General features: G+C 65.1%; 46 protein-coding genes, 2 tRNA genes and 3 pseudogenes (1 of these 51 only partly in view). 26 read left to right on the top strand and 25 right to left on the bottom strand.

All coding sequences use genetic code 11. From position 1 onward, the window contains the following. The 3 genes from ACZ92H_RS28130 to dkgB form a co-directional block, all read right to left on the bottom strand. Positions 1-1,029, bottom strand: partial view of an FAD-dependent oxidoreductase gene (locus tag ACZ92H_RS28130; RefSeq protein WP_465051825.1) — the 5' portion only. 216 nt of this gene lie to the left of the window's left edge; 1,029 of the gene's 1,245 nt are visible here — the first part of the coding sequence; its start codon is at positions 1,027-1,029; the stop codon falls past the left edge of the window. A gap of 66 nt (positions 1,030-1,095) precedes the next feature. Beyond that, positions 1,096-2,025, bottom strand: a complete 930-nt coding sequence (locus ACZ92H_RS28125) for a TIGR03571 family LLM class oxidoreductase (RefSeq protein WP_465051824.1) — start codon at positions 2,023-2,025, stop codon at positions 1,096-1,098. A 1-nt stretch (position 2,026) separates the two neighbouring features. Next, complete coding sequence (gene dkgB, locus ACZ92H_RS28120; RefSeq protein ID WP_465051823.1) at positions 2,027-2,851, bottom strand: 2,5-didehydrogluconate reductase DkgB; 825 nt, start codon at positions 2,849-2,851, stop codon at positions 2,027-2,029. A 186-nt stretch (positions 2,852-3,037) separates the two neighbouring features. On the opposite strand from dkgB, the gene ACZ92H_RS28115 reads away from it, so the two are divergent. Then, positions 3,038-3,113, top strand: a tRNA-Phe gene (locus tag ACZ92H_RS28115). A gap of 139 nt (positions 3,114-3,252) precedes the next feature. Here ACZ92H_RS28115 and ACZ92H_RS28110 read toward each other — a convergent pair. Together ACZ92H_RS28110 and ACZ92H_RS28105 are read right to left on the bottom strand one after the other, a co-directional pair. Further along, on the bottom strand, positions 3,253-3,792 hold the full coding sequence (locus tag ACZ92H_RS28110) for a DUF2058 domain-containing protein (protein WP_070223805.1): 540 nt from the start codon (positions 3,790-3,792) through the stop codon (positions 3,253-3,255). Positions 3,793-3,912: 120 nt separating this feature from the next. After that, a complete protein-coding gene (locus ACZ92H_RS28105) occupies positions 3,913-5,163 on the bottom strand; it encodes an ROK family transcriptional regulator (protein ID WP_465051822.1) in 1,251 nt (416 codons plus the stop codon). A gap of 227 nt (positions 5,164-5,390) precedes the next feature. Here ACZ92H_RS28105 and ACZ92H_RS28100 point away from each other — a divergent pair, with 227 nt between their 5' ends. From ACZ92H_RS28100 to ACZ92H_RS28080, 5 genes are all read left to right on the top strand, one after another. Next, positions 5,391-5,663, top strand: a complete 273-nt coding sequence (locus ACZ92H_RS28100) for a SemiSWEET transporter (RefSeq protein WP_131375973.1) — start codon at positions 5,391-5,393, stop codon at positions 5,661-5,663. 86 nt (positions 5,664-5,749) lie between these two features. Next, positions 5,750-7,243, top strand: a complete 1,494-nt coding sequence (locus ACZ92H_RS28095) for a mannitol dehydrogenase family protein (protein WP_465051821.1) — start codon at positions 5,750-5,752, stop codon at positions 7,241-7,243. 153 nt (positions 7,244-7,396) lie between these two features. Continuing rightward, positions 7,397-7,702 carry a PsiF family protein gene (locus ACZ92H_RS28090; protein ID WP_131375967.1) on the top strand — a complete coding sequence of 102 codons (306 nt, stop codon included), beginning with the start codon at positions 7,397-7,399 and terminating at the stop codon, positions 7,700-7,702. 180 nt (positions 7,703-7,882) lie between these two features. Beyond that, positions 7,883-10,189 carry a putative bifunctional diguanylate cyclase/phosphodiesterase gene (locus ACZ92H_RS28085; protein WP_465051820.1) on the top strand — a complete coding sequence of 769 codons (2,307 nt, stop codon included), beginning with the start codon at positions 7,883-7,885 and terminating at the stop codon, positions 10,187-10,189. Between the two features lie 93 nt (positions 10,190-10,282). Beyond that, a complete protein-coding gene (locus tag ACZ92H_RS28080) occupies positions 10,283-12,688 on the top strand; it encodes a S9 family peptidase (protein WP_465051819.1) in 2,406 nt (801 codons plus the stop codon). 123 nt (positions 12,689-12,811) lie between these two features. Here ACZ92H_RS28080 and ACZ92H_RS28075 read toward each other — a convergent pair whose 3' ends face one another. After that, positions 12,812-13,807, bottom strand: a complete 996-nt coding sequence (locus tag ACZ92H_RS28075) for a cytochrome-c peroxidase (protein ID WP_465051818.1) — start codon at positions 13,805-13,807, stop codon at positions 12,812-12,814. Between the two features lie 209 nt (positions 13,808-14,016). On the opposite strand from ACZ92H_RS28075, the gene ACZ92H_RS28070 reads away from it, so the two are divergent. Then, on the top strand, positions 14,017-14,445 hold the full coding sequence (locus ACZ92H_RS28070) for a hypothetical protein (protein ID WP_465051817.1): 429 nt from the start codon (positions 14,017-14,019) through the stop codon (positions 14,443-14,445). Between the two features lie 41 nt (positions 14,446-14,486). Here ACZ92H_RS28070 and ACZ92H_RS28065 read toward each other — a convergent pair whose 3' ends face one another. Next, positions 14,487-15,020 carry a hypothetical protein gene (locus ACZ92H_RS28065; protein WP_465051816.1) on the bottom strand — a complete coding sequence of 178 codons (534 nt, stop codon included), beginning with the start codon at positions 15,018-15,020 and terminating at the stop codon, positions 14,487-14,489. A 54-nt stretch (positions 15,021-15,074) separates the two neighbouring features. Further along, on the bottom strand, positions 15,075-15,260 hold the full coding sequence (locus ACZ92H_RS28060) for a hypothetical protein (RefSeq protein ID WP_465051815.1): 186 nt from the start codon (positions 15,258-15,260) through the stop codon (positions 15,075-15,077). 114 nt (positions 15,261-15,374) lie between these two features. Here ACZ92H_RS28060 and ACZ92H_RS28055 point away from each other — a divergent pair. From ACZ92H_RS28055 to ACZ92H_RS28045, 3 genes and pseudogenes are all read left to right on the top strand, one after another. Then, positions 15,375-15,450 (top strand) — tRNA-Phe (locus tag ACZ92H_RS28055). Between the two features lie 280 nt (positions 15,451-15,730). After that, positions 15,731-16,054, top strand: a complete 324-nt coding sequence (locus tag ACZ92H_RS28050; protein WP_131375955.1) for a collagen-like protein — start codon at positions 15,731-15,733, stop codon at positions 16,052-16,054. A 145-nt stretch (positions 16,055-16,199) separates the two neighbouring features. Beyond that, a pseudogene (locus tag ACZ92H_RS28045) lies at positions 16,200-18,485 on the top strand (acyl-CoA dehydrogenase); the annotation flags it as partial. 32 nt (positions 18,486-18,517) lie between these two features. Here ACZ92H_RS28045 and ACZ92H_RS28040 read toward each other — a convergent pair. After that, positions 18,518-19,759, bottom strand: a complete 1,242-nt coding sequence (locus ACZ92H_RS28040) for a TCR/Tet family MFS transporter (protein WP_465051814.1) — start codon at positions 19,757-19,759, stop codon at positions 18,518-18,520. Positions 19,760-19,864: 105 nt separating this feature from the next. Between ACZ92H_RS28040 and ACZ92H_RS28035 the strand changes: the two genes are divergently transcribed. The 5 genes from ACZ92H_RS28035 (at position 19,865) to gdhA (ending at position 26,859) form a co-directional block, all read left to right on the top strand. Continuing rightward, a complete protein-coding gene (locus ACZ92H_RS28035; RefSeq protein ID WP_465051813.1) occupies positions 19,865-20,503 on the top strand; it encodes a TetR/AcrR family transcriptional regulator in 639 nt (212 codons plus the stop codon). Positions 20,504-20,793: 290 nt separating this feature from the next. Beyond that, positions 20,794-22,197: an FAD-binding oxidoreductase gene (locus ACZ92H_RS28030; protein WP_465051812.1), complete on the top strand. Its 1,404-nt coding sequence runs from the start codon at positions 20,794-20,796 to the stop codon at positions 22,195-22,197. A gap of 133 nt (positions 22,198-22,330) precedes the next feature. Continuing rightward, on the top strand, positions 22,331-23,692 hold the full coding sequence (gene trhP / locus ACZ92H_RS28025) for a prephenate-dependent tRNA uridine(34) hydroxylase TrhP (protein WP_465051811.1): 1,362 nt from the start codon (positions 22,331-22,333) through the stop codon (positions 23,690-23,692). Between the two features lie 184 nt (positions 23,693-23,876). Further along, entirely contained in the window at positions 23,877-25,124 is a 1,248-nt protein-coding gene (locus ACZ92H_RS28020; protein ID WP_465051810.1) for a DUF819 family protein, read from the top strand. A gap of 391 nt (positions 25,125-25,515) precedes the next feature. Then, the gene (gene gdhA, locus ACZ92H_RS28015; RefSeq protein ID WP_465051809.1) at positions 25,516-26,859 is read left to right on the top strand and encodes an NADP-specific glutamate dehydrogenase; all 1,344 of its coding nucleotides are present in this window, start codon (positions 25,516-25,518) and stop codon (positions 26,857-26,859) included. Positions 26,860-26,989: 130 nt separating this feature from the next. Here gdhA and ACZ92H_RS28010 read toward each other — a convergent pair whose 3' ends face one another. Further along, on the bottom strand, positions 26,990-27,547 hold the full coding sequence (locus tag ACZ92H_RS28010; RefSeq protein WP_465051808.1) for a flavin reductase family protein: 558 nt from the start codon (positions 27,545-27,547) through the stop codon (positions 26,990-26,992). Positions 27,548-27,723: 176 nt separating this feature from the next. On the opposite strand from ACZ92H_RS28010, the gene ACZ92H_RS28005 reads away from it, so the two are divergent. From ACZ92H_RS28005 to ACZ92H_RS27995, 3 genes are all read left to right on the top strand, one after another. After that, on the top strand, positions 27,724-28,353 hold the full coding sequence (locus tag ACZ92H_RS28005) for a GIN domain-containing protein (RefSeq protein ID WP_465051807.1): 630 nt from the start codon (positions 27,724-27,726) through the stop codon (positions 28,351-28,353). Positions 28,354-28,396: 43 nt separating this feature from the next. Next, on the top strand, positions 28,397-29,191 hold the full coding sequence (locus ACZ92H_RS28000; protein ID WP_465051806.1) for an enoyl-CoA hydratase: 795 nt from the start codon (positions 28,397-28,399) through the stop codon (positions 29,189-29,191). Between the two features lie 90 nt (positions 29,192-29,281). After that, on the top strand, positions 29,282-30,238 hold the full coding sequence (locus tag ACZ92H_RS27995) for an alpha/beta fold hydrolase (RefSeq protein WP_465051805.1): 957 nt from the start codon (positions 29,282-29,284) through the stop codon (positions 30,236-30,238). Here the strand turns inward: ACZ92H_RS27995 and ACZ92H_RS27990 are convergent. The 6 genes from ACZ92H_RS27990 to ACZ92H_RS27965 form a co-directional block, all read right to left on the bottom strand. Continuing rightward, positions 30,235-30,972 (bottom strand): AIM24 family protein, encoded by a 738-nt coding sequence (locus tag ACZ92H_RS27990; protein WP_131375919.1) that lies wholly within the window; start codon positions 30,970-30,972, stop codon positions 30,235-30,237. The genes ACZ92H_RS27995 and ACZ92H_RS27990 overlap by 4 nt on opposite strands. Before the next feature lie 3 nt (positions 30,973-30,975). Continuing rightward, complete coding sequence (locus ACZ92H_RS27985; protein ID WP_465051804.1) at positions 30,976-31,617, bottom strand: AIM24 family protein; 642 nt, start codon at positions 31,615-31,617, stop codon at positions 30,976-30,978. Positions 31,618-31,626: 9 nt separating this feature from the next. After that, complete coding sequence (locus ACZ92H_RS27980) at positions 31,627-32,244, bottom strand: AIM24 family protein (protein ID WP_465051803.1); 618 nt, start codon at positions 32,242-32,244, stop codon at positions 31,627-31,629. A 157-nt stretch (positions 32,245-32,401) separates the two neighbouring features. Next, a complete protein-coding gene (locus ACZ92H_RS27975; RefSeq protein ID WP_465051802.1) occupies positions 32,402-35,563 on the bottom strand; it encodes a S8 family peptidase in 3,162 nt (1,053 codons plus the stop codon). Positions 35,564-35,565: 2 nt separating this feature from the next. After that, positions 35,566-36,402: an NF038120 family PEP-CTERM protein gene (locus tag ACZ92H_RS27970; RefSeq protein WP_465051801.1), complete on the bottom strand. Its 837-nt coding sequence runs from the start codon at positions 36,400-36,402 to the stop codon at positions 35,566-35,568. A 295-nt stretch (positions 36,403-36,697) separates the two neighbouring features. Next, positions 36,698-37,171: an Lrp/AsnC family transcriptional regulator gene (locus ACZ92H_RS27965; protein WP_465051800.1), complete on the bottom strand. Its 474-nt coding sequence runs from the start codon at positions 37,169-37,171 to the stop codon at positions 36,698-36,700. 99 nt (positions 37,172-37,270) lie between these two features. Between ACZ92H_RS27965 and ilvB the strand changes: the two genes are divergently transcribed. Continuing rightward, positions 37,271-39,058, top strand: a complete 1,788-nt coding sequence (ilvB, locus tag ACZ92H_RS27960; RefSeq protein WP_465051799.1) for a biosynthetic-type acetolactate synthase large subunit — start codon at positions 37,271-37,273, stop codon at positions 39,056-39,058. 113 nt (positions 39,059-39,171) lie between these two features. On the opposite strand, the gene ACZ92H_RS27955 is transcribed toward ilvB, so the two are convergent. Continuing rightward, complete coding sequence (locus ACZ92H_RS27955; RefSeq protein ID WP_465051798.1) at positions 39,172-40,041, bottom strand: DUF6597 domain-containing transcriptional factor; 870 nt, start codon at positions 40,039-40,041, stop codon at positions 39,172-39,174. A gap of 138 nt (positions 40,042-40,179) precedes the next feature. On the opposite strand from ACZ92H_RS27955, the gene ACZ92H_RS27950 reads away from it, so the two are divergent. From ACZ92H_RS27950 to bamE, 5 genes and pseudogenes are all read left to right on the top strand, one after another. Then, positions 40,180-41,625 (top strand): cytochrome P450, encoded by a 1,446-nt coding sequence (locus ACZ92H_RS27950; RefSeq protein ID WP_465051797.1) that lies wholly within the window; start codon positions 40,180-40,182, stop codon positions 41,623-41,625. 36 nt (positions 41,626-41,661) lie between these two features. Continuing rightward, positions 41,662-42,045: pseudogene (locus ACZ92H_RS27945) on the top strand (GNAT family N-acetyltransferase); the annotation flags it as partial. A gap of 48 nt (positions 42,046-42,093) precedes the next feature. Beyond that, on the top strand, positions 42,094-42,462 hold the full coding sequence (locus tag ACZ92H_RS27940; protein ID WP_465051839.1) for a nucleotide pyrophosphohydrolase: 369 nt from the start codon (positions 42,094-42,096) through the stop codon (positions 42,460-42,462). Between the two features lie 49 nt (positions 42,463-42,511). Next, entirely contained in the window at positions 42,512-43,312 is an 801-nt protein-coding gene (locus ACZ92H_RS27935) for a hypothetical protein (RefSeq protein ID WP_465051796.1), read from the top strand. Further along, the gene (gene bamE, locus ACZ92H_RS27930) at positions 43,309-43,617 is read left to right on the top strand and encodes an outer membrane protein assembly factor BamE domain-containing protein (protein ID WP_465051795.1); all 309 of its coding nucleotides are present in this window, start codon (positions 43,309-43,311) and stop codon (positions 43,615-43,617) included. Before ACZ92H_RS27935 ends, bamE begins: the two co-directional genes overlap by 4 nt. A gap of 85 nt (positions 43,618-43,702) precedes the next feature. On the opposite strand, the gene ACZ92H_RS27925 is transcribed toward bamE, so the two are convergent. The 3 genes from ACZ92H_RS27925 to ACZ92H_RS27915 form a co-directional block, all read right to left on the bottom strand. Beyond that, on the bottom strand, positions 43,703-45,364 hold the full coding sequence (locus ACZ92H_RS27925) for a methyl-accepting chemotaxis protein (RefSeq protein ID WP_465051794.1): 1,662 nt from the start codon (positions 45,362-45,364) through the stop codon (positions 43,703-43,705). A gap of 442 nt (positions 45,365-45,806) precedes the next feature. Further along, positions 45,807-47,960, bottom strand: coding sequence for a DEAD/DEAH box helicase (locus tag ACZ92H_RS27920; protein ID WP_131375883.1), 2,154 nt, complete (start codon positions 47,958-47,960; stop codon positions 45,807-45,809). A 282-nt stretch (positions 47,961-48,242) separates the two neighbouring features. Further along, entirely contained in the window at positions 48,243-49,088 is an 846-nt protein-coding gene (locus tag ACZ92H_RS27915; RefSeq protein WP_465051793.1) for an alpha/beta fold hydrolase, read from the bottom strand. Between the two features lie 136 nt (positions 49,089-49,224). Here ACZ92H_RS27915 and ACZ92H_RS27910 point away from each other — a divergent pair, with 136 nt between their 5' ends. Next, the gene (locus ACZ92H_RS27910; RefSeq protein ID WP_465051792.1) at positions 49,225-50,841 is read left to right on the top strand and encodes a M28 family peptidase; all 1,617 of its coding nucleotides are present in this window, start codon (positions 49,225-49,227) and stop codon (positions 50,839-50,841) included. A 68-nt stretch (positions 50,842-50,909) separates the two neighbouring features. Here ACZ92H_RS27910 and ACZ92H_RS27905 read toward each other — a convergent pair whose 3' ends face one another. The 3 genes from ACZ92H_RS27905 to ACZ92H_RS27895 form a co-directional block, all read right to left on the bottom strand. Further along, entirely contained in the window at positions 50,910-51,326 is a 417-nt protein-coding gene (locus ACZ92H_RS27905; RefSeq protein ID WP_131375877.1) for an SRPBCC family protein, read from the bottom strand. A gap of 152 nt (positions 51,327-51,478) precedes the next feature. Continuing rightward, entirely contained in the window at positions 51,479-52,180 is a 702-nt protein-coding gene (locus ACZ92H_RS27900; RefSeq protein WP_131375875.1) for a dienelactone hydrolase family protein, read from the bottom strand. Positions 52,181-52,275: 95 nt separating this feature from the next. Then, complete coding sequence (locus tag ACZ92H_RS27895) at positions 52,276-55,428, bottom strand: DUF6701 domain-containing protein (protein WP_465051791.1); 3,153 nt, start codon at positions 55,426-55,428, stop codon at positions 52,276-52,278. Positions 55,429-55,543: 115 nt separating this feature from the next. Here ACZ92H_RS27895 and ACZ92H_RS27890 point away from each other — a divergent pair, with 115 nt between their 5' ends. Then, on the top strand, positions 55,544-56,548 hold the full coding sequence (locus tag ACZ92H_RS27890; protein WP_131375871.1) for a GlxA family transcriptional regulator: 1,005 nt from the start codon (positions 55,544-55,546) through the stop codon (positions 56,546-56,548). A 12-nt stretch (positions 56,549-56,560) separates the two neighbouring features. On the opposite strand, the gene ACZ92H_RS27885 is transcribed toward ACZ92H_RS27890, so the two are convergent. Together ACZ92H_RS27885 and ACZ92H_RS27880 are read right to left on the bottom strand one after the other, a co-directional pair. After that, entirely contained in the window at positions 56,561-56,794 is a 234-nt protein-coding gene (locus ACZ92H_RS27885; RefSeq protein ID WP_131375869.1) for a hypothetical protein, read from the bottom strand. A 114-nt stretch (positions 56,795-56,908) separates the two neighbouring features. After that, positions 56,909-57,033, bottom strand: a pseudogene (locus ACZ92H_RS27880) (S-(hydroxymethyl)glutathione dehydrogenase); the annotation flags it as partial.

Below are 57,033 nucleotides of genomic sequence, written 5' to 3'. Positions count from 1 at the left end.
CGCTTCGCGTTCGCCGATCGTCCTGACCAGCTGCGCCACGTCGGCGAATCCCAGGTTCATGCCGTGGCCGGCCATCGGGTGCACCACATGGGCGGCGTCGCCCACCAGGGCCACGCGCGGCGCCACCATGGCGTGCGGGCGCATCAGGGTCAGCGGAAACGCGCGCACCAGCTCCGGCTGCAGCGGCGTGAGCTTGCCCAGCTTGTCATGGCAGTAGGCGGACAGGCGGGCGGCCAGGGCCTCGGCCGGTTCGGACATCAGGGTATCGGCCAGCGCATCGGGTGCCGACCAGACCAGCGAGACGCGCTCGCCCGGCAGCGGCAGCAGCGCGACGATGCCTTCGCTGCCCGTGAACCACTGGTGCGCCGCGCCATGGTGCGGCTTTTCACAGGCGAAGTTGCTGACCACGCCGCGCTGCCCGTACGGGCGGTAATCGAGGCCGATGTCGCACTGGCCGCGCACCCACGACTGGGCGCCGTCAGCCCCCACGACGAGGGCGCAAGTGATGGTGTCGCCGCCATCGAGATGCACGATGGCCGCATCATCCGTCCATTCCAGGCGGCTGGCGCGGCCCTGCACCACGTTGACGTTCCGGGCGAATTTCAGGGCGGCGTCCAGCGCCTGCCCCAGGTTGCGGTCTTCGACGATCCAGGCCAGCGTGCCCACATGGGCGCCATAGGCGTCAAAACCGAGTCCGCCCGCCTGCGCGCCGTCGCCATTGACCAGCATGGCGTCGACGGGCGCCACCCGGTCTGCGTCCAGGGCACCCCACACCTTCAGCGACGACAGCAGCTGGTGCGCCGTGTGATTGAGCGCATACACGCGCACATCCCAGCTGGGCTCGACGGGCTTGACGGCTGCCGCGGACGTGGCTGCGGGCAGGCTGGCCGGGCATAGCAGGGTGACGCTTTGTCCTGCCTGGGCAAACGCCAGCGCCGTGGTTTTCGCGATGGCGCCATTGCCGACGATGCAAACGTCGCTGTGGTGATGCATGAAGCGCCGCATGGTGGGGGAGTTGGGACTGTTCATGGGGCCATTATAGCGTTTGCCCCATGCTTTTCAGATAGTCCGGAAGTACAGGACGCATGCCCCAGGTCAAGCGGCGCCATGAAACACGGGCAGCACATATTCCGCGATTTCCTGCATCGTCTCGCCCAGCGGGCGGCGGTTCTGCCGCAGCTGCAAGCCGATATGGCGCACGCCGGCGTCGCGCATGGCCGTCAATTCCGCGACCAGGCCATCGCGCCCAGTGCGCCCGCCGAAGCGCAAGCGCTGCAGCGGCAGGGACGGATCCTCGTCCAGGTCCAGGTGGATGAAGCTGACGTAGGGTTTCTCTTCCCCGGCGACGGCGCGCCATTGGGCCGAACGCCGCGCATGGTCCTGCGGCGTGCCCGGATAGGCGAGCCAGCCATCCATCTGCGCGCCTATCCACGCGGGCGACTGCTGCGCCAGCCCCGCCACCAGCAGCGGCAACGGTGTCGCTGGCCTGGGCAGCAGGCGGATGCCGGGCGGCAGGCGCGTCCCGCCCCAGTCGCGCAGCATGGCCACCTGCTCGCGGAAGGCGGCGCCGCGCTGCTCGAAATCGCGGCCAAAGACGGGATATTCGACGGGCCGGTCGCCGCTGGCCACGCCCAGCAGCAAACGCCCGCCGCTCAGCTGGTCCACGCTGGCCGCCGCCTTCAAGGTGAGTACGGGTTCGCGCAGGGGCAGCACCACGGCGGCCGTGCCCAGCAAGATGTTTTGGGTAATGCCGGCCAGGTAGCCCAGATACGTAAACACCTCGAAGACCTGGGCCGCATCGCCGAACGACGGGTCATATAAAGGCACGTCGCGCAGCCACAGCGCGCGGAAGCCCAGGCGGTCGGCCAGCCTTGCCAATTCCGCATGCTGTCGCATGTCCGGTTCGCCCGGCACGCGGACGGACGCCGCATTCGCCTGGCGACCCGTCGACGACCAGTCATTATCGAGCGGCAGTTCCAGGCCGATGCTGAACCCGCCCTGCCCCAGCTTGGTCATGGCGCCCATCTCAATCCCACTGCGGCGCCAGGCCGTCCGGATTGGCCAGGCGCTCGCCGCGCTCCAGGGTGGCCATCTGCGCCATTTCGTCCGGCGACAGCGCGATGCGCTGGAAATGCAGGTTCGCTTCCAGGTTGGCGCGCTTGGTCGACGACGGGATGACGGCAAAGCCCTGCTGCAGCGACCAGCTGAGGGCCACTTGCGCCGGCGTCACGCCGTGTCTGGCCGCAATGGCCGCGATCACGGGATCGGCCATCACCTTGCCATACGCGAGCGGCATGTAGGCCGTGATGTGGATGCCCTGGCTGCGCGCGAAATCGATGACGCTGCGGTTTTGCAGGAAGGGGTGGATCTCGATCTGCTGCGTGGCGATTTCCGACGCGCCCACCGTAGCAATGGCTTGCCGCAGCTGCGCGTTGGTGAAATTCGACACGCCGATGGCCTTGGTCAAGCCCTGCGCCTTGGCTTCCGCCAGCGCCGCCATGGTCTCGGCGACGGGAATGGCGTCCTGCGGCGACGGCCAGTGGATCAGGGTCAGGTCCAGCTGTTCCAGCCGCAGCTTGCGCAGGCTGTCCTTCAGGCTGGGAATGAGTTTGTCGCGCTGCAGGTTCTCGATCCAGATCTTGGTGGTGACGAACAGTTCATCGCGGGGGACGGCGCTGGCGGCGATGGCCTGGCCCACTTCGGCTTCGTTGCCGTAGATTTGCGCCGTGTCGATATGGCGGTAGCCCACGTCAAGGCCCGTGGTGACGGAGTCGATCACGACCTGCCCCTGCAGGCGGAAAGTGCCCAGGCCGATTTCAGGGATGGCGATAGGGATGGTGGTGGCATTCATGCGGCAGTCCTCTCAAATACATTTCGATGACCACACTATGCGCCCATCCTTTGTTGAGAAAAATACCGCTTATCTCAAATCATATTTGCCCTGAAAGCAAATAACTAGCCGACGCGGCAAGAAATCCGGGAAAAGTCGCCGCCAGCTCTTGCATTCGCGTTTTGGTCTGCTATAATTCGCCACCTTGGCCTGGTAGCTCAGTCGGTAGAGCAGAGGATTGAAAATCCTTGTGTCGGTGGTTCGATTCCGCCCCGGGCCACCAAGAATATGTTTTACGTTCAAAAACGCCACCTTCGGGTGGCGTTTTTGTTTGTGCAGCATTTGTATTTCACGCAAAAGCGGGCCGTTGCCGGCCCGCTGCAATTTCCCTCCCGGCGCACCCGGCAGCGGGCACCCTCCTCTTACCACATCAAATCATCGGGAATCTGGAACGCCGCGTACGGATCATCCTCGTCCACTTGCGTGCTGGCCTGCTTGACGCGCACGACGATGGCGGGGTCGCGCTCGGCGATCTTGTCGGCGATGATGCGCGGCACCAGTTCCACGGCACCGCCGAGGCAGACGATCACCAGGCGGCCCGCCACCAGGTGGGCCTGCACGGCGGCCGTCACGTAAATGCGCTCGATCTTGTTATTAAAAGTGAAATTGTACGGCACGTCGCCGTTATTACCCTTGCTCTGGCGATTCTTCTGCACCATCTGCGCGATCTGCGCGACGATGGCTTTCTGGTTCGCGGCCGCGTCGCGCTGGGCGTTCAGTTCGCGGGCCCGCTCGGCATTCTTGCGCTGCGTCTCGAGCGCGGCCAGGCGCACTTCGTCGACGCTTTGCGTGCCGCTCTTGCGCTCGTCCTTCTTTTGCTTGCTCTTGTCCTGGTTGGCCAGCTTGACCTTTTTCTTGTCGACCAGGCCGGCCTTTAAAAACTGCTCTTGCAACGAGACCATAACTACTCCGTATTGAGGGTGCGCCGGCCAAGGCAGCGGCATCGGCCGGTGGAAAGACGCAAGCATAGCAAAAAACGGCTCGCCAGCGCCCTTTTCAGGCCGTGCCGGCGCAAAAACACCCTACTTCAAAAACACATCATGCACGGGGGCAAAATGCGCGTGCAGGGGCAGGTAGGCAGCGCCGCTGACCTTGGCGTCAGGGCCGATGGCGCCGGCGAGCACCTCGGGGCGCACCACGCCCTGCCATTCGTAGCGGGCCATGGCCGATTCCACCGCGCCAAGCAGGCGGGCGAGGAAGTCGCGCGCGATGGCGCCGTCGATGATGACGGCCTGCATGTCCAGCAAACACGCCGCGCCCAGCACGGCACAGGCGATGGCGTCGGCCGCCCGGGCGATCCACGCGTCCGTCAGCGCCAGCCATGGCGCCTGCAGCGCGCGGCCGTCCGCGCTGGCCGTCTCATCCAGTCCGGCCTGCGCATACGCTTGCTCCAGGCCAATCAGCGACGCCACGTCGAGCAATTGCGCGGGCGGCGCTTCTGCGTCCATTCCCCTGCCGGCCAGGCCCAGCGGCAGCGAACCGAACGCGCCCGCATTGCCGAAGCGGCCCGCATGGGGCTGGCCATCGAGCACCAGCCCGCCGCCGATCAGGGTATCGATGAAAACATAGGCATAGCTGCGCACGTTGCGGCCCTGTCCCGCCACCAGTTCGGCCACGCTGGCCGCCGCCGTATCCTTGGCAAACTCGAGCGGCAGCGCCGTCAACGCCTTCAGCCGCTCGTCCATGCGCAGCTGGCTCCAGGCGGCCGCGTCGCCGGCCGGCATGCCCAGCAGTTCGTGCCATCCGCCGAATACGAGTGGGGCGGAAACACCGATGCCGTTCAGGCGCCGCGCCTTGTCCGGCCCCAGCAAGTCCTCGATGGCGCGCAGCTGCACGGCGATTTCCGCAAACACCTGTTCCACGTCCGGCGTCGCATACGCCAGGGTGCTCAGGTGGCGCGGCTGACCCGTGAAATCCATCAGCATGACTTTCAGGCGGCGCCGGCCGATCTGGATGCCGATGGAAAACGCGCCGTCCGGATGCAGGGCGATCGGCTGCGATGGCTGCCCCACCCTGCCGCGCAGCGAATCGCGCTTGACCACCATGCCTTCGGCCAGCAGGCGGTTGATGATGACGGACACCGTCTGCGTGCTGAGCCTGGTCAAGCGCGCCAGGTCCGCCTTGGGCATGGCGCCGTGCAGGCGGATGGCGCGCAGGATCACGCGTTCATTGAATTCGCGCATGCCCAGCTGGTTCGAGCCCAGGGTGCGCAGGAGTTGCGCGCTGCTCTCGGCGGGTGGATTGGCGGGCGCTGGGGCGGGGCGTGCAAACATGGCAAGGGCCGTTCTGGCAAGTGGGATGAAGGCGAGATGCCGGGCGATACGGGTAGTTTTTCCGGTGTTACCGAAAGTCTGCAGTATAATTTGCCTTAATTAATAAATCAATTTGATTTACTTAATCGCCAGACCCACCCCGCAGACCACCGCGATACCATCCAATGGCCGCCGGCTTCCCGCCCGCGGCATCCTGGTTGGCCCGCGATTGAATGAAAGGTGTTTCCATGCATTTCGACGTCAACTATCTCGGCTACCTTGCCGCCTTTTGCACCACCGCCGCCTTCATCCCGCAAGTGCGGCAAGTGTGGCGCACGCGCTCCGCCAGCGACATTTCCACCGGCATGTACCTGGCCTTCTGTTTCGGCGTAAGCCTGTGGCTCGGCTATGGCATCCTCATCGGCGCCTGGCCACTGGCCATCAACAATGGCGTGACCCTGCTGCTGGCATCGAGCGTACTGCTCATGAAATGGCGCTTCGCCAGGAATAACGCCGCCTGACTCTGGCACCTCGCTCGACTCTTCCGCCTCACTGATATTTGCCGGCCGTCACGCCGCCGGCGGACACCCCCTATAAAGGATGCCCCATGCGCGATCAACCCGCCTCCCTGTGCGACGCCACCCTGCCCAGCCTGTCCACCAGCCATCCCGCCCTGGCCCTGCCCGCCTATGCGCGCGGCGCCCTGACGCCCGGCATCGCGCACATCGGCGTGGGCAATTTCCACCGCGTCCACCAGGCCGCCTATATCGACCGCTGCCTGCACCTGCCCGGCCATGCCGGCTGGGCCATCAGCGGCATCGGCCTGGGCGACGGCACGGGCGCGCGCGCCAAGGCCGAAGCCTTCCGCCAGCAGGACGGCCTGTATGCCGTCACGCAATTTGCCGCCGACGGCAGCAGCGCCTCGCGCGTCATCGGCGCCATGGTCGAATACCTGCACGCGCCCGGCGATCCGCAAGCCGTGCTGCGACGCCTGGCCCACCCGGCCACGCGCATCGTCTCGCTGACGATCACGGAAGGCGGCTATAACATCGATGAAGGCAGCGGCGACTTCATGCTCGATACGCCCGACGTGGCCAGCGACCTGGCGGGCCACGCGCCGCGCACGGCCTTCGGCTACATCGTCGAAGCGCTGCAGCGGCGCCGCGCAGCCGGCTTGCCCGCCTTTACCGTGCTGTCGTGCGACAACCTGCGCCATAATGGCGACACGGCGCGCCATGCCGTGCTGTCCTTTGCCCGCGCGCGCGACGCGTCGCTGGCGGAGTGGATCGCCAGCCACGTCGAGTTCCCCAACAGCATGGTCGACCGCATCGCGCCCGGCATCTCGGCCGGCGACCGGCAGCGCCTGGCCAGCCTGACGGGCGTGCACGACCTGCAGCCGGCCATCGGCGAGCCGTACACGCAATGGGTGCTGGAAGACCGCTTCAGCAATGGCCGACCGGACCTGGCCGCCGCCGGCGTCGAACTGCGCGGCGACGTGCATGCCTACGAGGCCATGAAGGGCCGGCTGCTGAACGCGGCGCACATGCTGCTGGCCTATCCGGCCATCCTGCTGGGCTATCGCCTGGTGCCCGAGGCAATGGCCGACCCGCTGCTGCACCAGTTGCTGAACCGTTTCATGGAAAGCGACGTCATCCCTCACCTGGATGGCCCCGAGGGCGTGTCGCTGTACCGCTACAAGGACAAGGTGCTGGAGCGCTTTGCCAATCCCGCCGTGGCTGACCAGCTGCTGCGCGTGGCCCACGATGGCGCGGCAAAGATTCCCGTCTTCCATGCGCAAACCATGGGCCAGCTGCTGGGCCAGAATGCCAACCTGGAGCGCACGGCCTTCCTGCTGGCCTGCTATGCCGGCTACCTGGGCGGCAACGATGAGCAGGGCCAGGCGTTCGAGGTGAAGGAACCGCGCCTCGACGGGGCCGATCTGACGCTGCTGGCCGGCACCGATCCCCTCGCACTCCTGCACACCAGTCCGTTTCGCGGCCTGGGGCTGGCGGACAACGCGGCCCTGCGCAGTACTTACCTGGCCATGGTCAACGCCATCGATGGCCAGGGCGTGCGCGCCACCTTGCGCATGATGCTGTGAGACATTGCAGGGCGGGCAGCTGCCCGGTAACAAAAAGACACACTCAATTGGAAATTTTGTTGATAAATGTCATATAGTTAGTTACGTTTTGCATATCGGCATTTCCGTGCCGAGTGCATGCCCCTTCCCTCGCCTGCGTCTAAAGGATTTGCCATGAAACAATTAATCGCCCTCTGCATCGCCGCCGCGCTGTCCGCAACCGCCTTTGCCGCCGCGCCGGAAGCGGCGCCTGCCGCCAAGACGGCGCAACAGTCGAAAATGACCACCTGCAATGCGGACGCCGCCGGCAAGAAAGGCGACGAGCGCAAGGCCTTCATGAAGGATTGCCTGAGCGCCAAGCCAGCACCGGCCATGACGCAGCAAAACAAGATGAAGATGTGCAATGCCGACGCCAAGGACATGAAAGGCGATGCCCGCAAGGCCTTCATGAAGGAATGCCTGAGCGCGCCAAAGAAATAAGCGCCGCCAGCCAGCCCCCGACGCCAGCCTTGCCGCTGGCGTTTTTTTTGCCCGGCAGCCCAGACCCCAGCTTGTCAATCATGCTTAATGATCAAGATGACATGCAGATAGATAGCGCGTAGTATTTTTCTTCATACTGCCCAGTTCGGCAGCACAGCATCCCGGGGAAAGGACGGCAGCGTGGCGGCGTCGAACGATCTCGCGCACTGGCGCGGCCAGATTTTTACGCGCCTGCTGCAGGTAGTGTTGCTGCTGGGCATAGTCACGGCCATTCCCAGCGCCCTGCTGGCGGCGCGCGAAGCTATCTGGTCCATAGTCGCCATCGACTTGCTGGCCATCGCCTGGATCGCCGCCCTCTGGCACTGGCGCGGCGCGCCCTACCGCTGGCGCGTGGGGCAATTCCTGCTGATCGCCTACATCGTCGGCGTGGGCCTGCTGCTGAAGATCGGCCCCATCAGCCAGATCTACCTGATGGTCATTCCCGTGCTGGCCGCCTTGCTGCTGGGCATGCAGCCTGCCGTATGGGGCCTGGCGCTGACGGCGCTGACCATCTTCGTGCTGGGCCTGCATCCGGACGTGGCGCTGCAACTGCATGGCGTGCCCGATTCGCCCGTGCTGCGCGCGCTGATCATCTCCCTGAACTACCTGTTCATCGCGGCCGTGCTGACCCTGTCCTGCGCCTTTCTGCTGCGCCACCTGGAACACGCGCTGGAGCGCCTGCAAGCGAGCGCGCTGTCGCTGGAACACAGCGGCGTCGTCCTGTCGGCGCTGAACGCGGAACTGCGCTTGACGGCCACGGCAGTGGCCCGCTTGAACGACATGGTCATGATTGCCGAAGTGACAGATGCGCCGCCCGGCGCGCAGGCCGCACCGGCCACGCGCATCATCTTCGTCAACGACGCCTTCGAACGCAGCAGCGGCTATGCCCGCGCCGAGGTGCTGGGCCGCAGCCTGCTGTTCCAGCAAGGCCCCGCCACCGATGCGGGCGAACTGGCGCGCATCGCCACCGCCATGGCCGGCGGCCAGCCGTCACGCGCGGAATTACTGAACTACAACAAGGCCGGCACGCCTTACTGGGTCGAAGCGGAACTGGTGCCTTTCACGGACGAGGACGGCAAGCAGTCCCACTGGGTGGCCGTCGAGCGCGAAATCGACGAGCGCAAGAAGTCGGAGGCGGATATCCATCGCCTGGCCTTCTATGACGTGCTGACGGGGCTGCCCAACCGGCGCCTGCTGATGGACCGCATTGCGCATCTGCTGGCCGCCGCGCCGCGCGACCCTACCATCAGCGCGCTGATGTTCATCGACCTCGACCACTTCAAGCACATCAATGACGCGCGCGGCCACGCCACCGGCGACGCCCTGCTGCGCATGGCGGGCGAACGCCTGGCCAAGCTGATGCGCAAGGCCGACACCGTGGCGCGCCTGGGCGGCGACGAATTCGTCGTGCTGCTGGCGCACCTGGCCGATGACGTGGACAGCGCCGCCCGCACGGCAGCCCAGGTGGCCGAGAAGATCCGCGACGCCATCGCGCGCGACTTCGATATCGGCGCGCAGTCCTACCACTGCTCGGCCAGCATCGGCGTGACTCTGCTGCCGAAAGCGGGCCAGCAGGCGCACGACCTGCTGCGCGAGGCGGATATCGCCATGTACCGCGCCAAGGCGGAAGGGCGCAATGGCATCGCGTTTTTCGAGGCCGCCATGCAGGCGGGCGTGGAGCGCCGCCTGACCCTGGAGCGGGCGCTGGCGCGCGCCCTCGACGCCGCTCAATTGCGCATGCATGTGCAGCCGCAGGTCGACCGCCATGGGCGGGTCACGGGCGCCGAGCTGCTCATGCGCTGGCCGCAGGCGGACGGCACGCACATCGCGCCCGGCATCTTCATTCCCATCGCCGAGGAATCGGGACTGATCGTGCGCCTGGGCCACTGGGCGCTGCGCGAGGCGTGCCGCGCCGCCACGCTGCTGGCACAGGCCGGCCAGCCCATCGCCCTGTCCGTCAACGTCAGCCCGGCACAGTTTCGCCAGCCCGATTTTGCCACCCGCGTGCAGGCGGCGCTGGCCGAGCACGGCACGCCGGCCACGGCCCTGATCCTGGAACTGACGGAAGGCCTGCTGATCGACCAGCGCGATGCCTCGCTGGCGCGCATGCGCGCACTGGCAGAGCTCGGCATCCGCTTTTCCATCGACGACTTCGGCACCGGTTATTCCAGCCTCGCCTACCTGACGTCGATGCCCCTGTACGAACTGAAGATCGACAAGCGCTTCATCGACGATACGCCGCGCGACGCGCGCGACACGGCCATCGTGCAAGCCATCCTGGCCATGGCGCGCCACCTGGGCTTGCGCGTCGTGGCCGAAGGCGTGGAGACGCGCGCGCAGGCCGATTTCCTGATCGCCCATGATTGCGATGGCCTGCAGGGCTATCTGTACGCGCGGCCCATGCCGCTGGACGACTTTATCGCCTGGCTGGCCCGGCACGAGGCTTAGCTTTCCGACATTTCCCGTATGAAACTCCTCCGCTAGAATACCGGCCTTGTAGCCCTGCACCTTCACCGCCCTTTCTTGTTAAAGTGATCTCCGATGCGTCTGGTTCTCCCCCTGTTGGCCCGTCCACTGCTGCTGACCTTGCTTGCAGCCGCCCTGCCCGCCGCCCATGCGGCCCCATCCTCCACCACTGCCCCAACCCCGATCACGCTGGACCAGGCGATGGCCGATCCCGACTGGATCGGCACGCCCGTCGAAGCGGCATGGTGGGGCTGGAATGGCCAGCTGTATTACAAGCAGAAGCGCCTCGGCTCGCCATTGCGCGACACCTACCAGTTGTCCGGCGCGAACGCCAAGCTCAATAGCGGCAAGAAAGTCGATGACGCGCAACTGGCCAACCTCGACGGCCAGCAGATGGTCGTCAACCGGGCCGGCACGCGCGCCATCCTGCTGCGCAACGGCGACTTGTTCGAGCGCGACCTGAAAAGCGGCGCCCTGGTGCAAATCACGCGCGGCATCGCCGCCATCAGCGACCCGCAATACTCCGCCGACGGCGGCGCCGTGCAATACCGCAGCGGCACCGACTGGTTCAGCTGGAACCGTCTTGACCGCCTGAGCGCGCCCGTGGCCCTGTTGCGCGCCGCCAAGGATCCGGACGCCAAGCCGGAGGCCGACAGCCAGCGCGACCTGCAGTTGCGCCTGATCGTCAACCTGGCGCGCCAGAAGGAAGACCGCGACGCCAGCCGCGAACGCCGCCATGCAGAGCGCCGCCTGGACGCCACGCGCGCGCCGGAACCGATCTACCTGGGCGAGAAAGTCACGATTTCCGGCAGCGCCCTGTCGCCGGACGGCCGCTGGCTGCTGTTCGTCACGCAAGACAAGGCGGCGGAAAAAGGCAAGCTGGGCAAGCTGGCCCGCTACGTCACGGAAACGGGCTACCCGGACGTGGATGACGAGCGTACCCGCGTGGGCCGCAACATGCCCATCGCGCAAAGCCTGAAACTGGCCGACTTGCGCGCGGGTACGGTGCGCGAGATCGCCTTCGACAGCCTGCCCGGCATCGCCACCGATCCGCTGGCGGCCTTGCGGGCCGAACAGAAACTCGCGCCGCTGACAGGCAACCGTCCCGTGCGCGTCGACGCCCAGCGCGACGGCATCGCCTGGACCGATGACGGTTCGCGCGTGGCCGTGCGCGTGCGCGCCATCGACAACAAGGACCGCTGGATCGCCAATGTCGACCTGGCCAATGGCGCCCTCGTGCCCGTGCACCGCATCAGCGACACGGCCTGGGTCAACCGCCGCGCCGACGAATTCGGCTGGCTGCCCGACAACGCCACCCTGTGGTATCTGTCCGAGGAAAGCGGCTACGCCCACCTGTACACCAAACAGGGCGCCGCGCCCGCGCGCGCGCTGACCAGCGGCCAGTGGGAAGTGAGCAATGTCGAGTGGAGCCGCGACGGCAAGCACGCCTACTTTGTCTGCAACCCGCAGGCGCCGGGCACGTATGAAGTGTGCGCCAGCACGGCGAAAGATGGCGGCGCGCGCGAAGTGACCAGCTTGAAAGGCGTGGAAAACTTCGGCCTGTCGCCCGACAACGGCAAGCTGCTGGTGCGCTATTCCACCAGCTACGTGCCGGCGCAGCTGGCCACGATAGGCGTGGCAGGCGGCAAGGCAACTATCTTGACGGACACGCGCAGCGACGCCTTCAAGGCGCGCAACTGGATCATGCCGCAGCTGGTGCAAGTGCCGTCCACGCATGGCGCGGCCCCCATCTGGGCCAAGCTGTATCGTCCCGCGACACTGGAGGCAGGCAAGCAATATCCGATCGTCATGTTCGCGCACGGCGCCGGCTACCTGCAGAACGTGACGGAACGCTATCCCGTGTATTTCCGCGAGCAGATGTTCCACAACCTGCTGGTGGAACAGGGTTATATCGTGCTGGACGTCGACTACCGCGCCTCGCTCGGCTACGGCAGCGCCTGGCGCACGGCCATCTACCGCCAGATGGGCCACCCGGAACTGGAAGATTTCATCGACGGCGCCAATTGGCTGGCGCAGCAGCACCAGGGCGACATCAGGAACGTGGGCATCTATGGCGGCAGCTACGGCGGCTTCATGAGCCTGATGGCCCTGATGCGCGCGCCGGAGGTGTTCAAGTCGGGCGCCGCGCTGCGCCCCGTGACGGACTGGACGACGTACAACCACGAGTACACGGCGAACATCCTGAACACGCCGGAACTCGATCCGCAGGCGTATAAAATCTCCTCGCCGATCGAATACGCCGACAAGCTGACGGGCAACCTGCTGATCGCCCATGGCATGATCGACGACAACGTGTTCTACCAGGACTCCGTGCGCCTGTCGCAGCGCTTGATCGAGCTGAAGAAGGATAACTGGGAAATGGCCAGCTACCCGATGGAGCGCCACGGCTTCGTGCAGCCGGAAGCGTGGTATGACGAGTACCGCCGCATCTATCAGTTGTTCCAGAGAACATTGAAGTAAGCGATATCAGCGTGTATCGTAGGTCGGATTAGGTCCGCAGGACCGTAATCCGACATCACCAGAAGTGCAAAGATGTCGTGGTGTCGGGGTCAGACCCGCCGGGGCCTGGTCCCGGGCAATCACTCAGTCAAATGGCACGGGCCGTGGCGTCGTGTCGCTCGATGGCGGCAGGCTCGGCAGCACGATGTGCGGCTGCTTGCCCGTCAGGGTTTTCAGGAAGGCCACCAGCTTGGCGTTTTCATCGGGCGTAAACGTGCGGCCCAGCTGCAGGCGGCCCATCACGTCGACGGCCTGCGTCAGGGTCGCCGCCTCACCATCGTGGAAGTAAGGGTAGGTCAGCTCCACGTTGCGCAGGGTCGGCACCTTGAAGTTGAAACGGTCCGCATCCTTGCCCGTCACGGCCGCGCGCCCCTCCGTTGTCATGGCCGTCTTGTACGGTTCGACGATGCCCATCTTCTGGAAGGTATTGCCGCCCACGGCGGGGCCGTTATGACAGGCGATGCAGCCGCTTGTCTTGAACAGCTGGTAACCTGCCAGCTCATCTTTCGTCAACGCGCTTTTCTTGCCCATCAACCATTGATCGAAGCGCGAGTCGGGCGTCACCAGCACCTCCTCGAAGGCGGCGATGGCGCGCGTGACCTGCTCGATGGTCAGCTTGTCCTGACCGAACACCTGCTTGAATTCCTTGCGGTAGGCGGGGATCGAGGCCAGCACGTCGATGGCGAGTTCGTGCGTAAAAGCCATCTCGCCCGGATTGGCGATGGGGCCGCCCGCCTGTTCCTGCAAATCCTTGGCGCGGCCATCCCAGAACTGCGCTACGTTCATGCTGGAATTGAGCACCGTGGGCGAATTGATGGGGCCGCGCTGCCAGTTGTGGCCGATCGACGTCTTGATGTTATCCGTGCCGCCCATGCTCAGGTTATGGCAGCTGTTGCAGGAAATAAAGCCCGAGCGCGACAGGCGGGGATCGAAGAACAGTTTTTTACCCAGTTCGACCATCGCCGGATTGGCGCCCCTGGCGGCGGCGATGGGCTGGATCGGCTCCTTGTCGGCGGCGTGGACGACACCGCCAAAAGCCAGGCCGGCGATGAAGAGGAAGGGTGAGAGGCTGCGGCGCATAGTGTAACTCCTGGAAACATTCCCGAATCGGCGGCGCGCACCGGCGCGGGAATGCGGCGCGCCGGCCCGGTCGCCACCCGTACATCGCAAGATTGGATGTTGATTTATATTAACTTTGACAGGTTCACAATGAAAATGACCGGGATCAAGGTTCTGCCAGCACGCGAATTGCGCTTGCCATTTGAGCAAGCGTGGCACATGATGAAGGCATGACGACTTCCACCACCTCCGCCCTGCTGCGCGCCGCGTGCGCCAGCCTCCTGTTGCTGACCGCCAGCGCCTGCGGCAGTGCCCCCAAGCAAGATGCGGCGCCCGCGCCAGGCAATGCCGGCTTGCTGGCACAGATCCAGGCGGAAGTGGGTGCCGCCGCCTGTGATTCTACGCAGCAATGCCAGACCATCGCCATCGGCGCCAAGGCGTGCGGCGGGCCGGAGCGCTATCTGGCCTGGTCCAGCAAGGACAACGACGGCAAGAAGCTCAAGGCCCTGGCCCAGGCGCAGGCCGAAGCGAGCCGCAAGCAGCAGCAGGCGGACGGCATGATGTCCACCTGCTCCATCGTCACGGACCCGGGCGCCACCTGCGAAGCGGGACGCTGCGTGCTGCAAAAGAACGGCATGGGCGGCAGCTCGGCGATGTAAAAAAGCCGCTGGATCAGCGGCTTGGGCGCTTGCGCAACGCGTCAGGACTGCAGCTGCAAGGTCTTGACGATCCGGCTTTCCACCTTCTCGCCCGCGCCCGACGTGGCGCTCCTGCTTTCCTTGCGCAGCAACAATAGATGGTCGCCGCTCACGCCGTACTGGCGCGTCTCGTCCGTTTTTTGCGTAAAGCTGACCACGACAAAGGCGCGCCCGCTCACGTCGACATGAAAACGGCTGGCCAGCGGTGTGCCATCGGCGGCGATCCACACATCGATGCCGCCATCGAACTTTTTGACATACTTGCGGTCTTTCTCCGGCACCTTGTCGAGCGAAAGGGTAAAACTCAGCAAGCGCGCCGGCTTGCCCTTGTAGCTGTCCATCTTTTCGCCGCTGAACACGGCTTCGTCCATCTCGCGCGACAAGGCATCCGCGGCCGATACCATGGAACGCAGTTCCGACGCCTTCATTTCCTCCAGCGCAAAGCCGGTCGGCGTCTTGACCTTCGGATCCTTCACCTTGGCACGCTGCTCGGCCTCGGCCTTTGCCAGCAACTCCTTGCTGTAAAGCACTTGCAAGCCCGCCGGCCCCGCGTCGACGGCCACCGCGGCCTGGCCGCTATCTTCTTCCGCCTACTTGCCTTCGCCTTCGCGGCGCCAGGTTTTCGATTCCACCTGCGCCTTGAGAGGGGTTTGCCCCTGCAGCCGCGCCAGCGCCGCATTCAGGTCGGCCAGCCCATCGGCCCGCGCCGTCCCGCACGCCGCGCTGAACAAGCCGCCCAGCACCAGCCATTGCACGCCATGTTGTCGCTGCATCATCGCATCCTCATGTTACATATGGATGCCAAAACACCATGTTTTGGCCATCTGTTGCATTTGAACACAGCTTGCTCTGGTCAGGTGGAAAGTCTTTCTGCTATAATTCGCCGCCTTGGCCTGGTAGCTCAGTCGGTAGAGCAGAGGATTGAAAATCCTTGTGTCGGTGGTTCGATTCCGCCCCGGGCCACCAAGAATTCAGCAGTACGTAATAAAAAGCCAACCTTCGGGTTGGCTTTTTGTTTTCCTCAGCACAAAACCTGACATCCCGCCGCTATGTACGCAAACGTACGGACTGCGGCTGCGCAAGAGCACATGCTGCAGGCAGACCACTTTCCTAGCCGCCGCCAGCGCCCTGCGCGACATGCCGGAACGGCCAGCTGGTCGGATTCTCCGCCACACCGCCATGCGAAACTCGCGCCCGACGCCGTCGAGCCGTTCCGTACTTAACGGCACACTGCCAAAGGATGCACATGAAACCTACCCTGATATTGCTCGCACTCGCCTCGACCCTTGCCTTGACCGCCTGCCAGCGCGAAGCGCCACCCGCGCCCACCGTCGTGCAAGTCGTCCCCGGCGCGCCTGGCCCTGCCGGTGCCACCGGTGCCGCGGGTGCGGACGCGCCTGCCGGTGCGACTGGCGCCACCGGTGCCACGGGCCAGACTGGCGACAGCGGCGCACAAGGCAATGATGGCGCCAAGGGCGAAGTCGGCGCCACCGGCGATGAAGGCGCCAAAGGCGACACGGGCGCCAAGGGTAAAACCGGCGACACCGTGATTGTCGTTCCACAACGCTAATCCCGCTGGCGCCGGGGGCGGCACTGCCCCCATACTTCCCGCACAACGCCAACCCACCCGGTTGGCGTTGTGCGTATGCGCACTACCGCACAGTAACATTCCCGGCATCGGCCTACCCTGTAGCCATATAACAGGGAGATATCGCATGCTGAAGATTGCTCTGCTGGTGGTCCTGCTGGGCCTGGTTGCACTGTTCGCCGTCGGCCCCGTGCGCCGCGCCCTCATTACTCCGCGCCTGCTGGCGCTGTTCAAGCGCATCTTGCCAACCATGTCCGAGACAGAGCGCGATGCGCTTGAAGCGGGCACCACGTGGTGGGATGCGGAGCTGTTTTCCGGCCGGCCGGACTGGCAGAAATTGCTGGCGTATGCACCGCCCGCCTTGAGCGCCGAGGAGCGCCATTTTCTCGACCACGATGTCGAGCGCCTGTGCGAACTGGTCAACGATTGGGAAACGCAGCAGCTGCTGGACTTGCCGCCGCCAGCCTGGGCCTACATGAAAAGCCAGGGCTTCCTCGGCATGATCATTCCCAAGCAATATGGCGGCAAGCAATTCTCGGCCTATATGCATTCGCAGGTGGTGATGAAACTGTCGACCCGCTGCTCGGCGCTGGCCGTCAGCGTGATGGTGCCCAATTCGCTGGGGCCGGCCGAGCTGCTGCTGCATTACGGCACCGAAGCGCAGAAGGATTACTACCTGCCGCGCCTGGCGGCCGGCACGGAAATTCCCTGTTTTGCCCTCACCAGCCCATATGCGGGTTCCGATGCGGCCGCCATTCCCGACCTGGGCGTGGTGTGCATGGGCATGCATGAAGGACGCGCCACCCTGGGTTTGCGCATCACGTGGAACAAGCGCTACATCACCCTGGCGCCCGTGGCCACCCTGCTGGGACTGGCATTCCAGACCAGCGACCCCGAGCATCTCTTATCCGGCAATGACAGCCCCGGCATCACGTGCGCGCTGATTCCCGCCAGCCACGACGGCGTGGTGATCGGGCGCCGCCACCATCCCTTGAACGCCGTATTCCAGAACGGCCCCACCTCGGGCGAGGATGTCTTCATCCCCATGGAGTGGGTCATCGGCGGCCAGGCGCAAGTCGGCAAGGGCTGGCGCATGCTGATGGAATGCCTGGCGGCCGGCCGCGCCATTTCGCTGCCCTCGTCCAGCGTGGGCATGGGCAAGATGGCCGTGCGCGGCACCAGCGCATACGCGGCCGTGCGGCGCCAGTTCAACATGCCGATCGGCAAGTTCGAAGGCGTGCAGGAAGCGCTGGCGCGCATGGGCGCCAACCTGTACCTGATGGATGCGGCGCGCACGCTGTCGGCGATGGGCGTGGACCTGGGCGAAAAACCGGCCGTCATTTCCGCCATCGTCAAGTACCACGTCACGGAGCGGGGCCGCGCGCTCGTCAATGACGGCATGGATATTCTCGGCGGCAAGGGCATCTGCAGCGGCCCGAACAATTTCCTCGCCAGCGCCTACCAGCAGATTCCCATCGCCATCACGGTGGAAGGCGCCAACATCCTCACGCGCAGCCTGATCATCTTCGGCCAGGGCGCCATCCGCGCGCACCCGTATGTGCTGCGGGAAATGGCGGCCGTCCAGGAAAGCGACCACGCGAAAGCCGTGCGCGATTTCGACGCGGCCTTCTTTGGCCACGTGGGCTTTGTGCTGGGCAATATGGCACGGGGCTTGTGGTACGGACTGGGCGGTGCGCGCCTGGCCGCTGCGCCAAACGCTGCCGCGCCGGAGCTGGCGCCGTATTACCGCGCCCTCACCCGGCTGTCGACGGCGTTTGCCGTGATGACGGACATGTCGATGTTCGTGCTCGGTGGCGAACTCAAGCGGCGCGAGCGGCTGTCCGCGCGGCTGGGGGACGTGGTCTCGCAACTGTATTTGTGCTCATCCGTGTTGAAGCGCTACGAGGATGACGGGCGTCCGCCGGCCGACCTGCCGTATGTGCACTGGTCGCTGCAGGATGCGCTGGTGAAAGCGCAGCAGGGCTTGACGGGCGTGCTGGAGAATTTCCCCGCGCGCGCGCTGGCCGTGCTGCTGCGCACGCTGCTGTTCCCGTTTGGCCTGCCGCATCGCCCGCCTTCCGACGAGCTGGGCAGCGACGTCACGCACGCCATGCAGACGCCCGGCGCCGACCGCGAGCGCCTGCTGGCCGATGGCTACGTGGCCAGCGACGCGGCCGATCCCGTGGCCAGCGCCGAACGGGCCCTGCTCCTGCTGCCGCAAGTGGCGGCCATCGAGAAACGCCTGAAAGACATGCCGGCAGGCGCGGCCCTCAGGCACCTGCCGCAAAGCGTGGCTGCCATGCAGCCATGGCTGTCCGCGGCCAAGGCCGCAGGCGCCGTCAGCTGCCAGGAACACAATATCTTGCTGGAATTTGTGCGCCTGGTGGACGGCTTGATCCAGGTCGACGATTTTGCGCCCGCCACAGCGCAGGCAACGCAGGGCGCCTATCCGCGCGATGACGCCGGCATCGTCGATGCCAGCGACAAGCCCATCACGAGCGGCACCAGCGCCGCATACACGACGATGACGGAGAGCCAGACGGCGCCGGGCCAGTACGCCCTGACGCCAAAATAAATACTGGAAAACAGCAGCGGACACAGCACGGACGCCAGGCTCACGGACGAGGCCAGCACGCCCTGGAACTGGCCTTGCCGGTCCTCGGCGACCTGCCGCGTCGCCAGTGACTGCAAGGCTGGCGCACCGATGCCGCCCAGCGCGAACACGGGCATGACGGCAAAGATCATCCAGCTGCGCGTGGCAAAGGCCATGACGACCAGCGCCAGGCAGGCGCAGGCGACGCCGGCCAGGATGGTGGCCCGTTCGCCCAGCAGTTTCACGGCCGGGCCGGGCAAGAACGCCTGCGCCAGCGCCTGGCATACGCCAAAAGCGCCCAGCGACAGGCCGATCCACAAACCATTCCATTCGAAGGCATCGTGTCCCCACAGGGCCCAGCAGACGCCATACACTTCGCCGGCCGCGCTGAAGGTAAAGAAAATCAGGGTGATGGGCAGCAGGCGCTTTTCGGCCAGGACCCAGCGCAGCGGCCGCAGGGGATTGAGCGATGCCCATTCCATGCGCCCGGCCGTTGTCGTGCGCAGGGACGGACGTGACTCCGACAAGGTAAAAAACGCCAGCAGCAAGTTGCCCATGTTCAGCACGGCCGCCGCCAGGAAGGGCAGGCGCAGGCCGTAATCGCCGAGCGCGCCACCGAGCACGGGGCCGATGATGAAGCCGGCGCCGAACATGGCATTGAGCAAACCGAAGCGCCGTGCCCGTTGATTCTCAGGCGAAATGTCCGTCAGGTAGGCAGTCGCCACGGACACATTCGCGCTGGTCAGTCCGGCGATGGCGCGTCCCAGCAGCAGCATCCACAGGCTGGGGGCGAAGGCGAGGAACAGGTAGTTGATGGCCGCGCCGCCCAGGGAGAGCAGCAGCACGGGGCGCCGCCCCAGGCGGTCGCTCAGGGAACCCAGCACGGGCGCGAATATGAACTGCATCAGCGCATACAGGGCCGTCATGATGCCGATGTAGGGCGCCACGTTGGCGGCATGCGTGACGTCCTGCAGCAGCGCCGGCAGGATGGGAAAAATCAGGCCGATGCCGACAGCATCGAGCAGGACGGTGGCAAAGATGACGGCCAGCGCGCGTTGCCGGACGGGGGCGGTCGCAGGAAGAGGCAATTTCATATACTCAATCTAAATATATACTCAGTACATAAATAGTACGCCCGGCAATACAGCGTCATCAAGCGATATCTGTACTCAGTACACTTCGTGTATGATCGAGGCAACATGACCATTCCCACCGACCTGCGCTCCCGCAAACGCCTGGCCACCCGGCAAGCCATTTCCAATGCCGCCACGCGCTTGTTCTTCGTGCGCGGCTTTGACCACGTGACGGTGGACGAGATCGCGGCGGCCGCCAATGTGGGGCGCATGACGGTGTTCAACCACTTCCCCCGCAAGGAAGACATGTTCTTCGACCGCGAGGAAGAGGGCCGCGAACTGCTGCGCGCCGCCGTGCGCCAGCGCGATCCCATGGTGGCGCCGCTAGAAACCCTGCGCCTGCTCGCCCATCGCCTGGTGACAGAAGATAGCCCCTACATCACCTTTTCCGCCGCCGGCCAGGGATTTATTGCCACCATCGAAGAGAGTCCCGCCCTCAAGGCCCGCGCCAGGGCCATCCGCGACGAGCTCGTGCAAGTGGTGGCGCAAGCGCTGACCGAGTGCACGGGAAGAGACGCCCGCGATCCCCTCGCCCACCTGGCCGCCAGCCTGCTGCTGGCCACCTGGAGCGTGGCCTTGATCGAGTCGCACCGCGCCTTCCGCCTGCATGGCGATGCGCGGCGGGCCAAGACCGGTTTTCTGGCCCTGGTGGATCAGGGGCATGCGGGCCTGAAGGCAGCCTTGGCGGGCACGCCTTACGCCTGAACAGGCCGGCTCCCCGCCCCCGGACACGCGGCCTGACAGATATCGCCGGAACGCCCATCATCTGTCGCAGCGCAAGCCTTTGCGCTTTCCTGCCCCATTTGCAAACGCCTGTGCTTGCGTGACCGGGTGGCCGCTTCCTATCATGTACCACGCGCTGGCACATTCCCCGCCGCCCGCCACTGAACTGTCTAACCGAGCTGTCTAACTGAGCTGTCTAACTGAGCTGTCTAACCGAGCTGTCTAACGGAACTGTCTTCCGGTAACCGCACGCAGCTGTAGGGAGGTACACCATGAATACCCCGACGAATGGCCAGCTCGATGCGCTGCAGGGCGCATTGAGAGGACCACTGCTACAGGCGGGCGATGCCGGCTACGACGCTGCCCGCGCCGTCTGGAACGCGATGATCGACCGGCATCCGGCCCTCATCGTGCGCTGCACGGGCATGGCGGACGTGCGCACGGCGCTGGCATATGCGCGCAGCCACGGCCTGCCCCTTGCCGTGCGCGGCGGCGGCCACAACATCGCCGGCAGCGCCCTGTGCGACAACGGCCTGGTGATCGACCTGTCGGGCATGAAATCCGTGCACATCGATGCGCGGCAGCGGCGCGCCCATGTCGACGGCGGCGCCACCTTGCGCGACTTCGATCACGAGGCACAGGCATTCGGCCTGGCCACGCCGCTGGGCATCAATTCCACCACGGGCGTGGCGGGGCTGACCCTGGGCGGCGGCTTTGGCTGGCTCAGCCGAACGCTGGGCCTGGCGGCCGACAATCTGCTGGCCGCCGACGTGGTCACGGCCGACGGCCAGGCCGTGCATGCCAGCGCGACGGAACACCCCGACCTGTTCTGGGCCTTGCGTGGCGGTGGCGGCAACTTCGGCGTGGTCACGCGCTTCGAGTTCCAGCTGCATCCCGTGGGGCCGGAAGTCACCGCGGGACTCATCGTTTTCCCCCATGCGCAAGCCAAGGCCGTGCTGACGAAATACCGCGATTTCGTGGACGGCATGCCCGACGAGCTGACCGTCTGGGCCGTGCTGCGCCAGGCGCCGCCGCTGCCTTTCCTGGCGCAGGAGGTGCATGGCCAGGACGTGCTGGTCCTGGCCGTCTTCTCGCCCCTGCGCTCGGCCGCCATGCAGGAAGCGGTCGACCGCATCGGCCGCTTCGGCCAGCCGCTGGGCGCGCACCTGGGCGCCATGCCCTACACGGCCTGGCAGCAGGCCTTCGATGCGCTGCTCACGCCCGGCGCGCGCAACTACTGGAAATCGCATAATTTCACGCAGCTGAGCGATGGCGCCATCGATACCGTCATCCGCCATGCCGCCCGGCTGCCGACGCCGCAATGCGAAATCTTCCTCGGCCTGCTGGGCGCGCAGGCGGGCCGGCCGGCGCCGCAGGACACGGCCTATCCGCACCGCGACGCCCTGTACGTGATGAACGTACACACGCGCTGGGACGACCCGGCCGACGACGCCCGCTGCATGGCCTGGGCGCGCACCTTCTTCAACGACGCGGCGCCGTATGCGACGGGCAGCGTGTACGTCAATTTCCTGACCGAGGACGACAGCGGGCGCACGGCCGACGCGTATGGCGCCAACTATGCGCGCCTGGCGCAGATCAAGCAGCGATACGATCCCGACAACCTGTTCCGCGCCAACCAGAACATTTGCCCGGCCGGCCAGGCAGCCGGCATGTAGCCAGCGCGCGGCATCGCCAGCCGTCACAAGCCGGCGTGGCGGCCAGGTGCCGCCGCCACCCTGCAATCCCTTGATCCAAGGCAAGGCAATGCAGGGCCAGCCGACATACAATCGCCGGCTTTGCCTGACTTCCATGCGCCACGCTCCCGAACTACTTTTGCCTGCCGGCTCGCTGGCCAAGATGCACGCCGCCTTCGACTATGGCGCCGACGCCGTCTACGCGGGGCAGCCGCGCTACAGCTTGCGCGTACGCAATAACGACTTTTCGACCTTGCAGGCCTTGCAGGAGGGAATTGACGGCGCGCATGCGCGCGGCAAGCAGTTCTTTGTTGCCAGCAATATCTTCGCCCATAACGCCAAGCTGAAAACGTATTTGCGCGACATGGAACCGGTGATCGCCATGCGTCCCGATGCGCTGATCATGGCCGACCCGGGCCTGATCATGATGGTGCGCGACAAGTGGCCGGAGATCCCCGTGCACCTGTCCGTGCAGGCGAACGCCGTCAACTGGGCCGACGTGAAATTCTGGCACCGCATGGGCTTGACGCGGGTGATCCTGTCGCGCGAACTGTCGCTCGACGAGATCGAGGAAATCCGCCAGCGCTGCCCGGAAATGGAACTGGAAGTGTTCGTCCACGGCGCCCTGTGCATCGCCTATTCGGGCCGCTGCCTGCTGTCCGGCTATTTCAACCACCGCGACCCGAACCAGCGCACGTGCACGAATTCCTGCCGCTGGGATTACAAGGTGAAAAATGCGGCGGAAGACGCCAGCGGCGACCTGGGCGGCATGCAAGTGGTGCCGCTGGCATTCCACCAGGCGCTGGCCGAGGCGGACAACAATGCCTTTTCCGCCCTGCACCAGCAGCCGCGCCACCCGCTGGCCGACCGGCCCTATCTCATCGAAGAAGCGCAACGCCCGGGCCAGCTGATGCCCATCCTCGAAGACGAGCACGGCACCTACATCATGAACTCGAAGGATTTGCGCGCCGTCGAGCACATCGAGCGCCTGGTGAAAATCGGCGTCGATTCGCTGAAGGTCGAGGGCCGCACCAAGTCGCTGTACTACGCCGCGCGCACGGCGCAAGTCTACCGCCAGGCCATCGACGACGCCGTGGCGGGCCGGCCCTTCGACATGGGCCTGCTGGGCCAGCTGCAAGGCCTGGCCAACCGCGGCTACACGGACGGCTTTTACCAGCGCCACCACACGCAAACGCACCAGAACTACATGCGCGGCGCCTCCGAGGCGAACCGCAGCCAGTACGTGGGCGACGTGCTGGGCGTGACGGATGGCTGGGCGCGGGTGGAAGTGAAAAACCGCTTCGCCGTGGGCGACCGTCTCGAGGCCGTGCATCCGGGCGGCAACCGCGACTTCACGGTTGATCGCATGCTGGCCGACGACGGCAGCGAACTCCAGGTGGCGCCCGGCAGCGGCCACTTCGTGCGCATCGCCCTCGATGCAGCGCTGGACCAGGCCTTGCTGGCGCGTTATTTGTAACCGCCAGTCGGGCGGCGGCACCGGCAAACCAGTCCGCAAGTATTTGATTTTACAAGAAATAATTGGCATGACGCGGCTGAAACAATTTGTTTAGGCTTCAACATTGCTATACGATACGGCCACCCTGCGCCCGGGTGGCTTATCGGCTTTCCGGGCATCCCTGACACGTTCACCGGAATCCCCGATGCCGCCTGCCACTCCTGCCCTGATCACCAATGACGCCGTCGTCCTCGGCCTGCTCGCCATGACCCTGGGAGGCGTTTTCTGGACGGCCGCCCGCGCGGACGGCTTCTGGAAAAAGTTCTACACGTATATCCCCTCCCTGCTGATGTGCTATCTGATCCCGGCGCTGCTCAACACCTTCGGCATCATCGATGGCAACGCGTCCGGCCTGTACGCCGTGGCGCGCGACTATTTGCTGCCCAGCGCGCTCGTGCTGCTGTGCGTGGCCATCGATTTCGGCGGCATCCTCCGTCTCGGCCCCAAGGCCATCATCATGTTCCTCACCGGCACCTTGGGCGTCATGCTGGGCGCCCTTGTCTCCTTCGAAGCCTTGCGCCTGATCCACCCGGAAACGGTGGCGGGCGACACCTGGCGCGGCATGACCACCGTGGCCGGTTCGTGGATCGGCGGCGGCGCCAACCAGGCGGCCATGAAGGAAGTGTTTGAAGTGGACGCCACCCTGTTCGGCCAGTTCGTCGCCGTCGACGTGCTGGTGGCCAACGTCTGGACGGCCGTGCTGCTGTTCCTGGCGGGCCGCGCGGGCGCCTTCGACCGCTGGACGGGCGCGGATTTATCCGCCATCAATGCGCTCAAGGACAGCATCGAAAGCTACCGCGCCCAGCACGCGCGCATCGCCACCCTGACCGACATCATGATCATCCTCGGCGTGGGACTGGGCGTGACGGGCCTGTCGCACTTCCTGGCCGGCCCCATCATCGGCTGGATCGCCACCCTGCCGGCCGCATGGCGCCTGCAGGATTACAGCCTGACGTCGACCTTCTTCTGGATCGTCGTGCTGGCCACCACCTTCGGCCTGCTGCTGAGCTTTACCCGGGCGCGCAGCCTGGAAGGCGCGGGCGCCTCGACCATCGGCTCGGCCATGCTGTACGTGCTGGTGGCCACCATCGGCATGCACATGGACTTGAAAGCCCTGTTCGACAAGCCCTTCCTGTTCCTGCTGGGCCTGATATGGATCGCCGTGCATGGCGGCCTGATGCTGCTCGTCGCCAAGCTGATCCGCGCGCCCCTGTTCTTCATGGCCGTGGGATCACAGGCGAACATCGGCGGCGCCGCCTCGGCCCCCGTCATCGCCAGCGCCTTCCACCCTTCGCTGGCGCCCGTCGGCGTGCTGCTGGCCGTGCTCGGCTACGCGCTGGGCACCTACGGCGCCTACATCACGGGCTTGATCCTGCGCGGCATGGCGGGGTGACCACCGTGCTGGCGTGCGCCAGACAGGCGGCATGACATGACACACGACAACGCCAGCCTTCGGGCTGGCGTTGTCGTTGCTGCGCTTGGCCAGCAGGCGCTATCTGCACACAAGCGCCGGCCGCAGGCCACGGCGCGGCTGTGACCACCGGTATCGCATCATGGCGATGCGGGTGCGCCATGGCGTGTTCCAGCCTCTCCATTGCGCAGCAACGGCGGCGTCCCTTGGTTGTTTTTTCGGGCAGACCAGTTCCCGCGACAATGGCAGCAGAGTCTCGCCAAAAATCCCCACGATGTAGCAGAAACCCCTCAAAACCAAATTTCCGCACCATTTTTGTGCAAAATCTGCGATGATAGTTGCCCAAATAACCGATCACCTCCATGGAATTCTGATGAAATACGCATCTGCTCACGAGTATGTCCAGCATGTCGCCGCACGCAATCCAGGTCAACCCGAGTTTCTGCAAGCCGTCACCGAAGTCATGGAGAGCTTGTGGCCATTCCTGGAGCAGCACCCGAAATACGCGGAACAAGGCTTGCTGGAACGCTTGATCGAGCCGGAGCGCGTGGTCATGTTCCGCGTGTCGTGGGTCGATGACCATGGGCAAGTGCAAGTCAATCGCGGCTACCGCATCCAGCACAGCATGGCCATCGGCCCGTACAAGGGCGGCATCCGCTTCCACCCGTCCGTCACGTTGTCCGTGCTGAAATTCCTCGCCTTCGAGCAAACGTTCAAGAATGCCCTGACGACCTTGCCGATGGGCGGCGGCAAGGGCGGTTCCGATTTCGATCCGAAAGGCAAGAGCCCGGGCGAAGTCATGCGCTTCTGCCAGGCCTTCGTGAGCGAACTGTTCCGCCATGTGGGGTCGGATACGGACGTGCCGGCCGGCGACATCGGCGTGGGCGGGCGCGAAGTGGGCTACATGGCCGGCATGATGAAAAAACTCAGCAACCGCGCCGATTGCGTCTTCACGGGCAAGGGCGCCAGCTTCGGCGGCTCGCTGATGCGGCCGGAAGCGACGGGCTACGGCACCGTATACTTTGCGCAGGAAATGCTGAAAACGCGCGGCCGCTCGTTCGAAGGCATGCGCGTGTCCGTCTCCGGTTCGGGCAACGTGGCGCAATACGCCGTGGAAAAAGCCATGGCCATGGGCGCGAAAGTCATCACCGTCTCCGATTCGAGCGGCACCATCGTCGATGAAGCCGGTTTTACGCCGGAAAAACTGGCCATCCTGATGGAGATCAAAAACCATCTGTATGGCCGTGTCAGCGACTACGCCGAACGCACGGGCGTGCGCTTCGAGGCAGGCGTCTCGCCATGGCACGTGCCGGTCGACATCGCCCTGCCCTGCGCCACGCAAAATGAACTGGGCATCGACGATGCGCGCACCCTCATCGCCAACGGCGTGCAATGCGTGGCCGAAGGCGCCAACATGCCCACCACCATCGAAGCGGCGAAAGCGTTCGAGGCGGCCGGCGTGCTGTATGCGCCGGGCAAAGCCAGCAATGCGGGAGGCGTGGCCACGTCGGGTCTGGAAATGAGCCAGAACGCGGCCCGCATGTCGTGGCCGCGCGAGGAAGTCGATGCGCGTTTGCTGCAGATCATGCAGGGCATCCATGCGGCCTGCAAACAGTACGGCACGCGCGCCGACGGTTCCGTCAGCTACGTGGACGGCGCCAACATCGCCGGCTTTGTCAAAGTGGCCGATGCGATGCTGGCGCAGGGAGTAATTTAGGCGGCCTAATGGCACCGGACAGAACCGTAGCGAGCGGAAGAGCGAGGTGGCCGAGAAGCGCAACCGTACTGAAGTACGGTGAGCATCGCGGGCCGCCTATATCGACGCGCAGTAGGTTTGGTCGGGTGTCCTACAACATTTCGGGCTTCATCAGGCTCTTGCGGCTGATCGTGCGGCCCGACACCATGAACTCGCCGTTGCCCCGGTAATGCAGGGTTTCCGGCAGCTTGGGCGAGGTGGCCACGTGGGCTTTCACGCACTCGAAAATAAAAAAGCCGCCCTTCGGGTTGCCCGCCACCTGCGCCAGCTTGCACTCGAAGTTGGCGTAGCACTCGGCGATCAGCGGCGCGCCCACCTGCTCGGCCGGCTGCGGCGTCAAGCCGAAGGCCGTGAACTTGTCCGTGTCTTCCCCGCTGCAATTGCCGATCGCCACCACCTGGTCGACCATGTCGGCCGTGGGCAGGTTGATCACGCATTCCATGCTGCGCTTGATCATTTCATAGCTGTGGTTCGCGTCGGAAATGAAGCAACCCAGCAAGGACGGCGTGAATTCCATCAGCATGTGCCAGGCCATGGTCATGACGTCGCTCTCGCCCTTCCAGGTGGAACTGACCAGCACCACCGGCCCCGGTTCCAGGAAGCGGCGGATATCGGCGACGGGATAATCTTCTTTGTGGTAATTTTTCATCTGGTCTCCTGGACGCGGTAAGCGATAGCATAGCCGAATGGCGGCGTGCCGGTCGCGCGGGTGGCGCTGGCCGTGTGTGCTTTCCACGTCCCGATTTGTGCAGCTCGTCGCAAATTTCTCCCCACGGGAGATGTTGCACCATAGAATACACTTATCAACTACTCAAGGAAATCGCCATGCGCCACCTGTTCCTGTTGTCCGCCCTTGCTCTCGCCTCCCTGGCAACCCTCGCGCATGCCGACGAGCAGGCGCGCACGGTGGGCGCCTTCAATGCCATCGATATCCGCGGTCCCATCAGCCTCGAAGTCGAATCGGGCAAGGAGCAGAGCCTGCTGCTGCGCGGCGACCAGAAGTTTCTCGGCAATGTGGTCACGGAGGTGGTCGATGGCGAGCTGAAAATCTCGCTGAAGGACAAGAGCGTCAAAAAAACGGATGGCGATCCGCGCATCATCATCACCATGCCCGCCTTGCGCAAGCTGATCGCCGAAGGCGCGGGCGAGAAAATCCTGACCAAGCTCAATGGCCCCAGGGTCGACATCAGCTACAAGGGCGCGGGGCGCCTGGCCGCCGATGGCAATGTGGACTGGCTGCGCCTGAAGGCGCAAGGCGTGGGCGACGTCGATACGAAAGCCTTGCTGGCGAAAAACGTCGACGTCAATTTCGACGGCATCGGCAACGTCAAGGTGTACTCCTCGGGAGAACTGAACGCCGTGGTGCGCGGCATGGGCGAACTGACGTATTACGGCAAGCCCAAGCTGGTGCACAAGTCGATCGCCGGCATCGGCAGCGTCAACGCCGCCAAGTAAGATTTCCTGAAAAAAACAAGGCCCTCAGGCCACTGGAGACCGCATGACCGCAACACCCGATACCGGCGCGCCGCTCGTGCTGCGCGAGGACGAGGATGGCCTCGTCACCCTGCGCCTGAACCGTCCCCTGCAATTCAATGCCCTGTCGGAAGCCATGCTGGCCGCGCTGCAAGCGGCGTTCGATGCGATCGCGCAGCAGCCGCACGTGCGCTGCGTGGTGCTGGCCGCCGAAGGCAAGGCCTTTTGCGCCGGCCACGACCTGCGCCAGATGCAGGCCACGCGCCAGCTTGCGTATTATCAAACCCTGTTTGCGCAATGCTCGCGCGTGATGCAAGCCATCCAGGCCCTGCCCGTGCCCGTGATCGCCCGCGTGCATGGCATCGCCACGGCCGCCGGCTGCCAGCTGGTGGCCAGCTGCGACCTGGCCGTGGCGGGCGCGTCCGCCCGTTTTGCCGTCTCCGGCATCAACGTGGGCCTGTTCTGCGCCACGCCATCGGTGGCCCTGTCGCGCAATGTGTCGGCCAAGCGGGCCTTCGACATGCTGGTGACGGGCCGCTTCATCGACGCCGACACGGCCGCCGACTGGGGCCTGATCAACGAAACGGTCGCCGATGCGGCGCTCGACGAGGCCGTGGCGCGCCTGGCGCAGCAGATCATGGCGAAGAGCCCCACGGCCATCCGCTATGGCAAGCAGATGTTTTACCAGCAGCGCCAGCTGCCGCTGGACGCAGCGTATGCCTACGCTGGCGACGTGATGGCGCGCAACATGATGGAAGAGGACGCGGACGAAGGCGTTGCGGCTTTCCTGGAAAAGCGCGCGCCCCGCTGGCAGGCCTAGGGCAGGCTATCTGCGGCGGACATGATCTAGTTCCGCATGCGCGCGTGGCAACGGCCTAGAGTGAAAGCTCCCTGACTGAAGGAGCCTGCCATGCGCGTCCTGCACCGCACTTTCACCCGCGCCGTCGCCGCGGCCACCCTGCTGGCACTGTCCGGCCTGGCCCTGGCGGCGGGCGCTTCGCGTGCCCCCGGCGCCGCGCCCGTCTCGCCGCCGCTGCCCGGTTTCAGCGACAAATTCATGCACGTCAATGGCGTGCGCCTGCATTACCGCATCGGCGGCTGGGGCAAGCCGGTGGTCTTGCTGCACGGCTATGCCCAGACGGGTCACATGTGGGGTCCTGCCATGCAGGCGCTGGCGCGCACGCACACGGTGATCGTGCCGGACCTGCGCGGCGCCGGGGCATCCGAGCGGCCGCCAGGAGGCTATGACAAGGTCACCATGGCCAGGGATATCCATGCCCTCGTGCGCCAGGTATCGACCCAGCCGGCGGCGCTGGTGGGCCACGACATCGGCATGATGGTGGCCTACGCCTACGCGGCGCAGTTTCCCAACGACACGGAACGAGTGGTGCTGATGGATGCCTTCCTGCCCGGCATCGGCGACTGGCGCAATGCGTTTCCGGCACAGGCCGTCTGGCACTTCCATTTCTATGGCGACACGCCCCTGGCCCTGGTCAAGGGACGCGAGCGCCTGTACTTTGAACACTTCTGGAACGATATGTCAGCCAACCGCCACAAGTCGGTCAAGGAGGCGGACCGGCGCATCTACACGGCCGCCTATGCGCAGCCGGGCGGCATGCGCGCGGGGTTTTCCTATTTCAGCGATTTCGACAACGATGCGCGCGACTTCATCCGTCTGGCCGAGACCAGCCTGGCCATGCCCGTGCTGACCATCGCCGGCGAAAAATCGGCCAACACCTTCCTTGGCCGCCAGGTGGCGCTGGTGGCCACCGATGTGCACAGCATCATCATTCCCGACACGGGGCACTGGCTGATCGATGAAGCTCCTGAACAGGTGCTGGCGGCGCTGGACGACTTTTTGCGTTAGCGGCTGTCCTTCATCTGCTGCTGCACCGACAGGCTGAGCTTGCCCAGGTCTTCCCTGCCCAGCAGCGGCAATTGCGCCAGCAGGCTGGCCAGGGCCGAGCTGCCCGTCACGTCCAGCTCGGAGGACTGCACCAGCACCGTGCCGGCGCCCGTGAAGTCGATCTGCTTTTCCTCGCCCGACAAACTGAAACCCGTGAGCGCGCCGGCGGCCGAGGCCCAGCCCTGCACGTGGGCATAATCGTAGTGGTACGAGGGGCTGGGACAATCGGCCCAGCCCAGCACGGCCTGCTCGTCGACCCGGCACGGCAGTTCGAGGAAATGCACGGGCCCGTTCGACGACGCGATGACCTTGCCCGTGCCGATCATGGTCAGATAGCCGGGCAAGGTCGATTCCTGGCAGAGTACGTCCTTCGTAAAACCCAGCAGGTTTTTCGCGCGGATGGTCATGTTGGCATTGTCCAGGTCATAGCACGCCAGATCATTGCCGTTGTCGCCCAAAATCAGCTGACCCTGCCCTTGCGCCACGACAAAGTGGTGCACGTACTTGGGCGCATTGAAGGCGTTGCGCACGATCAGGTCGAGCACGCTGCTGCCCATGGCTTCAAAGCGCAGCTCGCCATAAAAGGCGATCATCTTGCCCTTGCGGATGAAAATCTGTTCCTTGACGTCGATGACATACGAAAAACGGTTCAGGTTATCGTTCTTCGGCAAGGTATCGGGGGTGTAAATCGTCATGGCTTACCTTTCGCTCGCTTGGATGTAGACCGTGCCCTGGCCCGTGAACTTGACCTGGTAGGACTCGCCGGACGCCTGGCCGACGAAGGTTTTCCAGTTCAGGTCCGTGACGATGGTCGAGCTCAGCTGGCCCGTGTGGCCGATATACGCTTGCGGGTCGACAAACACGGGCACGTCCGGCGCGACGGGCAAGCCGATGGCGTTGCCGTCGGACAGGATCGCCACTTCGCCCGTGCCTTGCAAGGTGGTGGTAAACAAGCCCTGGCCCGAGGCCATGCCGCGCACCACGCCCTGCACCCCACCCTGGTTGCCGAGGAACATGGTGCCGGCCGTCAAGCGCGCATCGAAGGCCAGCAGGGAATCGCTTTCCACGTAAAACGTCTCGCCGCGCACCGGGACGATGGTGACGAACAAACCACCCTGCGCGTAAAACACGCTGCCCGTGCCACGCGCCGACATCAGGGCATAGCCTTCATTGGTGACGGCGCGCATGGCCAGGCTTTGCACGCCCTGGCCCGCCAGGAACGAGCGGCTGAATGCCACGTCGCCCTGGTACGCCACCATGGCCCCCTTGCGGGCGAAGACTTCTTCATTGCCGAGTTTAACCTCGAGCATCTTTTCATTGATCTGCTGATAGACGGGCATCGTGCGCTCCTAGCGTTCGGCGGGCTGGATGAACACCACGCCCTGGCCGGTGAATTTGTGCTGGTACGACTCGCCCGAGCTTTCCCCGATCATCGTGCGCCAGTTGACGTCAAAGACGAACTCCTGGCGGATATCGCCCTTGAAGCCGACAAAGGCATCCGGGTCCACGCGCAAGGGGTGCGCCGGCGTCACTTCCAGCATGATCAGGTTGCCGCGCGAAATGACGGCCACGTTGCCATGCCCTTCGACGGTGGTGGAGAACAGGCCCTGGCCCGAACTGGCGCCGCGCAGGCCGGCAAAGCTGGTGCCCGTTTTCAGGCTCGTGTCGTAGGCCAGCAGGCTGCTGCTTTCGATGGTCAGCTTTTCTCCCGTCAGCGCAATGACGGTGATCTCGGCCGCGTTCTGCGCGAACAATACGGTGCCGCTGCCCGATGCCTGCATCACCTGCATGCCTTCGTTCGTCACCTTGCGCTTGAGCGCGCCAAACAGGCCCTCGCCGCCCAGCAGGGATTTTTCAAATTTGATGCTGCCCGTGTAGGCGACCATGGCGCCGGCGATGGCCAGCACTTTTTCATCCTGCAGGCGCACTTCCAGCAGGCGGTCGGTATTGGTGCGGAAACTGGTCACGCGCGACTCCCCAAGAATGCCAGGGCACAAAACCATGGCTGTGCGACAAGATACCGGTGCCTTTGCCTCCGTGCAAGCGCTATTCCTGGCGAACGCGCCTGCGCGCGCAAAAAAAAGGCGTGCCCGAAGGCACGCCCTGTTTCAGCCGACCGGGAGCTTAATCGGCCAGCACCGGCTTGTTGCCGCGCGCATCCTGCGCCAGCGGCACGGGATCATCGGTATTAACCTCGACCACGGTGACACCCTGGATCACGCCCGCGACCTGGTAGCCGACGGCGCCCAGGTGGCGCTTGCCTTCGGCCAGGTTGGACCAGCCCAGCGACACCGATGCCGTGCCGCCCATGAAGGCCGTGCCTGGCATCAGCGCCTTGAAGCCGCCGTTGGACAAGCCCGGCGCCAGCACCCATGACGACAGGGTGTAGTTGGCCTGGCCGTTTTGCGGCGCGTAGCCGATCAGGCACACCTTGTACGTGCCGGCGGCCGGCAAGCGCAATTCCACCTGTTCATTCGAACTTTGATTGCCGCTGCTGCCGACCAGCACATTGGCGGCGTTGTAGACCTCCATGTCCATGTCGGTATTCGCGCCGCCCGTGGTTTCCGCATCGTAGGTGGCAAAGCGCGCCGCCAGGGTGCCGGCAGGGATCACCACATTGTGCACGTTCACGCCCGGCGCGCCGCCGGCCTTGCAGCTGGCCGATGCCGTGCTGTTGTTGGCCTGGCCGATCGTGCGCGTTTCACGCACGGCTTCGATCAGTCCCGACTTGACGCCCACCAATGGCCCCGCAAAGCCCGTGCCCAGGGTCACCACCTTGCTGCCGGTGGCTGCCTCGCTCTTCACGAGCGGCGTGGCAACGAGGATGCTGCCGCGCGCCGTCAACGGGCTGCGCACCGTGTGCGTGCCATCCGTCCAGGACAGCGCGCCATACACCCAGGTATCGAGCGGCGCCGTGGTGCGCGTCAGCTTGACCTGGAACTGGGCCTTGGCGCCCGGTGCCAGGTTCAGGCTGGTAGGGGTCACCGCCACCGTGTAGCCTGGCAGGCTGGCCGACGCCGTGTAGACGGCGCTGCTGCTGCCCACGTTCGTCACCGTGCGCGTCAGGGTCTGCGTGCCCAGCACGTTGGCCGCCGTCAGCGACGCCAGGTTCAGGTTGTAGGCGGCGATGCTGCCGGTAGTGGCGCAATTGGCGGAATATTGCGTGCGGATATTCAAGCCGCACAGGAAGCGCGCATAGTCGATTTCCGACAGGTCATACACGAGGCCCGGATCGGCCGCGCTGTTCGGCGCGATGTGGCCCGCGCCCTGGCCCCATGGCAGCTGGCCCGAATTCTTCGCCGTGGCATCCCACGACACGGAACCGTTCAAGCCATCGGGGAAGGTGTTGAAGGCCGTCGTCATCAGCGCCGACTTGATGGCCGCGGGCGACCAGTCGGGATGCTGCTGGCGCAGCAGCGCCGCCACGCCGGCCACGTGCGGGCTGGCCATCGAGGTGCCGGAATAGAAATCCCACTCCGCCGCTGGCGCCACGCCGCCGGCCGCCACGGCATCGCGCTGCGCCGGGGTCAGGTCGGCCGTCACGCCGGCCAGCACGTTGGTGCCCGGCGCCGACAGGTCGGGTTTCAGGATGTTCGCATTGGCCACGTTCGGCCCGCGCGAGGAACGGTCGCTGACGATGGGCGCCTGCACCGTGGTGTCGGGAACCGTGTGCACCTCACCCAAGGCCGCCGTGCCGTCCGGGTTGGACGCCATGAAGGCTTTCAGCGCATCGCCCTGCGCCTGTGCCAGGTGCACGGTCGACAGCACGTGTGCCTGGTTGATGATGGTATTGGCGCCACCGGCCACGTTGGCGATGATCACGCCCGCCGCGCCGGCCGTCTTGGCGTTGCCGCTCTTGTTGACCAGCACGTTGCCGCCGCGGTCGCACACCAGCACCTTGCCGGCCACTTTCGCCGGGTCGAGGTAAGCCGAGGTCACATCGGCCGCGCCATAGCAGCGCAGCAGATTCACGTCCGTCGGCGATACGCCAGGCAGGCCCGCGTCGCGCGCGCGGATCAGCGGCAGCGCCGGCGTGTTGGCGTTGCTCGATGCGCCTTCCAGGCGGGTGCCGTTGCTGAGGATGGCATTGGCCGCGTACAGGCGGTTGTGGGTGGAGTTGGCCACCGTCGCCAGCCATGGGCTGATGTGCGACACGGGCGCCGGCACGCCGGGTGCCGGCGTGGACGGGCCGGAATTGCCGCCGGAAGTGGCGACGAAGACGCCCGCGTTGGCAGCGCCCAGGAAGGCCTGTTCCGTCGCCTCGTCAAACGCGCCGCCGCCCGCATTCGGGCCGATGGAGAAGTTGATGACGTTGACGCCATCCTTGACGGCCTGGTCGATGGCCGCCACGCTGTCGGCCGTGGCGCAGCCATTCTTGCCCGTCGCCCCGTCCGTCCAGCAGACCTTGTAGGCGGCGACGCGGGCGCGCGGCGCCATGCCCGAGGCCTTGCCCAGCGACACGCCATTCGAGGTGGCCAGGGCGCCGTTGTTGCCGCCAGCCGTCGACGCCGTGTGCGTGCCGTGGCCGCCGTGGCCCGTCAGGCCGGCAACGGAATCGCGCGGCGAACGGAATTCCGTCCAGTGCAGGGCCGCCGACGAGGCGCGGTAGTAGCGCGCGCCAATCAGCTTGTTGTTGCAATTGTCGGCAGAAAAGCCTTCGCCCGTCTGGCATGAGCCCTGCCAGCTGGCCGGCGGCGCGCCGTACACGACGTTGCTGCCGCTGTGGCTAGGCACGCCGTTCTCGTCGAGACGGTCGGCGAATGCCGTGTTTTCCGGCCAGATGCCGCTGTCGACGATGCCGATGATGATGTCTTCGCCGGCATGCGCCTTGCCGCCCAGCTGTTCCCAGATGCCGCCCGGCTTGTCCAGGCCCAGGAAGCTGGGGGTGTAGCTGGTGTCGAGCTGCAGGATGGAATCGGCGCTGATGTTGGCCACGCCGCTGTTCTTTTTCAAGGCCCGCACTTCATCGTCCGTCAGCAAGGCGGAAAAGCCGTTGAAGACGACGTTGTACTGGTGCGTGATTTCCGCCGCGCTGACGGTACCGGCCACGGCGGCCTGCTTGGTGTCGAGGTAGTTCAGGTAAGCCTGCACATCGGCGGCACCCACATTGATGCGCGCGCCCGGTGCCGGCTTGGTGGCGGCCAGGCCATCGATCTGGCCCGTGTAGGCGGCGGCCGGCTTGTCGACCAGCTGCACGATGTAGGAACGGCGCTCTTGCGCCTGGGCCGATTGGGCGACGCTGGCGGCCAGCAGCAGGATGGCGAGGGAGACGGGACGAAGTTTCATGCTCACGCTCCTTGCACGCTGGCGTTGGCGACAGCCTTGCCGCTGGCGCGGCGGCGCGACAGCATGCCGATGGCACCCAGGCCGGCCAGCATCAGCATGTAGGTCGACGGTTCCGGCACGGCGCTGATGTTGATATTGTCGAGCGCGAACTGGCCCTGGTTAAAGGCGGGGAAATCGAGGGAATTGCTGCAAATGCCGCTCTCATTGAAAATGCAGGCATTGAAGGTCAGGCCGGTGAACACATAATTGCTGAAACCGCCCAGCAGGGAAGCGCTCTGGAACGTGTAATTGCCGTCGCTGCCCTGGCCGGGAAACGCCAGCGAGGTGGTGACGATCTGGCCATTGCTCAGGGTACCGCTCAGCTGCAGCTGGCCCCAATTCATGTCGGGCAAGCCGGAAACGGGAGCGATGAAGGAATAGTCGAAGCCGCCCAGGGTAAATGCCTGGTGGTCGGCGCGCGAGAAATTCACGCCGCCATCGTTGAGGATGGCCAGGTAGTTGCCGGTGGCGCCTTGCGGGCAGGCGGCGATGTCGCACGAGGAGCCTGCGCGGCCATCGAGGATGGCGCCCACGCCGCTCACGCCGCCGCCGGCGGCGGTGGTCGGATCGGCCAGGAACAGCAGGTTGTAGCTCGACGTATTGAGCGTCTGGCCGCTTGCATACACGTCGGGCAGCAAATTGTCGAAGTGCAGGACATCGGCCATGGCCGGCGCCGAGGCCAGCACGGACGCGGCCGCCAGGGCGGAGAACACGCTGCTGCGCAGGGTTGTGCGACCGCGGGTAGCGGGTGGATTGACGCTGGCGGGCGATACCCGCGCTGGATGCGATAGACGATTCATTCTGTTCCCTTGATTGTTGTGGGTAGAGAGGTCGGCAGGTCTGGTGCCCGCTTTCAGCTTTTTCACAAAAGTGCCAATGAATATAGCAAACCACACAAAACAAATATCATTTTTCTATTATCATTTATTTATTTTTCATCTAGCTTTCCAAACTTTTATTTTGTTTTATCTATGACGCCTGACAAATCTCAACGTTTCATTTGCACAACAACCTCTGCGGTTTCCAGGCGTGCGCTACAGCACGGATGCGCGACTTCGGCTATGCTCGAAAACCGCGCCCGGCGTGTTCCCCGCGTCAACGCTGCAGCGGCAAATAGCTCTGCTTGAGCTGGCGCAGGACGAAACTCGATTTGCTGTGGCGGATGCCGGGAATCTTGTACAGGCGTTCGCGCAGCAGGCGCTCGTAGTCGCGCGTGTCGCTCACGGCGATGCGCAGGTAATAGTCGTAGTCGCCCGAGACGAGGAAGGCTTCCAGCACTTCCGGGATCATGGCCAGCGCATGGCCGAATTCAAACAGCGCCTGGTCGGAATGGTCGTCCAGCGTCACCTGCACGATGACGGTATCGGCCAGCCCCACCTTGGCCGCGTTCACCTTCACCGTATAGCCTTCGATGACGCCGTCGTCTTCCATGCGCTTGATGCGCGCCCAGCACGGCGACGAAGTCAGGCCCACCTTGGCGCTCAACTCGTGCAGGCTGATGCGCGCATCCTGCTGCAGCGCCGTCAGGATGGCAAGGTCGAACTTATCCAGCTTATTTCCCGCACTCATACTGTCCTTTCATGATTTGCCAGCAAATTTTGCTGAATATTCCATCTTATACGAGAAAAGCAGCAGCCTTTTCTGCCGCATCAGGCAGAAAATGAGGGCATGAAACCTGACCACGCCACCCTCCTCGCTCCGCCCGCCGCTGCGCCAGTCCCGCGCAATGGCGCCAGCGTCCTCATTGACACCCTGCTGGCGCTGGGCGTCGACACCGTCTTCGGCTACCCGGGCGGCGCAGTGCTGCCCCTGTACGATGCGCTGCACGCGCAGCCCCGCCTGCGCCACATCCTCGTGCGCCACGAACAGGCCGCCGTGCACGCGGCCGAGGGCTATGCGCGCAGCACGGGCCGGCCCGGCGTGGTCTTCGTCACGTCCGGCCCCGGCATGAGCAATACCACCACGGGCCTGCTCGACGCCCTGTGCGATTCGGTTCCCGTGATCTGCATTAGCGGCCAGGTGGCCAGCACCAGCATCGGCACGGCCGCCTTCCAGGAATGCGACGCGCTGGGCATCTCGCGCCCCGTCACCAAGTGGAACCGGCAAATCCGCACGGCGGAGGAAACGGCGGCCGTGCTGCACGAGGCGTTCACCCAGGCCACGCAGGGCCGGCCCGGCCCCGTGCTGGTCGACTTTCCCAAGGACTTGCAGCTGGCGCCCGTCGCGGACAAGACGCCGCTGGCGTCCGCCGCCGCCGCCCCCCTGCCGGACAGCGCCGATATCGCCCGGGCGGCCAGCCTGATCGCCTGCGCGCGCCAGCCCGTGTTGTATGGCGGCGGGGGCCTCGTCAATTCCGGCCCGGCTGCCTGCGCCGCTTTCCAGCAACTGGTAAAACTGGCGGCCGCGCCGTGCACCCTGACCTTGCTGGGACTGGGCGCCTTTCCCGCGTCGCACCCGGCCTTCCTCGGCATGCTGGGCATGCACGGCACCCTGGAAGCGAACCTGGCCATGCACCATGCGGACCTGGTCGTCTGCGTCGGCGCGCGTTTCGACGACCGCGTGACGGGGCGGCTCGACGCCTTCTGCCCTGGCGCCCAAGTGATTCACGTGGATATCGACCCGGCGTCGATTGGCAAGGTGGTGCGCGCCGACGTGGCCCTGCGCGGCGACTGCGCTTCCGTGCTGCATGCCCTGCTGGCGCAGCTGCGCGGGCGCGTGCTGGCCGACCGCCAGCCGTGGTGGCAGCGCATCGATGGCTGGCGCGCGCACGCGTCGCTGGCCTTCGACGACACGCCGGACGTGATCGCGCCGCAAGCGCTGATGCGGCGCCTGCAGGCGGCGCTGGACGGCATGGACGCCATCGTCTCCACCGACGTGGGCCAGCACCAGATGTGGGCCGCGCAGCACTTGCGCTTCGAGCAGCCGCGCCGCTGGCTGACCTCGGGCGGCGCCGGCACCATGGGCTACGGACTGCCGGCCGCCATCGGCGCGCAGGTCGCCCACCCGGAGAAGACCGTCGTGTGCGTCAGCGGCGACGCCTCGATCTTGATGAACATCCAGGAACTGGCCACGGCCGTGCAGCACCGGCTGCCCGTTAAGGTAGTGCTGTCGAACAATGGCTACATGGGCATGGTGCGCCAGTGGCAGGAACTCAATCACGGCGGGCGCTACAGCCACAGCTACACGGCAGCCCTGCCCGATTTCGTCGCCCTGGCGCGCGCGTTTGGCTGGCAGGCCCGCACGGTCAGCCGGCGCGACGAACTCGATGCGGCGCTGGCCGCCTGCATGGCATCGAGCAGCCCCTATTTCCTGGACGTGCGCGTGCATGGCGAGGAAAACTGCTTCCCCATGATGGCGCCGGGCGCGGAGCACCATGAAGTCACCTTGCGCAAGGGCGTGGTATTTCAGGAACCGGCGACGTGCAAGCTGCAACCCCATGGCGCCCCGATGGCCTGACAAAACCGTAGCGAGCGCAAGGGAGAGGTGGCCAAGAAGCGCAACCGGACGAAGGTACGGCGAGCATCGCAGGCCGCCGGCACCGACGCGCGGCGGGTTTGCTCAGGCATGCACTACGCCCAGATGCGGTATATCCAGTAGCTTTCATCTTCCTTCATGGCGCGCGCCAGCTCCGTCGGCGTAGAACCCGTGATTTCACGCGTCTCGCGGCAGAAATGCGCCTGGTCGGCGTAGCCGCCGCTGGCGGCGATGTCGGACCAGGACGCCGTGCCCAGCAGGATGGCGCCGCGTTCGTCGAGGAACAGCTGTTCCGCGCGGCGCATGCGGCGCAGGGTGCGCATGGGCTGGCCAGCCCAGGCCTTGATGCGGCGCTCGATATTGCGCGCGCCACTGGCCATGCCCGTCGATGCCGCCTGCACGCCCAGGCGGCGCACCCAGTCCTGCACCGCGCTGGCCGCAACGTCGCCGCTTTTGCGCGCCTGCTGCCATTGCGGCGCCAGGAAGTCTTCCACCAGCGCGATGCGGGTCTCGTCGTCGGGCGCGGCCAGCACGGCGTCGGACAGCGCCAGCCAGTCGGCGCCAAACACGGCATCGAGCGGGCGAAACTGGTCCAGCAAGGCATCCATCGATACGCCCGTCAAGGCATGCAGGGCGGCCGGATAAAACATCACGATGAAGGTGTGCGCGGGGCCGGGGCTGTAGCTGACCAGCGGATACGAGCGGGGGCCGCCGAACAAGGCCGGCGGTATGCGTACGTCCGCCAGCGCCAGGCCCGGCGCGGCCGCCTCCAGCTCGCCCGCGATGGTCCAGACGATGCTGCACATGGGTGCGGCGGGAAAGCGGTTCAGGCGCTGGGCCGGCGGCAGCAGCGGGCAGCGCGTGGTGTCGCGCACGAGGAAGGCGCGCACGCAGGACGCCAGCGCCAGGCGCGGCGCAATCAGGAGTGTGAGCGGTGCGGCGGCGGGCGGCGGGATGGTCGGCATGCGGCTTATTCTACAGAGTGTGGCCAAATCTGCAATACGCTGCGGCCGTCATGGCACGATGTCGTAAACGTTCAATACGCCGACCAGCGCGGCGCGTACAGTCAGGCCATCCTCTCACCACCACAGCAGGAGCACGCCATGCCGCCACTCGATCACCGCACCACGCCCTCCACCGCGCGCCCGCTGCGCCAGATCCGCCAGTTGCCGGGGCCTGTTGCGCTGCCGCTGCTCGGCAATACCCGGCAATTGACACTGTCGCGCATCCACCGCGACATGGAAGACTGGGTGCGGCGCTACGGCCCCCTCATGCGCGTCTGGTTCGGCCGCATTCCGGTGCTGGTGGTGGCCGACAGCGAAGCCGTCGCCGCCGTGCTGCGCGACCGGCCGGACGGCTTCCGGCGTCCGCTGTCGAGTTATATCGTCTCGGTGGAAATGGGCGGCGCCCCTGGCCTGTTCCTGGCCGAAGGCAGCACATGGCGCAACCAGCGCCGCATGGTCATGGCCGGCATGGCGCCAGGCGCCATCAAGGCCTATTTCCCCGCGCTGCTGCGCGTCGCCCAGCGCCTGCAGCGGCGCTGGGCCGATGCCGCCGCGCGCGGCCAGGCCATCAGCCTCGATGGCGACCTGAAACGCTACACGGTGGACATCATCGCCGGCCTGGCCTTCGGCACCGAGGTCAATACCCTGGAGTCGGGCGAGGACGTGATCCAGCGCCATATGGATGCGATCCTGCCCGCCGTGGCGCGGCGCAGCTTTTCCGTCATCCCCTACTGGCGCTACTTCAAGCTGCCGGTGGACCGCCGGCTGGACCGCGACGTGGCCGCCCTGAATGCGGCCGTGGACCAGCTGGTGGAGCAGGCCCGCGAGCGCATGGCGCACGATCCGGCGCGCCGCGCGCGTCCATCCAACCTGCTCGACGCCATGCTCGCCGCCGCCGATGAACCGGACAGCGGCGTGGACGACCGCGCCGTGGCCGGCAATGTGCTGACCATGCTGCTGGCCGGCGAAGACACGACGGCCAACACGCTATCCTGGATGATCTATCTGTTGCAGCGCCATCCGCACACCCTGGCGCGCGCGCGCGACGAAGTGCGGCGCCTGGCGCCCGACGTGGCCCGCTTCACGATCGAACAGATGGACAGCCTCGACTACCTGGGCGCCTGCGCCAGCGAGGCGATGCGCTTGAAACCGGTGGCGCCCTTCCTGCCCTTCGAGGCGCTGCGCGACACCGTCATCGGCGATGTTGCCGTGCCCACCGGCACCCTGGTCTGGTGCGTGATGCGCCACGATAGCGTGTCCGATACCCACTTTGCCGATGCGCAAGCATTCAAGCCCGAGCGCTGGCTGGCCGAGGGCAATCAGGGCGCCAACAATCAACGGGCATCGATGCCGTTTGGCGCGGGCTTGCGCACCTGTCCGGGACGCTATCTGGCCTTGCAAGAAATCAAGATCGCCATGGCCATGCTGCTGGGCAGTTTTGATATCGCCGGCGTCGACACGCCCGATGGCGGCGAAGCGCAGGAACTGATGGGTTTTGTCATGTCGCCCATCGGCCTGAAGCTGCGGCTGGCGCGGCCGCAGTGATACCATGGGGACCTTTCGCTCACTCGATCCTTCCCCATGACCCTCCGCCTGGAATCGCCGCAGCAAGCCGACGTGCAGACCCTGATCGCCGAGCTTGATGCGTATCAACAATCCCTGTATCCGGCCGAGTCCGTGTATGCGCTGGACCTGGCTTCCCTGCCGCCGGACACCCTGCTGTTCGCCGTCGCCCGCGATGCCGATGGCCGGGCGCGCGCCTGCGGCGCCATCGTCGTCACGCCCGGTTTCGGCGAAGTCAAGCGCATGTACGTGCACCCGGACAGCCGGGGCCAGGGCCTGGCCACGCGCCTGCTGGCCCTGCTGGAAGATGCGGCCCTGGCGCGCGGCTGCCGCTTGCTGACCCTGGAGACGGGCATCCACCAGCCGCAAGCGATCGCCCTGTACGCGCGCCACGGTTATCGGCAGCGGGGGCCGTACGGCGACTATCCCGATGACCCGTTCAGTGTCTTCATGGAAAAACCCCTGGCGCCGCCGGACAGCCTGACGGATATCCGCGCGCGCCTGCGCGCCTTTGCCGGGGAGCGCGACTGGGACCAGTTCCACACGCCGAAAAACCTGGCCATGGCCCTGTCCGTCGAAGTGGCGGAACTGGTGGAACACTACCAGTGGCTGCCCACGGGCGCGGATAGCGAACTGGACGACGCAGGGCGCGCGGGCATCCGCCACGAACTGGCCGACGTGCTGATGTATCTGGTGCGCCTGGCCGACAAGAGCGGCGTCGACCTGCATGCGGCCGTGCTGGAAAAGATGGAACGCAATGCGCTGAAGTACCCGGCGCAGCAGGTGCGCGGCGACGCGCGCAAATACACGCAGTACTGACCACGCCACCCGTGCGTGGCTGCCGCGCAAAAAGGCGTAGCATCGGGCCATGCGCATTCATCCATCACTGCTGCTCGCTTGCCTGCTCGCCGGTCCGCCGTACGGCACCGCGGCCCTGGCGCAAACCGCGCCCGTGCCGCAGGTGAAGGTGGACGCCACGCGCGACCCGGTGGATAAATCCTACCGCAAGATGCTGCAGGGCGTGGACCGGTTCGAGCGCGACCATGCACTGGCGCCGCAGGCGACCCTGCGCTTCCGCTTGCTGCCGCGCCAGCCCGGCGTGGACATGACGGGCGTGCAGCTGCGCATCGCCGGCGACACCGTCAGCATCCCCCTGCCCCTGGCAGAGGACAACAGCTTCGCCCCCGTGCGCAACGCGCAAGCGGCGCGCGAGGATGCCGTGCTGATCGCCAACCGCAAGGCCACGACCATGAGCTGGCGCGCGCAAGTCATCACGCCGGGCTTGCCGCCGGATACCCGGCGCCTGGGCGACCTGCGCCTGGAGTGCCGCGCCGGCATGGATTCGGGCCTGATCTCGAACGACCCGCAAATCATCGCCTGGCTCTCCAGCATGCTGTACAGCACGGACAAGGTGTGCTCTGAGCCGGACGGCAATTATTTGTTCTTCACGGAGCGGCCCCTGTTCGGCGTGACCCTCGTGCATGGCAGCCGCCGGCTGGCGCTGCCGTTTCGGATGCTGTACGCGGGCGGCGAACAGACGCCCGCTTCGCTGCCCTATTGCGATTGCCAGGTCTTGCTCGACCGCACGTATTACGCCCCCCTGTGGGATGCCAGCTGGCCCGACGATACCTTGCTGGAATTTACTTACATGGACGAGGTGGCGTCATGAAGCGGCTGTCGCTGCTGCTGCTGGTGCTGCTGGCCGGGTGCTCCGGCACGCGCGCCTTGCAAGCGAGCAAGAATGTGCCCTACGCCACCCTGGAACAGACGGTGCAGGTGGGCAGCAGCACGCGCGAACAGGTGCGCGCCGCGCTGGGCGAGAGCACGGCCATCCGTTTCGACAGCGGCAAGGAAGTGTGGATGTACACCTACCCGGCGGCCTCGGGCGCGCAGGGCGAATATGTGATTTTGTTTGGCGGGGATGGCGTGGTGCGCAAGGTGCGCAGCGGGGAAGTGTACCGGGTGAAAAACTGAAAAGTCCCGAGAGCAGCCACCGGTGGGAATGCTCCCAACGGGAAGCATTCCGGTCACGCAGTGACTGCCCCCGGCACTGACTGGATCAGCGTGCCTTTAACAGCGCCCGCGTCGCCATGCCGGCACCCACGCTGGCGCTGCGGCCCACGCCCGTCGCCTTGCGCTTGGGCGACGCTTTCAATTTAAAAATACCGATCGACTGGGCCACGCTGTCGGTGCGCTGCGCCAGGTTGGCGGCCGCCGCCGCCGCTTCTTCCACCAGCGCCGCATTCTGCTGCGTGATGCCATCCATGTGGATGACGGCCTGGTTGACCTGGCCGATGCCCTGGTTCTGCTCGCGCGTCGTCGAGGAAATCTCGTCCATCACTTCCGTCACCCGGGCCACGGAAGCGATCACTTCCGTCATGGTGGCGCCGGCATTGCTGGTCAGCACGCTGCCCGCGTTCACCGTGGCGATCGAATGGTCGATCAGGTTCTTGACTTCCTTGGCCGCCGTCGCCGAGCGCTGCGCCAGGCTGCGCACCTCGCCCGCCACGACGGCAAAGCCGCGGCCATGCTCGCCCGCGCGGGCCGCCTCCACGGCCGCGTTCAAGGCGAGGATATTCGTCTGGAAAGCGATGCCGTCGATCAAGCCGATGATGTCGAGAATCTTGCGCGACGACGTGCTGATCTCGTCCATCGTCGTCACCACTTCGCTGACGATGGTGCCGCCCTTGGCGGCGATGGTCGAGGCCTGCGCCGCCAGGTCGTTGGCCGTGGCCACGTGGTCCGCGCTGTTCTGCACGGTGGACGTCAGCTGCTCCATGCTGGCGGCCGTCTGCTCCAGGCTGGACGCCTGCGATTCCGTGCGGCCGGACAGGTCCATATTGCCCGTGGCGATCTCCGCCGTGGTGATGCGGATATCCTCGAAGTTGGCGCGCACGTCGCCGATGATGCTGTGCAGATTGATATTCGTCTGGCGCAGGGCCGCCATCAACTGCCCCATGTCATCGTCGCGCACCTTGTCGATGACGCCCGTCAAGTCGCCGCCCGCCATCTTGCGCGCCACCATGATGGCCTCGCCCAGCGGCGCGACGAGGGAATTGTGCAGGTGCGCCCAGAAATACAGCATCAGGGCGATGGCGGCGGCGGCAGCGCCGCTGAGCCAGCTGCGCGTGGCCGTGCTGGTGTCGCCATCGATATTCCACACGGCGCAACCGAGCACGGCGAGCACCACGCCAAAGGCGATGCAATGCAGGGCCAGGTCCTGCGAAAGGCTCAGCTTGCGCCACTCGGCCAGCTTGGCAGCCCAGCCCTGGCGCACGACGCGGCCATTGCGGATCGCCAGGTTGGCGGCATTGCCATCTTTAAAACTTTTATACAGGGCTGCCGCCTCGTTGATCTGCTCGCGCGTGGGCTTGGTGCGCACGGACATATAACCGATCGGGCGGCCGTTTTCGATGACGGGCGTGATATTCGCGAAGACCCAGTAGAAATCGCCGTTCTTGCAGCGGTTCTTGACCATGCCCGTCCACGGCATGCCCGTCTTGATGGTTTGCCACAGGTCGGCAAACGCTTCGGCCGGCATATCGGGATGACGCAGGATATTCTGTGGTGCACCCAGCAGTTCCATTTCTGAAAAGCCGCTGACTTCAATGAAATACTGATTGGCGTAATTGATGTTTCCCTGTAAATCCGTGGTGGAAACAATCGTCATGCCTTCATTTAATACGTATTCATTTTGCGTGATAGGCGTGTTGACCCGCATCGTCGCTCCTCTATTTTTTTCAACTAGCATAACAAAAACATAAAAACAATATACCACATCAAGCACCGGCGAGATATCGCCCCGGCGACAGTGACGCCAGTCAAACAATATAATAAAAAACAATTCTTTTATGTTTTAGAATTTACTTTGACTCAACTTCATTGATTTAATTGAAATTGCAAATGTTAATCAAAGGCGCGCGCAATAATTAATTAAATATTATTTATTGTTGCTGCACGCGATAAACAAGGTGGATGGGCGGGGTAAACGGCGGCAGTCGCGTCGATAACATGGCCGAGGTCTGCAGCGCACCGTCGCATGCATAATGCGGCGATAACGTTCGTTTCTTTGGGGAAAATAAAAACTGGCGCGAACGCGCCAGCGGGGGATATGTCTCCAATCCGCGACACAGGCGCCGGGGAGGCGCCCGTGACGAGATGGCTTACTTGTAGGTTTTGCGCGGTGGCGACTTCGGACGCGGCGGCGCAGGCTTGCGCTCCGTCGTGCCGTCATCAAGGCTGATGCGCAGTTTCTGGCCCGATACCACGACCGATTTCAGGTGGTCGAGGATTTCCGGCGGCATGCCTTCCGGCAGATCCAGCACGCTGTAGTTGTCAAAGATATCGATGCGGCCGATATGCTTGGCTTCCAGGTTCGCTTCGTTGGCGATGGCGCCGACGATGTTGCTTGGCGTTACAGCGTGCTCACGGCCCACTTCGATGCGGTACGCCGTCACGCCCGGGCGTGGGCGTTCCTTCTTCGGCGCGCGCGGCGCAGGGGCGGCGTCGCCCGCGTCTGCCGGCGCATCCTTGAACGCTGGCGCGGACTTGGCGGCGAACGGCTTGCGCGGCGCGGCGGGCGGCGCCAGGTCCGGTGCGTCGCCGTCGCGGCTGATGCGCAGCTGCTGGCCCGCTACCCACACGGTTTTCAGCTGGTCCAGCAATTCCTTCGGCATGGTATCCGGCAAATCCAGGACGCTGTAGTCGTCATAGATCTCGATGCGGCCGATGTTTTTCGAATCGATGCCCGCTTCGTTGGCGATGGCGCCGACGATGTTGCCTGGCTTGACGCCATGCTGATGGCCCACTTCAATGCGGAAGGTTTGCATGCCGGCGTCGGCCGGGCGCTGGATGCGCTCCTTTTTCGGGAAGGCCGGGCGCTCGCTGCGCTCGAAGCGGTCGCCACGCTCGAAACGCTCATTGCGTTCCGGGCGGTCAAAGCGGTCCTGGCGTGCCGGACGGTCGTCTTGCCACGTGGCTTGTTCGCGCGCCTTGTTCTTGTCCAGCAGCAGCGGCACATTGCCGCGCGCCATCTTCGCCAGGGCGGCGGCGATCTCGATGGCGGGAATGTTCTGTTCGCGTTCGAAATCCTCGATCAGCGACTGGAACTGTTCCAGTTCGCCCAGGGCCAGGGTTTCGCTGATCTGTTCCTTGAACTTGGCGATGCGCACGTCGTTGACGGCCTGGATGGTTGGCAGTTCCAGCATGCCGATCGGCTGGCGCGTCGAGCGTTCGATGGCCTTCAACAGGTTCTTTTCACGCGGGGTGATGAACAGGATCGCTTCGCCGCTGCGGCCGGCGCGGCCCGTGCGGCCGATGCGGTGGGTATAGCTTTCCGGATCGTGCGGCACGTCGTAGTTGACGACGTGGCTGATGCGCTCGACGTCCAGGCCGCGGGCGGCCACGTCGGTCGCCACGAGGATGTCGATCTTGCCGTCTTTCAACTGCTGGATCGTGCGCTCGCGCTGGGCTTGCTGGATGTCGCCATTGATGGCGGCCGCCGAGAAGCCGCGGGCCTGCAGCTTGCTGGCCAGCTCTTCCGTGCCCAGCTTGGTGCGGGCAAAGATGATCATGCCGTCAAACGCTTCTGCTTCCAGGATGCGCGTCAGCGCGTCGAGCTTGTGCATGCCCGACACCAGCCAGTAGCGCTGGCGGATGTTGTCGGCCGTGCCCGTCTTGGCGGCGACCGTCACTTCGGCCGGGTTCACCAGGTAGGTCGTGGCGATGCGCTTGATGACGGACGGCATGGTGGCCGAGAACAGGGCCGTTTGATGGCCTTCCGGCGTTTCTTGCAAGATGCGTTCGACGTCGTCGATAAAGCCCATGCGCAGCATTTCATCGGCTTCGTCGAGCACCAGGGTTTTCAGCTTGGACAGGTCGAGCGAACCCTTGTCCAGGTGATCGATGACGCGGCCTGGAGTGCCGACGACGACATGCACGCCGCGGCGCAGGGCCGACAGCTGCGGGCCATAGCTTTGGCCGCCGTAGATCGGCAGCACGTGGAAGCCGGGAATGTGGGCGGCGTACACCTGGAATGCTTCGGCGACCTGGATGGCCAGTTCGCGCGTCGGTGCCAGGACCAGGGCTTGGGGTGAGCTTTGTTTCAGATCGATGCGCGACAGGATCGGCAAGGCGAAGGCGGCGGTCTTACCCGTGCCCGTTTGCGCCTGGCCCAGCACGTCGCGGTTAGCGAGCAATAATGGAATCGTGGCCGCCTGGATAGGCGACGGTGTTTCGTAACCGACATCCTTGAGCGCGCGAACCAGCGGCTCGCTCAGGTTAAGGTCGGAAAATAAGGAAATTGGTGTATCAGACATGAAATCACTCACAAGTTCGCTCGAATCGCCCAATGCGAAAGAGTGTAGCCGCTAGTTTACTCTTTACTGGACCTTACCGGGTGGAACGCGGCCGCAGAACGCCGTTTTTTGCGCCGTATGGCGTGAAAAACTGTAGAAACATCGGCGATCCGCACGCATTTGGTGCGTGCTTTCGCCAACATTGAACGATAGATAACAATACTAGCACTGCGTAAATTCCGAGCAGCAACAAGCTGGGCGGACACGGCAGCGCTGCCTTGTCCGCCACGCCGCCGGCACGTGTCAGGTGCGCAGGAACTCCAGCAAATCCTCGTTCAGGCGGTCCTTGTGCGTCGTCGCCAGGCCGTGCGGCGCGCCCGCGTACACGAGCAGCTTGCTGCCGATGATCAGTTCCGCCGTGCGCCGCGCCGAGGCGGCGATCGGCACGATCTGGTCATCGTCGCCGTGGATGACCAGGGTCGGCACGTCGAACTTGGCCAGGTCAGCCGTGAAATCCGTTTCCGAAAATTGCTTGATGCACAGATAGGCGGCCGGCATGCCCGCCTGCATGCCTTGCCGCCAGAAACTGTCGCGCACGCCCTGCGACGGTTTCGCCCCGGGCCGGTTGTAGCCATAGAAGGCCTCGCTCAAGTCGCGGAAGAAGGCGCTGCGGTCGGCCTGCACGCCGGCGCGGATGCCGTCAAACACGGACAGCGGCAGGCCCAGCGGATTGTCCGCCGTCTGCAGCATCAGCGGCGGCACGGCGCCCACCAGCACGGCGCCGGCCAGGCGGTCCGTGCGGTGGCGGCCGATGTAGCGCGCCACTTCGCCGCCGCCCGTCGAGTGCCCCACCAGGGTGGCGCCCGTCAAGTCCAGCGCCTCGACCAGGGCGGCCAGGTCGTCGGCATAGGTATCCATGTCGTTGCCGTCGAACGGCTGGCCCGAGCGGCCATGGCCGCGCCGGTCATGCGCGATCACGCGGTAGCCATGCGAAGCCAGATAAAACATCTGGTCTTCCCAGGCGTCGGACGACAGCGGCCAGCCATGGCTGAAGACGACGGGCGGGCCGCTGCCCCAGTCCTTGTAGTAGATCAGGGTACCGTCGGCGGTACGCAGGATATTGCTCGATTGCAATTCAGGGATGCTCATGGAACGCTCCTTGTCGGTGGGCCAGCGGCCATTGTGGCCGCAATCGGCGCCGACGTGCCGCGCGCTAGGTCCCAGCCTTTCCGGTAGAGTAAGATTGCCCCTGCTTTGCTTTCCCGTATTCACTTTTGGAGTTGTCATGCGTTTTCCCCTCGTCCTCGCCGCCAGCCTGCTCAGCACGGCTTCCATTGCCCAGCCCATCGTTGCCGAAGCGCCGCTGCGCGCCCATTTGTCTTTCCTGGCCGATGACTTGCTCGAAGGGCGCGGCACGGGCCAGCGCGGCGGCGACCTGGCCGTGCGCTACCTGGAAACGCAGGCGGCCGTGGCCGGCCTGCAGCCATTGAAGGATGGCAGCTACCGCCAGGCGCTGACCATCGTCGGCAGCAAGGCATTGCCATCGAGCACGGTAACCTTCAGCGCGGGCGGCAAGACGCTCTCGCCCGCCGTCGGCAAGGACATCGTCTTTGGCGCAGCCAATGGCCAGGAAACAGTGGCGTTCGACGCACCCGTGGTGTTTGCCGGCTACGGCATCCGCGCGCCCGAGGAACGCTGGGACGATTTCAAGGGCGTCGACCTGAAGGGCAAGCTGGTGATCATGATGGTCAACGACCCGCAGCCGACCGCTGCCGAGCCGAACCGCTTTGCCGGCAAGTCGCTCACCTATTACGGCCGCTGGGTCTACAAGTACGAGGAAGCACTGCGCCAGGGCGCGGCCGGCGTGCTGCTGATCCACACGACCGAGTCGGCCTCGTATCCGTGGTCGGTGCCCGCCAACGGCTTCGGCCATGAACGCTTCAGCCTGGCAGGTGCGGGCAATGCGATGGAAGGCTGGCTGCAGGAAGACATGGCGCGCGCCCTGTTCCAGCAAGCCGGCCAGGACCTGGACGCCTTGCGCGCCCAGGCGGAAACGCGCGAGTTCCGCCCTGTCGCGCTGAATGCCACGGTCAAGGTGCAATTGCAGAGCCAGATCCGCAGCATCGAACAATTCAACGTGGCCGGCATCGTGCCCGGCACGGACCCGGCGCTGAAGGACGAGGCCGTGATTTACTCGGCGCACTGGGACCACCTGGGCAAGGATGACGAGGGCAATGGCCGCAGCGGCCAGAGCGACCACATCTACAATGGCGCCATCGACAACGCCTCGGGCGCGGCGGCCCTGCTGGCCATGGCGCAGGTGGCCGTGAAACAGCCGGCGCGCCGCACGCAGATCTTCCTGTGGCCGGCCGGCGAGGAAACGGGCATGCTGGGCAGCACGGCCTACACGCGCACGCCATTATGGCCGCTGGCAAAAACGGCCGCCGACCTGAACCTGGACAGCATGAATTTCGTCGGCAAGACGCACGACATCGGCGTGGCCGGCGCCGAGCGCAGCAGCCTGTACGCCAGCGCCGCCAAGGTGGCCAAGCGCATGGGCTTGCGCATGGCCCCCACCATCCCCGACCTGTCCGGCGCCTTTTACCGCGCCGACCATTTTGCCTTTGCCAAGGCCGGCGTGCCCGCCTTCAACGTGGGCTCGGCCGTGTTTTCCGGCGACGGCTCGTTCGACTTCGTCAAGGACCCGCAAGCGTCGAGCGAACGCCTGGTCGCCTTCAAAAAGGATTACCACCAGGTGACGGACGAGTACCACCCGTCGTGGGACCTGTCGGGCATGGTGCAGCAGGCGCAATTCACCCTGAACCTGGGCTATGAAGTGGCGAATGACAAGAATTTGCCGACGTGGAACAAAGGCGAGGCGTTCGGCAAGGTAAAACGCTAGGCGCCATGAAAAACACCGGCCTGTGCCGGTGTTTTTTACGCGTCACCCGGGGTTGGGCCCGCAGCGATTCAAATTGCCATGATGCGTTTTAAATCCACGAACGCCGTCTCGTACAAATGCTGGAATGCGCCCACCATGACCTCTTCCACGCCTTCGGCCGCGTCGAATTCGCTCGACCATTCGGCCACGCAGGAAGCGGCGCCCGGTTCGCCCGAGACGCGCAGGGTGGAACGGTAGTTCTTGACGGGGATCGGGCCCGAGACGATGGTGTAGCTGTAGCTTTTGTCCGCTTCGCTGTAGCTTTGCAGGCGTTCGGCGATGACGGCGCCGTCCGTGGTTTTCAGGCGGCGCACGCGGCCGCCGTGTTCGGACAGGCTGGTCTTGATCGAGCTCGACCACTCAGCCAGCGACTGGAAGCCGCCGATAAAATCCCACACTCTTTCGGCGCTTGCCGCCAATGTTACAGAAACAATTACTTGGGCCATCTTTAATTCGGTTCCTCATCCAGGTTTGCCGGGCGCGATGCCCGGCCGGCCGGAGTTGCCCGGCACAGCCGCTATTTTAGCGCCCATGCGGCATTGCTGCTGGGCGCATATCGGCATGGACGACGGCGGCCGGCCGGGCTGGCGGGGCCGCCTTACATGTTTTCCGCGAGGAAAATCAGAGAATTGCCATGCGCCTGGGCGGCGGCACGCTGCTGGTAGCTGTCGCGGTGGGTGCAGTTGAAGCCGTGCTCGGCGCCCGGATACAGGTGGATTTCCACGTCCTGCCGGTCTTCGAAGCGCACGGCGATCTTTTGCACGGCTTCCGGCGGGATATGGCTGTCCTGGCCGCCGAAATGCATCAGCAGCGGCACCTTGATCTGCTCGGCCAGGTCCAGCTTGTTCTGGATTCCGCCGCCGTAATAGGCGATAGCCACGTCGACCAGGCCGGCCGCGGCCGCCTGGTACGACAGGCGGCCGCCGAAGCAGTAGCCGATCGACGCCAGCTTGTCCGTCGCCACTTCCGGACGCGCGCGCAGGACGGCGATGGTGGCGGCGATGTCGCTGACGGCATGTTCATTGTCCGTCGCCTGCATCAGTTCGACGGCGCGCTTCCAGCCCGCTTCGTCGTAGCCCAGTTCGATGTGCGCGCCGGCGCGCCAGAACAGGTCGGGCACCAGCACCACGTAGCCATCGGCCGCGTACTGGTCGGCCACGGCGCGGATGTGTTCATTGACGCCAAAAATTTCCTGCAACAGGACGATGGCCGGGCCCTTGCCCACGTGCGGCACGGCCAGGTACGCCTGGAAGCTGCCGTCCGGGCCGGCGATATCGATCCACTGCGAAGTTGTGCTCATAGAAACTCCAGTCTGAAAGGGAATGAGGGGATTGCCACAGCCAGGCATGTTACTGGTTTTTCGCCCTGTCTGCGTCCGCCCGCCCCTGCCCTGCCTCAATACATCTCGCGCAAATAAATCACGGGGCCGGACTTGAACACGCCGAAGACGACGGTGCCCACCGTGCTGGGCAGGTGCGCAATGCCGGGCACGGAAACGTCCACGCTGCCGACCTTGCCGGCACCGGGCGCCAGCAGCATCAGGCGTTTCGCCGGCGGCAAGACGCCCTTGTCGACGGTATACGTGCCATCGGCCACCGCCAGGGCGCTGCAGACCAGTGACTGCTTGCAATTGGCCAGCACCACCTGCGCCTTGCTGAAGGCGCTGATGCTGTCGGCCAGGTTGGCCACCCAGGCCGCGCCGTTCCAGTATTGCGCCTGCACGGCCAGGCGCGCCGGGTAGCGCTCCGAACCGTAGTCATGCGGCACCATCAGGCGGCCGGCGAGTATGGTCAGCTTGCCTTCGATGCCAGGGTCCGCCGAACTGGCGCTGATGCCTTGAAAGCTGCTCGCGGCGCGCAACAGCACGTCGGTGGGCGCGATCTGCACCGGCACGCCGAGGGCGCCAGGAAAACGGTAAGCGATGGCGACGCTGGCCACGCCCTGGGTGAATGCGCCCGGATCGATACCGGTGAGCGTATTTTGCGCGCTGCCGCCGTCCGTCAGGCGGCTGCCGGACGGGTCCTTCGGTGGAAACAGTTGCGTCCCCTTGGCCGCATCCCAGCCCTGCAATTGCACGGGTACCATGTAGCCCGGCTCGCGGCCATCGAAATTGAGCGTCGTATCGCCGTTCACGTTCTGCGCCGTCACACGCAAGCCGAACGGCTGGCCGGAATACGCATACACCCCTTCCGGCTTGGCACCAGGCACGCACTTCATGGACGCCAGGCAGGCAGCCGCAACGTAGGCCGGCGGCGGCCAGTCCTTGTCGCCGCCGGGAATGAGCTGCGTCATGTAATGGTGCGGCACATATTGCACGGCGGCACTGGTTCCCGTGGCGGGCAAGGCGGGCGACGTGGCCCCCAGATAAGTAGCGATGCTGGCGGCGAACCTGAGCATGCCCACTTCCGGCCAGCTCAAGTTGCTCGCCGTGCCGACGCCATTGCCATTCGTGAAAGCGACGCTGCCCGTCACGGCCGGTTTGCTGGCGCCATTAAAAGTGGGCGCATCGACGATCGGGGTCAAGGTCAACGCCGGCGGCGTCGATTCGCGGCCAAAGTTGCGCGTCACGGTTTTGTTATCGGCAGCCAGCGCGGAGACAGTGATGCTGGTCGCCGGCGCCAGGGGCTGCACGGCCAGGCCGGCCCGCTGCGGCGTGGCGATGGCGCTGAATGCGAAAAATTTTGGTCCTACGATGACCGTGCCGCTGCCCGTCATCGTCAAGCCATTGTCGCTGCCGCTGCTTGAGGCATACGTCGCCGTCAAGCCCAGCGCGCCCGCATCGGCGTACTGCATGTTTGGCGTGGCCAGGCCGTTGGCATCGAAGGCCAGCTGCACGGCGGCGCCAGCCGCGCTGCAGGCGCTGGCCGTATTCGCTGCCAGGGGGATATACGTGCCATCCTTGTTCTGTATGCGTGCCGGCACGGTCCCCGAGCCGGGATTGGCGTAGTTGCATTTGAGGGTCAGCGTCTTGTTCTGGCTGGCAAACAGGGGCACGCAGGCGCGCGGATTCGAGGACGACGCCTGCAGCGCGCTGATGGAAATTTTTTCCACGCCTTCAGCATAGCGGGGCACGCCGACAACTTGCAGCGCGCTCGTGACGAATGCCATCTGGCAATTGGTCAGGCTATTGTCGATGCTGCTCCGGCATACCAGCGCGCCCGTGGTAGCCGGCGTGCTGGTCAAGCCCAGCTGTACATTGCTGGCGGCCGTGGTCTGCGCCACGCTGGACACGACCATCCCCGTGGCCGGCTGGGTACTGTTGAGCTGTGCGGTGGCGCCGCCCGGCGTCAGGGTCACTTGCGCGGCACCCGTGTAGACACTGCTGCAGGCGGCGTCCGCGCACGCCGTCACCGTCACGGGCGCAGCCGCGCACGTCAGCGCCGTGGGGGGATGGGTGATCTGGAAGTGGTCGGGGCCGGCCTGCGTGCTGGGGCCGCATTTCGGTCCCAGCGGCTCATTGAAAGCCCAGCCACTGTTATTCGTCACGCAGCTGCACGGGTTGGCCGGCGTGTACGCCTTGCAGGTGATGGTCTGCTGCACCCGGCCCTGCCAGCCCAGGGTGATGTGGTCGACCAGGGCGTTGCCCGTGATGTAGGCATTCGACGAATCGAGGGTCACATTGCCGCCCTCGACATTGCCCTTGACGCCATTGCCGGAGGCAATCGTCAGCGTATTGGAGGCTTTGACATCGCCCGTGACAAGCAGGCCGGACGCCTTCAGGTCGATCGTCGGCGACGTCAGGTTGCCCTTCACCTGGCTGCCCGAGCCGACGGAAAGCGAGGTGCTGGCCGTGATGTCGCCCTGCACCTGGCTATTCGACGCATCGATACTGACCACCGGTGCCTTGGTATTGCCCTTCAAGGTGCTGCCCGAACCGAGGCTGAAGGAATTCGTGGCCGTCACGTCGCCCGTGATCGTCACGCTGGAACTGGTGGTCACCGTGCTGCCGGAGACGGGCCCGGAAATAGTCGAGCTGGAGCCGATGCTGACGTTGCCGCTGGCCTTGACAGCGCCCGCAATCGTCACGTTCGAATTGGTGGTGACCGTGCCGCCGCTGATGGTGCCATTCAGGTTCGATCCGGACGAAATGTCGATGCTGCCCGAGGCCGTGATATTGCCCGTCACCTTGACGGCCGTGCCGCCCAGGCTGACGGACGCGGCCGAGATATCGGCCACGATCACATTATTGCTCTGGCCGCCAACGCGGAAGCTGCCGCCGTTGGCCGTCAGGCTGCCGCCGGTAATGCGCAGGTTCGGCGTATTGGTGTTGCTGAAGTCGATGTTGCGGTTGGCCGTCAGGGACGCCGTGCCGCTCATGCTCAAGCCCTGGTTGTAGCCGATCGTCACGTCGCTGTTGACCGTCACGCCATAGCCGCTGGCGATGACGACGGCATCCGTATCGGCCATCTGCAGGCTGGCGCAGGTGTACTGCGTATTGACGCGGGTGCAGTTCGCCACCGTGCCGCCATTGAAGTTGAGCGTGGCGGCATGGGAAAACGCTGGGCCCAGCAAGCATGTCAGGGCAACAAAAAAGTGGAGTAGGCGCACGATATCCAGGAATCTGATGAGTGAATGGCCAGCGGCTGGGTGGAAGTTTCCATGCTAATCTACGCCATCGCTGTTGTTGCATTATGGCAGTATTTTTCACCCTCGCGCATATCGCATGATCAAGCAAAATCCCAACGAATTCCCCCTGCGCACGGTCGACATCATCGTCTACCCGGGCTTCAAGGCACTCGAAGCCATCGGTGCCATGAAAGTATTTGATTACGCCAACACGCATTTGCGCCTGCGCAACCTGCCCGGCGGCTACGACGTGCGCATTGCCTCGACGGCCATCGGCCCCGTCGCATCGGACACCCTGATGTCGCTGCACGCCAGCAAGGCGCTCGATGCGCACCGCCTGCCCGACCTGGCCGTGATCGTCGGCTGCCACCACGTCGAGCAAGTGCTGCAGGACATTCCCGCCCTCGCCGCCTGGGTGGCCGAGGCGGCGCCGCGCATTGCCACCCTGGCCGCCCTGTGCACGGGATGCTTCTTCCTGGCGGAGGCGGGCGTGCTCGACGGCAAGAGCGCGGCCACGCACTGGAGCGCCGTCGACAGCCTGCGCCAGCGCTATCCATTGATACAGGTCAATGCCGATGCGATTTTCGTGCGAGAGGGAAAATTCTGGACGTCGGCGGGCGTCACGGCCGGCATCGACCTGGCGCTGGCCCTGGTGGAAGACGATTTCAGCCGCGATATCGCGCTGGAAGTGGCGCGCGACCTGGTGGTGTACCTGAAGCGGCCGGGTGGCCAGTCGCAGTTTTCCGTGCACCTGTCGAGCCAGATGACGACGCATCCGACGATGCGCCAGTTGCAGGGCTGGATCATGGAACACCTGGAGGAAGAGCTGGGCATACCGCTGCTGGCGGCCCGGCTGGCCATGAGCGAGCGCAATTTCACGCGCGTGTTCCAGCGCGAAACGGGCACCAGTCCCACGGAATTCATCGAAACGGCGCGTTTCGAAGTGGCGCGCCGCTTGTTGGAAGACAATGTATCGTCATTGAAACAGGTCGCCGCGCAGGCGGGCCTGCACAGCGAGGAAAGGCTGCGCCGCCTGTTTCAGAAGAAACTCGCCATCACGCCGCGCGAGTACCGCGAGCGCTTTTCCAGCACGGCCCGCTAGACAAAGGGAAAATCAGCGCGACTTGTTGGTGCGCACGTGGCGCGTGGCCAGTTGCTGGCGGTGCCAGGCCAGCGGCGTAAACATCAGTGCGCACAGCAGATAGGTGGCCAGCAGCGCCAGCCAGATGGCGGGCGTGGCCAGCATGGCGGCATTGCCCCACCACAAGGCCAGCAGGGAAGACAGGGCCGCGCCGAGAAAGACGGGCAGCATGCGGCGCAAGGTGGCGAGGTAGGCAGTGGCAAACATGAACGGCTCCCAAAGCAAGGCGGATGCCTTCACACTAGCAGGGGGACAGGCCGAAGTACAGCGTGCCGCCCTGCCGTGGCCGTCAAGTGTTGCGCAATGAGTACAGTATGCCGATCAGTACAGCACGACGGAACGGATCGACTCGCCGCTCTTCATCAGGTCGAAGCCTTCATTGATGCGCTCCAGCGGCAAGCGGTGCGTGATCAGGTCATCGATGTTGAGCTTGCCTTCCATGTACC

It is taken from the genome of Janthinobacterium foliorum, from assembly GCF_978021625.1.
The sequence above is the reverse complement of the archived record's forward strand: the minus strand, read 5'-3'. Positions and strand labels throughout refer to the sequence as shown.

Bases quoted from the DNA above. Each gene is read 5' to 3' on its own strand.
- ACZ92H_RS27885 (WP_131375869.1), bottom strand. From the start codon at position 56,794: ATGTTTGCCACTGCCTACCTCGCCACCTTGCGCCGCATGCTGCCCGTC.
- ACZ92H_RS28030 (WP_465051812.1), top strand. From the start codon at position 20,794: ATGAATACCCCGACGAATGGCCAGCTCGATGCGCTGCAGGGCGCATTG.
- ACZ92H_RS28070 (WP_465051817.1), top strand. From the start codon at position 14,017: ATGACGACTTCCACCACCTCCGCCCTGCTGCGCGCCGCGTGCGCCAGC.
- ACZ92H_RS28080 (WP_465051819.1), top strand. From the start codon at position 10,283: ATGCGTCTGGTTCTCCCCCTGTTGGCCCGTCCACTGCTGCTGACCTTG.
- ilvB (WP_465051799.1), top strand. From the start codon at position 37,271: ATGAAACCTGACCACGCCACCCTCCTCGCTCCGCCCGCCGCTGCGCCA.
- ACZ92H_RS28095 (WP_465051821.1), top strand. From the start codon at position 5,750: ATGCGCGATCAACCCGCCTCCCTGTGCGACGCCACCCTGCCCAGCCTG.
- ACZ92H_RS28010 (WP_465051808.1), bottom strand. From the start codon at position 27,547: ATGAAAAATTACCACAAAGAAGATTATCCCGTCGCCGATATCCGCCGC.
- ACZ92H_RS28005 (WP_465051807.1), top strand. From the start codon at position 27,724: ATGCGCCACCTGTTCCTGTTGTCCGCCCTTGCTCTCGCCTCCCTGGCA.
- trhP (WP_465051811.1), top strand. From the start codon at position 22,331: ATGCGCCACGCTCCCGAACTACTTTTGCCTGCCGGCTCGCTGGCCAAG.
- ACZ92H_RS27925 (WP_465051794.1), bottom strand. From the start codon at position 45,364: ATGCGGGTCAACACGCCTATCACGCAAAATGAATACGTATTAAATGAA.
- ACZ92H_RS27985 (WP_465051804.1), bottom strand. From the start codon at position 31,617: ATGCCCGTCTATCAGCAGATCAATGAAAAGATGCTCGAGGTTAAACTC.
- ACZ92H_RS27900 (WP_131375875.1), bottom strand. From the start codon at position 52,180: ATGAGCACAACTTCGCAGTGGATCGATATCGCCGGCCCGGACGGCAGC.
- ACZ92H_RS27965 (WP_465051800.1), bottom strand. From the start codon at position 37,171: ATGAGTGCGGGAAATAAGCTGGATAAGTTCGACCTTGCCATCCTGACG.
- ACZ92H_RS28060 (WP_465051815.1), bottom strand. From the start codon at position 15,260: ATGATGCAGCGACAACATGGCGTGCAATGGCTGGTGCTGGGCGGCTTG.
- ACZ92H_RS28100 (WP_131375973.1), top strand. From the start codon at position 5,391: ATGCATTTCGACGTCAACTATCTCGGCTACCTTGCCGCCTTTTGCACC.
- bamE (WP_465051795.1), top strand. From the start codon at position 43,309: ATGAAGCGGCTGTCGCTGCTGCTGCTGGTGCTGCTGGCCGGGTGCTCC.
- ACZ92H_RS27995 (WP_465051805.1), top strand. From the start codon at position 29,282: ATGCGCGTCCTGCACCGCACTTTCACCCGCGCCGTCGCCGCGGCCACC.
- ACZ92H_RS28075 (WP_465051818.1), bottom strand. From the start codon at position 13,807: ATGCGCCGCAGCCTCTCACCCTTCCTCTTCATCGCCGGCCTGGCTTTT.
- ACZ92H_RS27950 (WP_465051797.1), top strand. From the start codon at position 40,180: ATGCCGCCACTCGATCACCGCACCACGCCCTCCACCGCGCGCCCGCTG.
- ACZ92H_RS27890 (WP_131375871.1), top strand. From the start codon at position 55,544: ATGATCAAGCAAAATCCCAACGAATTCCCCCTGCGCACGGTCGACATC.
- ACZ92H_RS27935 (WP_465051796.1), top strand. From the start codon at position 42,512: ATGCGCATTCATCCATCACTGCTGCTCGCTTGCCTGCTCGCCGGTCCG.
- ACZ92H_RS28105 (WP_465051822.1), bottom strand. From the start codon at position 5,163: ATGTTTGCACGCCCCGCCCCAGCGCCCGCCAATCCACCCGCCGAGAGC.
- ACZ92H_RS27905 (WP_131375877.1), bottom strand. From the start codon at position 51,326: ATGGCCCAAGTAATTGTTTCTGTAACATTGGCGGCAAGCGCCGAAAGA.
- ACZ92H_RS28000 (WP_465051806.1), top strand. From the start codon at position 28,397: ATGACCGCAACACCCGATACCGGCGCGCCGCTCGTGCTGCGCGAGGAC.
- ACZ92H_RS27915 (WP_465051793.1), bottom strand. From the start codon at position 49,088: ATGAGCATCCCTGAATTGCAATCGAGCAATATCCTGCGTACCGCCGAC.
- ACZ92H_RS28040 (WP_465051814.1), bottom strand. From the start codon at position 19,759: ATGAAATTGCCTCTTCCTGCGACCGCCCCCGTCCGGCAACGCGCGCTG.
- ACZ92H_RS28090 (WP_131375967.1), top strand. From the start codon at position 7,397: ATGAAACAATTAATCGCCCTCTGCATCGCCGCCGCGCTGTCCGCAACC.
- ACZ92H_RS28110 (WP_070223805.1), bottom strand. From the start codon at position 3,792: ATGGTCTCGTTGCAAGAGCAGTTTTTAAAGGCCGGCCTGGTCGACAAG.
- ACZ92H_RS27955 (WP_465051798.1), bottom strand. From the start codon at position 40,041: ATGCCGACCATCCCGCCGCCCGCCGCCGCACCGCTCACACTCCTGATT.
- ACZ92H_RS28050 (WP_131375955.1), top strand. From the start codon at position 15,731: ATGAAACCTACCCTGATATTGCTCGCACTCGCCTCGACCCTTGCCTTG.
- dkgB (WP_465051823.1), bottom strand. From the start codon at position 2,851: ATGAATGCCACCACCATCCCTATCGCCATCCCTGAAATCGGCCTGGGC.
- ACZ92H_RS27990 (WP_131375919.1), bottom strand. From the start codon at position 30,972: ATGACGATTTACACCCCCGATACCTTGCCGAAGAACGATAACCTGAAC.
- ACZ92H_RS28020 (WP_465051810.1), top strand. From the start codon at position 23,877: ATGCCGCCTGCCACTCCTGCCCTGATCACCAATGACGCCGTCGTCCTC.
- ACZ92H_RS28125 (WP_465051824.1), bottom strand. From the start codon at position 2,025: ATGGGCGCCATGACCAAGCTGGGGCAGGGCGGGTTCAGCATCGGCCTG.
- ACZ92H_RS27940 (WP_465051839.1), top strand. From the start codon at position 42,094: ATGGAAAAACCCCTGGCGCCGCCGGACAGCCTGACGGATATCCGCGCG.
- ACZ92H_RS28035 (WP_465051813.1), top strand. From the start codon at position 19,865: ATGACCATTCCCACCGACCTGCGCTCCCGCAAACGCCTGGCCACCCGG.
- ACZ92H_RS27920 (WP_131375883.1), bottom strand. From the start codon at position 47,960: ATGTCTGATACACCAATTTCCTTATTTTCCGACCTTAACCTGAGCGAG.
- ACZ92H_RS27975 (WP_465051802.1), bottom strand. From the start codon at position 35,563: ATGAAACTTCGTCCCGTCTCCCTCGCCATCCTGCTGCTGGCCGCCAGC.
- ACZ92H_RS27970 (WP_465051801.1), bottom strand. From the start codon at position 36,402: ATGAATCGTCTATCGCATCCAGCGCGGGTATCGCCCGCCAGCGTCAAT.
- gdhA (WP_465051809.1), top strand. From the start codon at position 25,516: ATGAAATACGCATCTGCTCACGAGTATGTCCAGCATGTCGCCGCACGC.
- ACZ92H_RS27910 (WP_465051792.1), top strand. From the start codon at position 49,225: ATGCGTTTTCCCCTCGTCCTCGCCGCCAGCCTGCTCAGCACGGCTTCC.